The sequence below is a fragment of the Bacillus horti genome (assembly GCF_030813115.1).
Taxonomy (GTDB): Bacteria; Bacillota; Bacilli; order Caldalkalibacillales; family JCM-10596; genus Bacillus_CH; species Bacillus_CH horti.
This window is the reverse complement of sequence record NZ_JAUSTY010000010.1, coordinates 114,885-172,555: the sequence shown is the minus strand read 5'-3', so window position 1 is coordinate 172,555 and position 57,671 is coordinate 114,885. Positions and strand designations below refer to the sequence as shown.

Genomic DNA, 57,671 nt, shown 5'->3' with positions numbered 1-57,671 from the left:
TGCTCGGTCACCGATTGATCAGCTAGCTTCTGCTCGGTCACCGATTGATCAACCAGCTTCTGCTCGGTCACTGCTAGGTTGCCAAGCTTCTGTTCAGTCACTGATTGGTCAGCCAGCTTCTGTTCAGTCACTGATAGATCTTTTAACTTTTGTTCGGTCACTGTTAAATCAACAATATGCTCCTCAGCTACTGAATTGGTAGCTAGCTTTTGACTAGTCACAACACCGTCAGTTAAGTGATTCGTAGTAATCGTATGGCGGTTTAAATGCTGCGCTTGAATAGAATAATCCCCTATTTTATCTGACGTAATCATTTGCTGTGCTAAATGATGGATTTGAACGGATTGAGGGGCTATTTTATCTGCCGTCACACTTTGATTCATGAGATGCTGTGTACTAATCGCGTTTGAAGCTATTTTTTGTTGTGACACACTAGAGTCAGCTAGCTTTTCTGTAGTTATCGAATCATCGGCTAGATGTTCTCCTTTGACCGCTCCTAAAGTAAGCTTATCACTCGTAATACATTCATCTGAAAGATGATTTGCCGTTATAGTCTGATGAGAAACATGCCTAGTTTCAATCGCATGATAGCCTATTTTCTCTGAGGAGATCGCCTCAGGGGTTATATGCTCACTACGAATGGCTTCAACTGCTATTTTATTGGATGTCACACTTTCGTTTTTTAGCTTACCATTTGTGACGCTTTGTTCCGCTAAATAATTTGTATCGATGAGCTGTAAGCTTAACTTATCACGAGTAATTGAACCCGCCGAAATGTGCTCTTCCCGAATGGCTGAAGGCTCTAGTTTATCACTAGAAATCGATTGCTTTTGAATATGATCTGTATGAATGGCTTCCTTAGACAAATGCTTGCTTTGTATCGCCCCATCAGCGATGCTCGAGGATGTGACTGCTCCCTGTGCTAGATGATTTTCAAGAATAGCAGAGTCCGTAATTTTTTCACTTGTTACACTTTCATTAATCAAGCTTTGAGTGGTTACGGAAGAAGGTCCTAATTTGTCTGAGGTGATAGATTGGGGAGCTAATTTATCTGCTATTATCGCTGCGTTTTTAATATGATCTGTATGGACAGCTAAAGGGCTAAGCTTTTCTGAGCTTACACTGTGATCCATTAGCTTATCCGTTGAAATAGATTTAGAAGCGAGCTTAGGTGTTGTAATGATATGCTCAGCTAGATGCTGGGATTGAATAGCAAAAGTATCAATATGATGGTCCTGAATTGCTTTATGTTCTATATGAATAGATTGGACGGACTGCTTCGCTAATTTTTGAGAAGTAACGGCGTCATTCGCTATTTTAGAGGAGATAATACTGTGATTCTCTAAATCATTCGTTTGAATTGTTCCATTTTTAATTTTATCTGATGTAATCGATTGTTCCTGAATATGCTCAGATGCAATAGCTTGTTCCTGAAGATGTCTACCTCGTATAGCTCCATCGGCAATTTTCATGGGATCAATAATCTTATCTGCTAATTTTTCAGAGGTAATGGATTGATTTTTTATTTTTTCTGCTGAGATACTATGATTTTGTAGCTTTTTTGCAGAAATTGAAAAGTCAGCGATATGCTCCTCAACAATCGCTTCTGGTGAAATTTTTGAAGTAATGACACTATGGTTGGCTAGCTTTGAATGATCAACCGCATAATCTTTTATTAATTCGGAGGTAATGCTCCCTTTTTTAATTTTTGATGTATCTACAGCATTAGTAGACAGCTTATCATTTGTCACTGCACCGTCTATTAAATCAGAACTGTAAATCATGGATACGTTCTGCTCAGCTATTCTTTCAGTCAACGAAGCTAAGCTTTTCTGTTCTACACTTTGTTTGCCCATGTTTTCTAGGTTAGTAAGGCTGTCTTGTTTCTTTATAGGAGGTACAGCTTGGAGACTTGTAGTGCCTGCTGCAGTAATCGCTTCGTTTTGACTCTTATCATCGGCTGTTAAATGACTTTCCTGAACCACTTCAAAGTGATTATCCACATCCCATGTGAATCCATAATCTAAACTGCTTCTACCAACACGTGATCTTTTCTTCCGTTTCATCAACCTTTTATTCCGTTCTACCATAAGTATCCCCTTCCTCTGTATTTCTTCAATTACCTGTTATCCTCACCCATTAAATACTTGTAGTCTCTTCCCGTCTGTGTAACATATTCAGCCTTTTTCTTAATGGTTACGTGTCTATATAAATTGGGTAAGCGCACAAGGCATTCACCAAAATGTATAAAACTTGTAAATGTGGATAGATTAGTAGACATGTAGTGAACAAAGTTTACTATAAATGACGTAAATAGGAGGAAGAAACAAATGAGTAAGTTTTTTTATCTATTAAAAAGCAAACGATCGTTGTTTCAACTTTTCTGTACGCTTGGTTTTATCTATCTACTAAGCTTTTCTTTCGTACAACCAATTCAAGCAGAAATGAACGATCATATACATGAAGTTGAAAATGGGGATACACTTTGGGGAATTGCCCAATTTTATAAAGTTGATGTAAATGAACTCAAACAAATGAATCAATTAACAACAGATATCATTTACGTTGGACAGAATCTACTTATCCCAACCACTTTAACAGATTCTGAGAGTTATATCGTGCAAGAAGGAGATAGTCTATGGAAAATTGCCGATCGCTTTCATCTAGATATTCAAGATTTACAGGAGCTTAATAAGCTAGATTCATCAGTGCTACAAATTGGTCAGGTATTACTTCTGCCAAATGAGAATAACAGGTTAGAAGAGGAAAAGTTACCTGATCCAAAGGAGGATCAGGAAGACAAAGATACTTCTACAACTCTAAATTCAACAGCGTTTCTGAGAGGTTTAAGAGAAAGACTTGGCAATCTCAGTTACAACCCTACTTTCTCGTATACTAGCTATCATTGGCTACAACAAAATCGACTGCAGTCACAAAGCACAGAATCGCGTTCATTTGAAGAGAATCGTTTAAGTCAAGATTCTGTCTTTACAAGAGGGTTAGGCTATATGGGTGCTACTTATCCATGGTACAAGTCTGAGCTTGACGAGCAGGCGATATCTAAACACGACCACGACAAAAAATCTACTATAACTGTTTCTAGCATGACACCACTAGTAGAAGATATAGGAGCATCGGATCAATCTATTGACCAGTACTCCGGTTCTGAAAGTGAAAATGAAGCAACTCAACAGGTTTTACAGGCATCAGAGGAAGACATTGAACTTCTAGCAAGAATTATTGAAGCTGAAGCTGAGGGAGAGCCTTATCTAGGTAAGGTGGCCGTTGGAAGTGTGGTACTTAATCGTGTTGAAGATGATTGGTTCCCTGATTCAATCGAAGAGGTGATCTATCAAAGAGTAAATAAAGTCTATCAATTTTCACCTGTTGGAAATGGGAGAATAAATCGAGTTACTCCATCTGAGGAATCCTTTGATGCAGCTAAGGAGGCTCTATCAGGAGAAGACCCTACGGATGGATCACTCTACTTCTATAACGCTAAAATTAGCTCAGATAAATGGATTCGCACTCGGACAGTTGTGACTGAAATCGGTCAACATAAGTTTGCTCATTAAGTTAATGCAAATAAATTTTAGAGAATCCGTATCGTTATGAAGTTAGACAAGTAGATAATATTTTTTTGTAAAATAGCAGGCTGCCTCTCCTCTTATCAAAAAGGAGAGGTAACTTAACATTTAATCCTCTATGCTCATTAGCTGATATAGGTTATTTTTCCATTTCTCATCATCTAAGATAATTTGAAAGGAAATTCTTCTGTTTTGCCTTAATGATGCAGCATCATTTCCCTCAACTATTGGCTTAAATTCAGAATAACCGGTAGCAGCAAAATACTTGGCAAAGTCCTCCTGCCCCAAAACAGGGTTTACATCTAGAATATACTTTACAACGGCCACCGCACGTTGAGTAGATAATGTCCAGTTATCATAGGGGACTCGATCTGTATGCCCTTCAACCAGTATAATATATAGATACTCACTAATATCGTCCTGCTGTAAAATATCCTCAAAGGCATACGCTAAGGAGCTAAGCACCTCTCTCCCACGCTCACTAATCTCAGCCTGACCCGTGTCAAATAAAATATCTCCCTCTATGGCAATTGTATTATTTGGTCCCCGTACTACTTGGTCTTTCCCTAGCTTATCCTCCAGTTCTTGTTGAATTAAATCAGAAATATGCTGTTTAACTGAAGCTACTTTAGCCATTTCACGCTTAATTTCTCTCTGCTCATACGCGTCAAAGATGCTTTGGACAAACGCAATTAACGCTACAAATAACATAACTAGAACGATGGTGCTCATCATATCCGTAAAGGAAGGCCAGAAGGATGTCTGCTCATTTTCACTTTCAAAGTAACTCTTTCTTCCCTTCACTATTAGCTCCTCCTTCATAGCAAGTTTCTCTTTTGAAGCTGGTCATTCAACTTTGTTCCAAATAACTTCTTTTCCCTATAAAATGGAATATCCCTAATGTCCCTACTCTATTTAATATCTTCTCTCTCGAACAACAGGTCTTGCAGACTCATCATTCTCATATCTCTTTTGACTCATCTGACTTCTTCCCCATTCATAGATCGTGTATAAAATTTGATTCGCATCCTGAGAGAAGCGATAGATATTCTGAAATTCTCTTTCTAGCAAATGATGAATCGACTCAAGGCCACGGATCATATCCCTTAATTCTCTTTCAGACGTCTGACTGTTCTGCTGACGACTTGCCGTTTTCTCTATAATCTGTCCCATCTGATTGAGCATATCTCTTTTAAAGCGCTCGGTTCCTTCCTCCCATTGTCTTTCTAAATGCTGGACAGCCTGCCCGAAGGATTCAGCGGCTCTTGAGAACTGGTCATTTTTCTCTTGGTAACGATAATGCCACTGATCCTGACGCTGTTGTTCATTCCTCTTTTGCTCCTCCCATATCTCATAAAATTTCCTTTGATTTTCTTCACCCTGCTGCCTATATAATTGATTCATTTCTTCATTTCTACGTACAGATTGCTGCACGATCTGATCAGAGCGTTCCATCATTTTTTGCAAGCCTTGATTGCTGTCTATCGTACGTTGTGTAAGCTGCTTTAGCTCCTGCTGGAGTAAAGTGATTTGCTTGTTCAACTGCTCCAATCGTCCAGCAACTTGATCCTCATGCTTTTGGAACTGTGTAATTGTTGCTTGCAGGATAGCGCCAAAATCTGTGAGCTGTGATGTCCCCTCGTAGAATCGACTAGTGAATTCCTGCGATTGAGTAACTACCTGACTCAAGCCCTCAATACTTCCTTCCATCCGCTTAGTCATTTGAATGATTTCACCACCGAATGCGGCCACACTTTGATCAAAGCTTTCCTTTACCTTATCTACTAACCGATCCAGTACACGCTCCAAGGAGTCTGTTGGCTTCTGCTGCTGGACAGCCTTCTGTACCTGATGATCTAAAAAACCCTCACAGCGTGTTAAAAACAGTTGTTTAAGCTGAGCTGCATTTGGTCCAATACCAAGCTTAGATAGAAAACCTGATTGAAGGAAAGTAAGAATAAAGGACATCCCTATTCCAGCAATACTTGTTAGAAAAGCAAAGCTCATCCCTTGAAACGGTTCAGCAATGGCCGCTACAATTGAGGACACAGAAAGCATTTCATCTCCAGCATCCGTTCCAAATTGCACTAACGCCCCCTGCATGGCAAAAAGAGCCATTGTTAAGCCAGCAAATGTTCCTAATAACCCTAAAATAATTACCCACGAAGGAATTTGAAGAATAACTCGTTCAATAACTGAAATAGGAAGGCGAAACAAGCCAAACAGATTAAGCTGCTCTTTGTAAACCCTTTGTTCAATCAACGCCTGAGTATTAATCCACTCAAGCCCATCCTTTCTATACTGTGAATATTCCTCTATCATTTCTTCTAAAAGATGATTCGGCCTAGCTTGAGCGAGTAGCTCTGCTCTGTGCTCATATTGTTTGAGCTGCTCAAGCCAATGTCGAAAAAAAGAGGCTAGCTGCAAATTGCCAACTAAAGCAATTCCCCCCAGCAGAACAATGCCTCCCACTAGCATATAAAAGCTATTTCCTAGATCCATGCCGCCACACTCCTTCCTGTCCAAGCTCTATAGCCTTCTGATAGTAAAATATATGCTTGGCAAGCCTAAACATGTACAAAATTAAGCTGTTTGATTTTTCCAATCATAGTGATATATTGGTCATAAGAATTTGTCGGAAGAAGGTATCACATGAATAAAAGAACTTTGCTACCGTTACAAGACACTAAAGCAATCTGTTATCGAACTGTATGGCAACTAGCTCTAAATAGATTTAACTAAAAAACAGGTATATGCCACTTCTTGGCATATACCTGTTAAATTGTTGTATACGTACTTTAATTAATCATTCTAATCATACCCTACGAGCCCGTCTGCTCCTCCTCTACGTCAAAAACATCCCTCCATTGACGATCAGCTTTATCCAATGATGCTTCAGCATAATCTAATGCTTCACGATATTGGCAACGACGGAACGCTGCTTCAGCTTCCTGTAAAAGCTCATCAACATGCGTATCGTAGCGTCTAAATCGGTTCCCGTACTGAATATATTGCTCTGCTTTATGTGCCTGTGTAATCACCGATTTCGTAGCCTGTGATACAGACTCAACCTCTGTTTTAGCATCCTTGAGCACGTGTAAAACTCTCGGTAGCTCAATTTGTTGTTGCTGCAAAATGACCTGTAGCTCATCTACAGCTTCCTCTGCCATACCTAAGCCAATGCTGATATGCTCAGGAACACCTGGCAGATTACTTTTTCTAAGCTTTAATCTTAGCTTAACCAACGTCTGCTTAAGCTGAACAGCCGTCTCTCTTGCCTTTAACTCTTCCTCACGAAGCTTGTTGATCGTTTCCTCAAAAGCTTGCACCTTCATCTTATACTGATCATATTCCTCAATAAAGTGCATAATTTGTGTTCTCAGCTCAGGATATTTTTCTTCAACTTCCTCCTGAAGCTGCTTAATTTGACCACCTTTTTCAGTAAGCTGAATAAGTCTATCTGACAAGGCTTTAAATTCTTCTTCCCACTCGTTTTCCCACGAGTACGACGCTTTTGTAATCTGCACGTTTTCACCGAGCTTCGTGGACGTTTCATTCATCTCTTCAAGCAGAGAAGGAATAATCTCTAGCTTATCTAAAACAAACGCCTTTGATGTAACCTCTTCCTCCAGTAATAAGAAAAGCTCCTCAATTTCACCTTGAACTTGTCCAATCCATTCCTTCATTTCTTTAATTTGACCATCTTGCATGTACTGAACAACGGTTAATTGTTTTTTCTTGAGCTCTTCGTAACGCTCCTGTACACCAGTATGCTCTAAGACATATCCTTTTTCCTTCATCTCATCAATGGCCTGGAGTAGCTCATTCAATTGACCCGGAATTTCATTTTCTATTAATGTAAGGCAAGCTGGGATTTCCTCCAGAGCTTCTCTAATTTGTGTGAACACATCTTCAATCGCTTGAACATAATCCTGAGCGCTTAAATAATCACCGTTCTGTTGAGCGGCCTCAAAGCTTTCAAACCAAGTCCCTGTTTTCTTGAACTTCTCATGCCACACTGGATAAGAAATACCTAGAGCTAAGGATTCCTTTTGCAGAGCTGACTTAACCTCCTGATACTGTTCATGCAAATAAGAGATCTTTTCTCTACTTTGCTTCTCACTTGATGTTAATTCATCGATTTCCTGTACAATTTGATCTAACTCCGACTCAATTTGATTCAATGTAGCTTTCGTTTCTCGGAGGAGCTGTGCCGCTCTAATAAATCGATAGTGATCAGCATAATCCTCAATATCAATTAAAACCTCTTCAATTTCTGGTAAAGAAACAGTTAGAATTTCCTCCCATTTGGCTCTCCACTTCTCAAAGCTTTCCTCTGTTTCCCCGGCCATCTTTAAGCCTTTGACACGAGAAAGCTGTGCTGAGAAAGGACGATTCTCTAATTTGATTTTCTCTGCTTCTAATTCATCCACTGAGCGCATAACCTTACGGCGATATAAGATACTGAATACAATAAACACAATTAAGCCAATAAATAAAACGATGAGCAGAATTACCCACCACGGCATGGAGGAATCTGCATCACTAGCTTCCTCTGTTAACTGTTCATTCTGTTGGCCCCCTACTGTAAGCTCTGCTTCACGAGATCTTTGTTCAGCCAACTGAACAAGATCTGTTTCGATGCCTTGTATAAGTGACTTCATAGCTGTCGCATAATTCTGCTGATCTGCATAGCTTTGATAGATCGTAGAAACTCTTGACTCGATTCTCTCATCCGTTAAGCCTAATTGGTCAAGCTGTTCTCCGTACGCATAGTACAGCTTATTTCCTTCTTCCACGGCGATAACAAACAATACGGAAGTGTCAGTAAGGCTATAATGAACAAATAAATCATTCGTAAAGCGCTGCGGTTCTTCAAGCTCATCTATTAGCACGACTACATAATCATGCTCAAATTGAGAAAGCTCACCGTTTAACGATACGCGCTCTGGAGAGCTAAGATACTCCTGTGGATCTACTAAATGTGTATGCTCTCTATCTGGAAATTGAGCGTAAGCCATTTGTGCTGGCAAAATAAATAGAATAAGCACGATTAGAATATGTATCCCGATCTTCTTTCTATATAAGGTCATATCATTAGCTTTCCTTTCTGCTTTTAGACGATGATTATGGCTAAGACGATCTTCGAGTATTATATACATTCTGCCTACTGACAGGAAAACCCTTCTCTCGACAGTAAAAAGATAAAAAACTATACAAATAACGTTCATTATAGCTATTATAAAACATGAAACGGTTTTTGACAGCATTAATCGATTTTTCTTCGTCATAAAAGTAGAATTTTATCCGAAAGAGGGGACATCTATGAAATGGGATGGACATACTCATACGCCTTTTTGTCCGCATGGAAGCAGCTATCCTTTAGAGGATTATGTAGAACAAGCCATTCAGTTAGGTTTCGATATCTATAGTGTGACAGAACACGCACCTTTACCTCCAAGCTTTGCCGACCCTGTTCCTGATCAGGACAGCGCGATGGCTTACAACGTTCTAGAGCAATATTTAGCTGAAGCAGAAAGGGTAAAAGAAAAATATAAAGACAAAATTGAAGTAAGAATCGGGCTTGAAGTGGATTATATCCATGGACTAGAGCATGAAACAAAAGCATTTCTAAATAAATATGGACCTAGACTTCAGGACTCTATTCTTTCCTTGCATTTCTTGCCCATAGGTACTGAGTGGAAGATTTTAGACTTTACAGCAGATTTTTTTGAGCAGGAGCTTATCCAGCATTTTTCAACGGTTGATTTAGTCTATCTACATTACTATCAAATTCTACAGCAAGCAGTTAAAGCAGATTTAGGACCACATAAACCAAAGCGTATTGGGCATTTTTCACTTATTGAAAAGTTTAAAAGAAAGTTCCCTTCTACTCAAAAAGAGGTTTGGTGGGAGCAGGCCCTAATTACCCTACAGGATATAAAAGAGCGGGGGTACTCATTAGATTTTAATACGGCTGGTTATCGTAAGGAGGACTGCTTAGAGCGTTATCCTTCAGATCAGCTTTTGCATTATGCCCTTTCTTTGCGAATTCCTTTTGTATTTGGTTCAGATGCACATCGACCACAGGAGGTTGGCTATCGATATACAGATTTTGAAGAGGTATGTGAAAAAAGGAAATAACAAATAAGAGACGTGACATACATGAATAGAAATCCAAACTTCAGCTGTGCACTAGCGAAGGCTAAAAAGGGTCTGGATGTACAGCTTAAGCTGTAAGAAGTATCGTTTCTTAAACTCTTCTCCTGTCGGCTCAATATGGTATACCTCTCTAATTGCTTGTGGCTGTAAGAAAGGCATATATAAAGCGTTCGTTAACTGGAGGACCATCATTTCAACATCAAATGCTGGTCCTTCTTCTATTTCTTGAATCTCTTCTAATATATTGGCGTAGTAATATTTTTCTTTGTTGAGGTAAATGGTCATTACTTCTCTAATTAATGTAGAATCCAATGTTAGCTCACGGTAAATAAACCTTGTCATTTTATACTGTTCAAATAAATAGTCAAAGGCTGTCTGCATTATTTGAATTAGCTTATCCATAGGTGTAAGTAACTCATTCTTCTCCGAAGCACCATCAATGGCCTTAAAAAAATCCTCATAAAATTGAACCATTAATGCTTCAAGCAAACCTTTTTTTCCTCCGAAGTAATAGGAAATTAACGCCTGATTGACTCCGGCTTTCGTCGCAATTTGACGGATGGTTGTTCCACTAAATCCCGTATAATAAAAGTGCTCTAAGGCGGCAGCAATGATTTTCTCCTTTGCTTGTCCCTCCATGGCAGTGCTCATTGGTGATCCTCCTTGTATCCTGTACTGCAGTAATCTATTTTTTTCTATTCAATCCTTTGCTATTAATATAGGATTCGCTTAGCTTTGTTGTTTTTCCTTTATTATCTAATACGGTTGTTCTTGATAAAAGTAATTAGGCTTCTTTAATTCATTGCTCATAACCTGCGTAACGGATTAACTGATGGTTCCATAGACGGAACTGCTGATTGCCCTGTACCTTTGGAGCAAAAATGGTAATGGTAGGAATGATCCTCCCATCGTTTGTAGCGAACTTAATATGCTCCTTTATCGCCTGATAAACCTCTTCCTCAGACGTTTTTTCTCTAGCATCAATCACCCTTAGGGAGGACCAGAACAATCTTCCGATACACTTATTACTATTTCTCCAAGCCATCTTTGCTCCGTGCTCAAGCTCTATGGCTGTATGCTCATAATGACCACTTTCCTTGAGCTCATTCTCTATTTCTATGAGCCTGCTCTCTATTTTCTCTACTTGTTTTATTTCTGTGTAGCATTTAGTAATAAATTCTTTCGCTTGTTGATAGATTTCCATGTCTAGCTTCTCTAAAAAATCTCACTCCTTGGCTTCTCTTTCCTTATTTCTTACTATTTCTCTTTCCTTATTTCTTACTTTTTCTCTTTCTTTATCTTTTTCTCTCTTTCACTGTTTCTTTCTCTCTTCCTTCATTTATGTTTCCCTGTTCTTTTTCACTTTCCTTTTTTCTTTAACTAATCGCTTCTCTAAGTTGACAGTTTTATATTAAGCTTTTTCAATCATTACGGCTACCTTTTAACTAATAAGATAAATCTTCATTTCAATATACAAACTAGAAACACAAAAAAGCAAGCAGAGTTAAAGCTACTGCTTGCAAGAAACCATTCTTCCTTTACTTCTCAGATAATTTCGCCACACTAATCCAAACGTACCGGTTTTTTTGTTCAAAGTCCACGTCAAAGCCTGAAGCCTTATATATTTCTTCCAAATCCTCAATCGTTTCATAAAACTCTGTTTTAAGATCTTCCAGCAGATTAGGTTTCCCTTGCCGCTCCGCTCTCTCCATAATCTCTAGCTTTTTACCTTCATCCTCAAATGAAGTATCAGCAAAAATAATGAGAGTGTGGGCCTGCATATATTTTTTCAAACTTTCTAGAGCCCTTTGTTTTTCCCTTAAGGTTAGATGATGAAAAGCGTAGGAGCTTACAATAGCATCTACCTTTTCCTCCTCTTGCATAGGGATATCCAAAAAATGTCCCTCGCGCAGATCTACTTCGATACCTTTTTGCTGTACAACTTTACGCATTTCTACCGATGGCTCTACTCCAATAACAGTGTGGCCCTTGTGTACTAGCTGCTGAGTAAGATTTCCGGTTCCTACACCAAATTCTAGAACTCGACCTGCCTGCTGTGGGAGATGGCCAACGATTTGGGCTAAAATGTCTGCATAGTTTTCAAATACTTCATTGTATTCCCCGTCCTTATCCTCTACCGTTTGATCGTAGGAGGAAGCCCACTCATTGAAAAGCGGATTAAAATCCTTTTCCTTCTCATTCATCACAATTTCCCCTTTATACGTACAAACTATTGTGATAGTGTCCTGATGCCCAACGTATATTCTTGATGTTACTTTATTACCTTTTTAAAAATACTACCATCTTCAGTTACGCACTTCCACAAATGTGTCCCTTACTTTAAATCTGATGTCCCTAATTGGTTAACAAGCATAAGCTCTGATAATGTCACCATCCGATATCCCGACTGAACTAAAGCAGGAAGGATAGTCTTAAGTGCTTCTACAGTCTGCTTACGATTTCCTCCTGAATCGTGGAATAAAACAATATCTCCAGGTCTCGTACCACCTAAAACATTATCAATAATTTTTTGTACGCCAGGCTTACTCCAATCTCTTGAATCCTGATGCCAGGACCACATTACTACCTGATAGCCTCGCTCTACTACCGCTTCAACGATTCTTTCATTGTATCGTCCACCGGGTGGTCTGAAATATGGGTTAAGATGGTGCCCAGTCAAATTATGATATTCCTGCTCTGTAAGCTTAAGCTCCTGCCATATTTGCTCCTTAGACAATCTAGAGAACCTTTCATGATTAAATGTATGATTGCCATGCTCATGGCCTTCAGCCAACTGTCTTCTAACAATGTCCTGGTGCTGATTCATTCTAGAGCCAATAATAAAAAAAGTTGCTTTGGCATCATATTCTAATAACAAATCTAATATTTGAGGTGTATATACGGCATGCGGTCCATCATCAAAGGTTAGTGCGATTAGCTTTTCTTTTGTAGGAAGCTCCCATATAACTTCTCCTTGCTCTACATACTCTTGTTTCGTTTTAGCAAATACTTGATTTTGATAAGTACCTGAAAAACAGCTGAATAGCAAAAGAACCACGCATAGAAGAATTCGATATTTTTCCATAAACCTTCTCCTCTGTTAAACGTTTCTTCTGCTTTTAGTATCTACTACTTTCCATTTTGCATACAATAAACTCCACTTCTTTACTGAGTAAGTTGCTCATTTTGATAGGTAAAAAAAGTGGGACCCCCAAGTGGAGCCCCATATTCGTTTTATTATTTTGACTATACATTCTTAATACTGACTATAAAACTACCCAATATTCCATCTAGTTTAAGCTTCTTTTCTTCAGGTAGAAGTCACTGTGGTAGCTTTATACAATGTTGCTCATTTAACAATTCATCTGGAACCTCTATTCTCATTCGTAATAAATTTGAACCGAAGGACTTTCCTAGATTGTCTGTACGTAATGAGGATGGCGCTCCCCCACCTAGGGCTTGCTCAAGTACGAATTTTAGCCCATAAATGGACTTTACTTCATATCTAGACACATCTCCTTCTACAATCCCTTTAAAGTGCTCCTTAACCCTCTGAACCGTCACTTGCTCCTTGAACACTTTATACATTTCCTCAGTCTTTGCAAACAATCCTAAGTCGCATGTATTCCCTTTATCTCCTGAACGTGCCTGAGCCACATAGCGCAATTGAATCTCAGCCATTTGTCGATACCCCTTTCACATTTGTAACCACGCCTACTTCAATTTCTTCACGCGGTATAAGAACTGACCAAAGACCTAGCAGCTGTCTGACAGAAAATAGATTTGCTAGTCCACCAACGAAAGGTGGCCCGTTTAACGCTAATGGAGGAAATAGACGACCAAACTGAGCAGCCTCCTCCTTCGTATCTGTTTGCACCGCTACCCGCAAATAGATTTCATTCAGCTTTTCTTCGTCTACCGGCTCAGCTAATGGCCCATGGATCGAGTTGTATCCCACAAATTCGGTATGAATGTCATTTACTTTTATACCGTAAAGCTCAATCTGCTTTCTTACAATTTCATCTGCTTTTCGAGCCTTTTGCAATGCGTCAGGCCAAGAATAACCTAACATTCCTTGACCCATGTATCCGTTAGAATAGCCCATAATAGCTTTTAATGTTGGCGGCTTAGGCTTTCCCTTCACCCCGCTAATTTGAACAACATTCTCCTTTATTTCTTCAAATCGAACATTTGTAAAGTCTGCGATAACATCAGGAGTGATGTAATGACTTGGATCGTGGATCTCATACAAAAACTGTTCCTTTAATGTATCCACAGAAACTCTTCCCCCTGTATGATCTGGCTTGGTTAAATACGCCATGCCATCTTCATAGACTTCTGCAACCGGATATCCCACCTTCTCTAATTCAGGAACATTCCACCAGTCACCACTAAAATTTCCTCCAGTAGCTTGACCAGAGCATTCCATTAGATGTCCTAAAAGAATACCTTGAGCCAGTAAATCCCACTGCTCTTCTCCCCAGCCTAGCTCATGGATTAACGGGGCTAGGAACTGAGCTGTATCCGTTGTGCGTCCAGTAATCACAATATCCGCACCTTGCTGCAAACATTCAACAATGGGCCAAGCTCCTAAATAAGCACTTGCAAATAGAATCTCATCATTTGGTTTATTGAAGGCTTCGCCAGTATCATAGTCAGCTAAGGATATGCCTTTTTGCTTAAAGCTCTCTAATAAAGGATAAATGTTATCTCCCGTTGCAATCCCTACCTTTAAGTCCTCTATACCCATTTCTCGAGCAATTCTTAACACCTCTTCACGAGCAGCTTCTGGATTTATACCACCTGCATTAGTAATCAGCTTGATTCCTTTTTCCTTTACATAAGGAAGAAGATTTTTTGCTGTTACAGTGATGTCTTTCGTGTACCCTTTTGAAGGGTCTTTTTGCTTATCTTTTTGTAAAATAGCCATTGTCAGTTCAGCTAAACAATCAAAGCAAATATACTGCACATCCCCGTATTTAGCTACATTGAGTGCTCCATAGATCGTATCCCCATAAAATCCTTGCCCTGCTCCAATTCGAACCTTTTTCATTCTTCTCCTCCTTAAAATGAAAACGCTTTCTTTTATTTAGACTACCATTCGACTGAACGCTCATTCATAATGAAAGTATACCAAATTCTTCATAGAAGCTTCAATACCCTTCTAAGTTCTACATTAAAATAAGTAACTAAATTCTAGATACTTATTATACTTTTATGTTGATTAAGGATTGAAAATGGGTAATAATACAAGATAAGATCTTCAACAATGATGAAGGAGGAATTTGCACATGTATGACGTAGCCATTATTGGAGCTGGACCAGCAGGTGCTAGCGCAGCCATTTTCACAGCAAAAGCAGGTAAAAAAACACTTGTCGTTGACCATGATAAAGGTATGACCAAAAAAGCTTGGTTTGAGAACTACTACGGTATTACTGAAATTTCTGGACCTGAGCTTGTGGAAACGGGTATAAAACAATTCCAACGCCTTGGTGCTGATTTAGTTGAGGAAGAAGCTACTGAGATTAAAACAAATGGCGATGGTACGTTTACCATTACAACATCAGAAAATAAACAGTTTGATGCAAAGCATGTTATTTTATCAACAGGAGTCGCTCTAGCATTAGCCGAGCAATTAGGTGTTATTACTAAGCCTGGAACAGAACCACGTATTAAGACAGTTCTTCAGGTTGATGAGCAAGGCAGAACAAATATTGATGGGGTCTGGGCAGCAGGTACAGCTGCTGGTGTTAGTGTTCACGCGATCATTACAGCCGGTGACGGTGGTAAGGTAGCCATTAATGTTATTAGTGAGTTGAATGGTGAGCGTTATGTGGATCATGACATTTACCAGCCAAACTCTTAAACTAAACATTAATGTAAGAGCATTTATAGATTTAATACATTTAGAGGTGGTTAAAGCTTTCCTTTCAGCTTTATCTCGCCCTTTTATCATGCTAAGAGAAAATCACGACCTTCAAACAGCTTTTATTACAAATAAACTTGACTTTCACTATAAAAAAGAGATAAAATATCATTTGTGAATAATGCGGAAGATAGCTAGGGTGAACACTCATATGACCCTCACTATTTTGTTCCTTTTGATCGCGGCTGATCTTAGAAAAAGGTGCATCGCGTAACCCTCTGCTATCAGGGCGAGGATGTGTGAAAACAAAATAGACATATGCAGGAGATTACCACTGTTATTTTTCCATTTATTTTTCTAAAAATGGAAGGAGAAATGGTACTATGTCACGTTATACAGGACCAACTTGGAAATTAAGCCGTCGTTTAGGTATCTCCCTAAGCGGTACTGGTAAAGAATTAGCAAAACGCCCTTACGCTCCTGGTCAACACGGCCCAACTCAGCGTAAAAAATTAAGCGAATATGGTGTTCAGCTTCAAGAGAAGCAAAAGCTTCGTCATATGTATGGAGTTAACGAGCGTCAATTCCGTCGCATCTTTGATGATGCTGGTAAAATGAGCGGGATCGTCGGTGAAAACTTCCTAATCCTTTTAGAGTCTCGTTTAGATAACTTAGTTTATCGTTTAGGTTTAGGTCGTACTCGTCGTGCGGCTCGTCAATTAGTTAACCATGGTCACGTTACTGTTAATGGTAAAAAGGTAGACATTCCTTCATACCGCGTTAAGCTTGGTGACGTAATCGGAATTCGTGAAAAGAGCAGAAATCTTGACGTAGTTAAAGATGCCTTAGAAGCTCGCAACTACCTACCAGATTACCTAACTTTTGACGATAATGCTTTAGAAGGTAAATTTACACGCACACCTGAGCGCAGTGAGCTACCTGCTGAAATCACTGAGTCTCTTATCGTTGAGTTTTACTCTCGTTAAGCCCTGTGCTTAGTAGATAACAACATTTCAAACCCTAGAAACGCCTTTATGACAAGGCTTCTAGGGTTTTTATATTTTTTCTGCTTTGTTGAATCCACTTGTTCCGCCTGACTTGGTCGATTAGAACCTCCCTATTGGGAACAACTATAGGTTATAATGTAAGTAATAACCAAAGGTCTACGTAAGTAATAACCAAAGGTCTACGTAAGTAATTACTAAGTTGAGATATTATTCAAATATCAGTACTATAGAGGAAGGGATAATATAGAATTTTATTTATTCACTAAAACCACTACTGAATATATAGAGATAGCTGATGAAGGGAGTGTTTTAAGATTTATACAACATTAGAAGCTTGCATAAAAGATTTAGAACAGAATGGGCAGCTCGTCCGAATACGCGAAGAAGTAGATCCTCTGCTTGAAATGTCCGCCATTCACCTGAGAGTTTATGAGGCAGGGGGTCCAGCTCTTTTATTCGAAAATGTTAAAGGATCACGTTATCAGGCAGTTTCAAACTTGTTCGGGACACTTGAGAGAGGCAAATTTATTTTTAGAAAGACATGGGATTCAACACAGAATGTCATCGCTTTACGTAATGACCCAATGCAGGCTTTAAAGAATCCTTTTCGGCATATTCACCAAGCTACATCGGCAATAAAAGCTCTACCGCTTAAACGAGGGAACGGTTTATCAGGCTTCAACGAAATCAAGATAACTGATCTTCCATTAATTAAACATTGGCCCATGGACGGAGGGGCTTTCGTTACGTTGCCACAGGTATATAGTGAGGATCCTGATAAGAAAGGCATTATGAAAGCAAACCTCGGGATGTACCGAGTACAACTTACAGGTAATGATTTTGAAACCAACAAGGAAATCGGCTTGCATTATCAAATCCATCGGGGTATCGGAATTCATCAGCATAAGGCCAATCGTAATGGGGAACCACTTAAAGTAAGTATCTTTATTGGAGGACCTCCTGCACATACCGTATCAGCAGTTATGCCGTTACCCGAAGGATTGAGTGAAATGTTGTTTGCTGGATTATTAGCGGGCAGAAGGTTTAGGTATGGCTATGATGCAGATGGATATTGCATAAGCCAAGACGCCGACTTTGTCATTACCGGAGAAATTCACCCCTCCGAAACGAAGCCTGAGGGACCGTTTGGTGATCATCTTGGATACTATAGCTTAACCCATCCATTTCCTATGATGCGAGTCCGAAAAGTCTATGCTAAACAAAATGCAATCTGGCCCTTTACAGTCGTTGGACGACCGCCGCAGGAAGATACGACGTTTGGAGCACTTATTCATGAGCTCACAGGTGCGGCTATAAAGCAGGAGATTCCAGGGGTAAAAGAGGTACATGCCGTTGACGCTGCCGGGGTACATCCTTTGCTACTTGCTATTGGTTACGAACGCTATACTCCATATACTAAGGTAAAACAACCAGCTGAGTTGCTCACGATTGCTAACCGGATTCTTGGTACAAATCAACTTAGCCTTGCCAAATATTTATTTATTGCCGCCGAAGAAGGGCAGCCCCTTAGCACCCATAGAGTATCTGAGCTCTTTTCATACATACTGGAGCGTATCGATTTGAAGCGAGATATTCATTTTCAGACGAACACGACCATCGATACATTAGATTATTCTGGTCAGGGACTGAACCAGGGAAGTAAAGTCATATTTGCTGCTTGTGGTGACAAGAAGCGTGACCTCTGTACCGAGGTTCCGGGACAGCTTAAAGAGCTACGGAATTACACCAATCCTCGGCTTGTTCTCCCAGGTATTGTTGCTGTCGAAGGTCCAGCTTTCAATACCTATGCGGATGCAAAAAAGCAGATGCATGAGCTGACAAATGCCATTAGTATGCGTGAAGAGATGTCTAGCTGTCCGCTAATTGTTCTATGTGACAACAGCTCCTTTGTCAGTGAAACGTTAGATAATTTTCTATGGACAACCTTCACCCGGAGTAATCCTTCACATGATATTTATGGGGTGAACGAGGACATTACATTTAAACATTGGGGTTGTGACAATGTTATTATAGATGCTAGAACAAAGCCACACCATGCCCCACCTCTTATTTTAGACCAAGCTGTTGAAAAACGAATTGATCAGTTATTTACTAAAAGCGGAAGTTTAAGTGGCGTGCTGAAATAGTATTTTTTAATAGAAAGCTAGATAACAACATTTCAAACCCTAGAAATTCCTTATAACAAGGCTTCTAGGGTTTTTTGTATTGTGTGTAACCTTTCAATTATGGATAAACTGAACATATGCAACGTAACAAAAAATTCATTCCATTTATTTCAAGGAGGATTTTATGACTGATGTAACTAAAAATACAACACCTTCTAACGATGCCCATCACAATTATTCACGTCAAAACCTTTGGTCTGGCCTTCTATTTGGTATTGGGATAGTTGCTTTTATAGATGAGACTGTATTTCATCAATTATTACGCTGGCATCATTTTTATGACCGTTCCACCACTGCCATTGGCCTCATATCCGATGGGTTATTTCACGCACTTAGTTGGTTTGCTACTATCGGGGGATTATTTATGTTTGCCGACCTTCGCCGGCAACAAGCATGGTTGCCTATGAGGTGGTGGGGAAGTGTATTGGCTGGGGCTGGAGCATTCCAGTTATACGATGGGACCATACAGCATAAGCTTATGAGGCTTCATCAAATCCGCTATGTAGAAAATGTGTTTGTCTATGATATGGTCTGGAATATCATAGCTGCTTTAATGATCGTTGTAGGTATTTTCTTTATTACTCGTGCTAGGCGGAAATCACAACAAGTTGAAAGGAAAGCATAAAAATGAGTCACCTTTCTCATGGGCATACTATCGTCTCGTTTGAAACTATAGTATTATTGTTTATCTTTGCACTGATTATGTATACAGTAGCAACCATGAAATCTAACCAGTATAAGCATCTCCGAAAATGGCCCATACACCGTTATATTTGTTGGTTCTTAGGAGTTCTTTGTGCTGCCATATCCGTTGTGGGCCCTCTAGCAGAGTTAGCTCATATAAATTTTACAGCCCATATGATAGGTCATTTGTTTTTGGGAATGCTGGCTCCTCTTTTAATTGCTTTGTCTGCTCCTTTAACACTTCTCTTAAGAACAGTAAATATACCTACAGCACGCCGACTTGCACGAATTTTAAAAAGCTGGCCAATGCGTGTTCCTACTCATCCCGTTGTCGCTACTATTTTTAATATTGGAGGTCTATGGGTTCTATATACAACCGAGTTGTATATGGCGATGCAGCAAAATCTGCTTTTACATTTTCTCATTCACTTGCATGTTTTCTTAGCAGGGTACTTTTTTACTGTATCAATGATTTATATTGACCAATCTCCACATCGTTTTAGCTTTATTTATCGTTCAGTTGTCTTAGTCTTAGCGCTAGCTGGTCATGGCATCTTATCGAAATACATCTATGCGAACCCTCCCTCTGGCGTATCTGCAGGACAAGCGGAAATAGGAGGAATGCTGATGTACTATGGTGGTGACGCAATTGACGTCGTTCTTATATTCATTCTTTGTTTCCAATGGTATAAGTCTACTAGACCAAGGGTATCCGTGTCTTTGGTAACAAATTAAGCTAAGAAAAGAGCCCCATCTACGGACGGGGCTCGAAAACTATTCAGTGGCTCTCTCTGCTCCACTTGCTAAAAACCTATGATAAGCTATTTCTGCAATTCCAATCGCTAAGGTAAGAATAACCAATTCACCGAAGGACATTGTCCAGTCGAACATATTGGAAACGACCCAAAAGAAAACAAATGCTAATCCGGCATCGGCAATAGTAGCTACAGTATTATTGCTTCTACGTAGTATAAGCTGATCTCCAACAACATACGCTAAGCCACTAAACACAATCGCAGAGATAATGGATTGCCAGAAGGTTGCGTTTGTAAACCATTGTGTAAATAGAACGACCACAATCCCATTTAACAAAAGCTTGTACAAAAATTTCATCGTCTAACTCCTTTTTCGAAATTTATTTTAAGAATCGCGCAGGAATTATCTTGGTGGGTCTGGGGAAGATAATTTAGAATTATATTTCCCAAGAGGAGTGAACTTGATGTATTACTACAAAGAGGAATTAATTAACATTATTAAGCCTGATCGACCTGATCCTGCAGCAGCTAAGGTTCTTCAAGAAACACTTGGTGGACAGTTTGGTGAAATGAGAACCATGATGCAGTATTTTTTTCAAAGTTCGAACTTTAGAGGAAAAGAAAAGCAATTTAGAGATTTACTTCGTGGTGTTTTTTTGGAGGAGATTGCCCATGTTGAGTTAGTTCAAAATACCATCAATCAATTGTTAGATGGGGCAGGTGAGTCTTTACCTGGGAATGCGGGGGTAGACCATGCTCCTCTAGATGAAGCTATTAAGCATGCTAATCCTCATCATTTTATTATGGGGGCTCAAAGCTCTCTTCCTGTTGATGCTGGAGGGAATCCATGGAACGGCTCTTGGGTTTATAATCATGGAAACTTAATTAGTGATATGCTCAACAATGTTATTCTTGAATCTACAGGTGTCTTACAAAAAACAAGAATTTATGAAATGAGCTCTAATCAAACATTGAGAGAAACTCTTGGATTTCTAATTGTTCGAGATAATGCTCATCAAAATGCTTTTGCTAAAGCATTGGAGACATTAGGTGTAGATTGGGCAAAGCTATTCCCTGTTCCTAACTATGATATTAATAAATACCCCGAATGTAGGAAATATGTTGATATGGGGTATCACAATGTACAATTTAATTTTAGATTAGATGAAACACGTATTGCTGAAATTTTTCAGGGAAAAAGCCCGAGTCGGAATGGTGGAGAGCTGTCTATCACAGAACCTCCTAAGGGGTTCCCGGTTCCACAGCTTGGTGAAATGCCGAATGAGCACAGTCCGGGTTTAAGTGACATGAATCATTAACCTGCGAACTTTTTTACTCAACGTTTAAAAACGATCTGGAATCAACATATGCAACAAACAAAATAGACGCCTTTAAGCCTACATATAATGTGGCATGAGTGCGTCTTTATATCTTCTATTATTCATAAAAATCCTCATCAAGAATTCCATAAACAGCACAGTCCTTATATTGATTCTTTGAGTTCCGGATCATATGTCTGATCACCCCCTCCTGCTTCATTCCGGCTTTCATCATAACCCTCCCAGATGCAGGATTATCAGTGTTATGGGCTGCAGATATTTTATGAACCCTCATATGTCTGAAAGCAAAACCAATAACAGCTTTAAGCGCCTCTGTACCATAGCCCTTATTCCACCACTCATAGCCCAATGAATAACCAACTTCACAATTACTTGTTTGCGCTTCAAATTCATATAGATAAATCTCACCAATTAAATTCCCGTCTTCCTTAAGCTCCAGTGCCCACCAACAATATTCAGGACTTGTATATTGATTTATAATTTCTGATATCCGTTTACTCGTTTCTGCAAGCCTTATATGAGCAGGACTTACCCGATTGTCAGATACTCTTTCATCGGATAACCAGTGCTTATAAGCACTTTCAACATCTTCAATAGTAAACTGTCTAAGAACTAATCTTTCGGTATCTATTTTTACTGTACCTGAATAATTGATCAATTAGATAATCCTCCATTTAACTCTTTTTTATACAGCTTAGTACTTTATTAGCTCTCTCAATAGGGGATTTATTGCTTAAATAATACTTTTCAGCTTTCCAATATCTTCTCTCATATTTATTTAGCAATTCTTGAGATTCTCCATCGCGATTTATTATTCTTTCATATCTTATTTTTTGGGGACAGTCTATAAAAACTACATAATCAAAGTAATACCTCCACTCATCTCTTTGCAGAAAAATACCCTCGCATAATATTACACTATGTGTTCGTATATTTTGATTCATTTCATAGATTGCATCGTTTACCTTATCATAAAATGGTACCGTGATTGAAGATGTCTGTTGATGTAGCGGCTTAAATAATGTGTTTTTAATCAGCTCTACATCCCATTGTAAATAATAATATTCGTACCATTCATCAAATCCTGTATCATATCTTTTCTTTGCTTCAACAATAAAATCGTCCATATGAAACACATTTAAAACATCTATTCCTGCTTCTTTCAATTGATCACTTAGAAGGAGAGCTAAAGTGGTTTTCCCGGATCCCCCAAAGCCATCAACACCAACGATAAGTGGACGCTCCACTTGATTCTTCATCCTATATAGCGCCACTATTTCTCTCATAGCTTCTTCAAGCATAGAATTCCCCATCCAAAAAGAAATTGTCAAAAGCAAAACTCATCTATATAAAAAAGTCTTCTATTCATTCAAGAAATAATTTTCTACATTAAGGAACTTATTTCTACAAATGTTTTAAAAATCCTTTATGTTGGAGAATTTCATCCAAAACTTCCTTGACATGATATCTCTGTGTGATAAATTAGATATATATCTAATTAGATGATTATTAAAATAGATAAACATTCATCATGTTCTTTATGAGGTGACAAACTGTGCAGTTAAACCGACTAGTTAGCTTTCACAAAGCTCTTGCAGATCCCATTAGGATCAAAATTTTAAGCCTATTAGCAGCCTCGCCCCTTCATGGCCAAGCATTAGCTAGTAAGCTAGGGGTCACTCCCCCTACCATCACCCACCATATGCACAAATTACGAGATGTAGGGCTAGTAAAAGAAAGACGGGATAAAAACACCATCTATTATCACCTACAGCTCAAAACCTTAGAGCAGAATGCACAAGCCATTCTTAACACAGTAACAAAAAGAAATTCAACCAGAGAGGATGAAAAAGAGATGCGTACTGATCTAGAGAAAGAAAAAATAACCGTTCTATCCAACTTCATTAGTCCCGAGGGTAAGCTCAAAACGATACCAGCCCAGCGTAAAAAGAAGCTCATTATTTTTGAATATCTAGTAAAAAAACTAAAAGTAGGACAAAAATACACAGAAAAAGAGATTAATGAATTCATCAAACAATTTCACGAGGATTGCGCTACCATTCGGCGTGAATTTATTATCAATCATTTCATGTATCGTGAAGATGGTATTTACGAAGTAAACCCTGAGGAGCTATGGGCAAAGATTGATTGAGTACTATATTCAACACAAAAGTTTGACGTAAAAGCTTCGGTTGACAATCTCATTAGGAAAGCCCAATAGTCTATCATTAACCCTCTTTAAGGAGTGTAGCAAAGCGTGTCCTTTCACAAAGAAGAATCCTTATTGAAAGAAAAATACAACATTCATCCAATCTCAAAGCTCTCTCTTCTTCACACAGGTGAAAATCAAATCATGATTGTAAAAGGTAAAAAGAGAGCAGGCCGACAAATCGAATCCAATACGTACATCCTAAAGAAATACAGAGTACAAAGGTTTGATTTACTTCAAATAAAAGCGGAAATAGAATGGTTACTTTCCTTAAAACCTTACCTATTTATCTCCACTCCATTAAAAACCGCGGATAACGAGTATGTTTCAATGGTCGTTGATGCTTCCTCTACCTATTACTATGTATTGTTCGAATATATCACAGGTGAGCATATAGAAAACCCCACAGATGAGGATTATTATAAGCTAGGAAACAAGCTGTCTATCCTACACAAAAAATCCCTACAAATTACAGAAAACAGAGCAAAAGATTGGTTAGGCTTTAATAGACCAACATACTCTAAAACATCCATCATAACAGAAGCTACGGAGAGCTTATTAAAGGCTTCATTTCTGACTATAGAGGACAAAACAAGATGGGAAGACCTAGCTAATAGACTTACAAACCTACCTACTCCATTCACCACAAAAGAGAAAAGTTTTGTACATGGAGATGTTCATTTTGGTAATATTCTTCAGACAATCACCACCGAATGGTGCCTGTTAGATTTTGATGAGTGTGGATTTAGTCATTATTCCTTTGATACTGGTGTTCCTAGGCTCCATTTGATCTCCTCGAATCAATTGCAGGAATGTTGGCGTTCCTTTATAGCTGGATACAATATGCCCTTAGAAGAAGCAGAAATTAGGATGGGGACTGCTTTAAGAATTCTTTACATGGCGGGTAAAATTCCGAAGCGATTAGATATTGAACACCTTCGTACAAATCCTGCAAAAAGAATCCAAAAATATTTTAAATATATAGAAGATGAAATAGATGGTGTAACCTATTTTTAGGATTGTTAGCTAGAGACTTATATAGAAATCAGAAGGGATTATACAATACAAAGGAGCGATGGGCGGAACTAACATAGTAATTAGGAGCAAAAATAAAACGTAGCTACACTCAGATATCCTAGAGTTTTGCTACGTTTTTTATTCAGCTATTTAATCTTTGCAAACTTCCTTTTTCCTACCTGAATAATCATCCCCGAAGCTACGCTAATCTCCTGATTCAAGTCCTCAATCTTCTGCTCATCTATCTTGACTGCCCCTTGCTGAACCATCCTTCTACCTTCACCTTTAGATGGAACAAGACCAAGCTCAGCAATTAAATCAACGATTTTCACCTCAGCCTCACCTGTCCAATCAGCCTCCGGAATATCCGTTGGAAGAGCACGCTGCTGGAATACTGTTTTGAAGTGCGCCTCGGCCTGCTCAGCTGCCTGCCCATCGTGGTACAGCTCCACAAGAGTTCTAGCAAGCTTCATTTTTGCATCCCTTGGATGAACAGCCCCACTCTGTATCCCTTCTTCAAGCTCCTTAATTTCCTCCACAGAAATAGGAGTAGTCAGCTCAAAATACTTTAACATAAGCTCATCAGGTATAGACATTGCTTTTCCATAAATTTGGTTAGGTTCCTCATCAATTCCGATGTAATTCCCAAGACTTTTACTCATCTTGTTTACACCATCTAATCCCTCAAGTAACGGTGTCATGATTGCGACCTGCTGTGGTTTATTGTATTCCTTTTGCAGATGTCGACCCATCAATAGATTAAACTTTTGGTCAGTTCCTCCAAGCTCAATATCACATTCAAGCGCTACTGAATCATAGCCTTGCATTAAAGGGTAGAAAAATTCATGGATGCTGATTGGCTGATTGTTAGTATAACGCTTAGAGAAATCATCTCTTTCAAGCATACGAGCAACGGTCATCGTTGCCGCTAAATTTACAACATCAGAGAAGTTCAAGCTACTTAACCACTTACTATTATAATGAAGCTCTGTTTTGGACATATCCAAAATTTTCCCATATTGCTGAACATATGTCTTGGCATTTTCAAGAACATTTTCCTCTGTAAGCTGCTTTCTGGTTTCCGATTTCCCTGTTGGATCTCCAACCCTTGCTGTAAAATCTCCCATTAATAGCTGCACCGTATGACCGAAGTCTTGAAACTGGCGTAGCTTGTTAATAACCACAGTGTGACCAATGTGGATATCTGGAGCTGTTGGATCTAATCCAAGCTTGATTTTTAGCGGCTTTCCTGTAAGAATAGATTTCTCTATTTTTTTTCTTAAATCCTCTTCAGGAACAATTTCTACCACTCCACGCTTAAGCACCTCTAGCTGCCTATCTACTTCCTTTTGCTGTTCAAGTGTTAGCTCCTGCTTTTCACTCATGCCCTTCATCTCCTTATTTACTTTCTATGTTCCTACTATTCTTAAAGCATTATACTGAAAGCTGAAAGTTTGCTTCTTCCCCCATCCTCCAGAATAAAAAAGAAATAAAAAAAGCCCATCCCAAAAAGGGACGAGCTGTTCTCGCGGTACCACCCTTGTTAGAAGATTTGCTACAATACGTAGCTTACTTCTCACTCAAATAGGATAACGGCCATGACCGATTGTGACTACTGATTTGTTCATGTTCATCACAATAACTCCTGAAGGTAATTCGTATGAATCCCAAGTATCGATTTGCACCATCCATCGACTCTCTGCAAGCTATAAGATCCCACTACTGGCTTCATTCAACGTTATATATTAACTTTCTTCACGTAAGCCCATACTAAGGATAGGCTCACTGTATTGATATAAATTATCATCATTCTAATAAATTGTCAATCATTCACAGTGCTTTTCGCAACAACTTTTTCACATTCTGTTCGTCTTAATGATATATGATCTACCTCATGGATTATGCTATAATGGTGTGGAGCCACAAGGGGGATAAAAATGGTAAAAAATCAATCAACAACAAATAAATCGGTGAAGCCGAAAAAGAAAAAAGGAGTTCGTCCACTAAAAGCCACTTGGATTGTTATGCAGGTCCTGCTCGTTCTTGCGGTCATGGGAGTACTGTTTACAGGCGGAGTTGCCGCAGGCTTTTTAGCTTCACATGTTCAGGACGAACCATTGCGTGATTATGATGAAATCTATAATTACTTAAATAACTTTAACCAAACAGGTGAAGCATACTTTAAGAATGATGAGTTCATCGGCTACTTACGTACGGCTGAAGTATCTCAGCCTGTTACACTAGAAGAGGTATCGCAACATTTAGTCGATGCCATCTTAGCTACAGAGGATCATATTTTCTACGAGCACAATGGTATTAACCCTAGAGCTGTATCTCGTGCCGTTATCGAGCAGTTTACAATGGCTGGAGATGGGTCAGGGGGAAGTACAATTACTCAGCAGGTTGTTAAGAACCAAATTCTAGGACCTGATCGTAGCTTTGAAAGAAAATTTAAGGAAATGCTTTTGGCTATGCGTCTAGAGCGTATGTTTAATAAAAATGAGATCCTAGAAACGTACTTAAACATGGTCTATATGGGCTACAATGCTAACGGCTCTAACATTGAAGGGGTAAAAGCAGCATCAGAAGGAATTTTCGGAGTCGACGTTAAGGATCTGAACATTGCTCAATCCGCTTACCTAGCAGGGATGATCCAAAGTCCAGGGCGTTACACCCCTTTTACTCGAAGTGGTGTAGTTGTACAGGAGCGTCTGGATAACGGTCTAAACCGGATGAATCACGTATTAAATCGTATGCTTGAAACTGAGATGATTAACCAAAGTGAATATAATGAAGCGAAAAGCTTTGATATTAAAGCAAGCTTAGCCAAGCCAACTCCAGGGATTGTGGAGCGTTATCCGTTCCTTACCTTTGAAATTGAACGTAGAGCTATAGATATTCTCTTTGATCTTGAGTTAGAAAAAGAAGGTATAGCAAGAGAGGACTTAACCGACGAACAACGTGACCAATACAGAGAACATGCTAGAAGACAGCTTTCGGTTGGCGGTTATAAAGTGTATACGACAATTGATCGGGAACTTTATGAAGCCTTCCATGAGATCGCCCAGGACCCTGAATTATTCGGTCCAAGAAGTAGAGAAAATACGTATGTAACAACAGATGAAGAATCGAATCAAGATATTGAGCAAGGCTATTTAGAACAAACAGCGGTTACTTTAATTGATAATGAAACTGGTGCTATTATTGCAATGATTGAAGGTCGTGATTTTAATGAATTGCAATATAACTTAAATAGAGAGCCGAGACAACCAGGCTCATCTATTAAGCCATTACTAGACTTTGGCCCTGCCATGGAGCTTGGTCTTTTACAGCCTGCATCTGTTATCGATGATGCACCCATTTTTAAATGGGACGTGTCCACTAGTGACTATTGGGTTCCTAGAAACTGGAACAATAACTTCCAGGGACTTGTAACCGTTAGGCAAGCCATGAACCAGTCCTATAACCTACCAGCAATTAAAGCATTGATGATGGTACAGGAGGAAGCTGGCGAGGAAGTACCTTTTGATTTCTTGAAGGATATGGGCATTACAACCATAACGCAATCAGATATCCATGCAACTCCTGCTGCTATTGGAGGTATGACTTATGGGCTTACTGTAGAGGAGAATACAAGTGCTTTTTCTACCTTTGCCAATAAGGGAGTTCATAAAAAATCTTATCTTATTGAACGTATTGAAACATTGGATGGCACCGTTGTATATGAGCAGGAATATATACCAAAGCAAGTGTTTTCAGAACAGACAGCCTTTCTTATGAATGATTTGCTACGAACTGTAGTGAACAATGGTACCGCCTCAAGAATTCGCGGATACATGGGCTCAGAGCTTGAAATCGCTGGAAAAACCGGAACAACAAATGACGACTTTGACTACTGGTTTGTAGGCTATACTCCTCAGGTTACAATGGGAGTATGGACAGGGTATGAGAAACGAGAAAGACTTCAGGGTCAGTTCTCTCAAAGAAACCATAACTTATGGTCTACATTAATGAAAAAGGTTGAAGAAATAAGGCCGGAATATGTGAATAAAGAAGAAAAGTTTGAAATGCCAGAGGATATTGTCAGAGGAGAGGTTTGTTCTAAATCAGGGATGCTTCCATCTGATCTTTGTAGACAGTCAGGGTATCTAGTATCCGATTACTTTAATCGACAATACCTTCCGACAGAAGTGGACGACAGAGTCATGAACGGTAGGATGGTAACTGTTAATGGAGAGTCTTATATTGCCCATGACAACACACCAGATGACTTTATCACAACTGGATTTTTCATTAGACGAGATCCATTAAATATACCTGAGCAGCTCGAGAGTCAACGACATCGCTACCTACCACTGGATTGGGACAATTCTGCTCCTTCTGAGATTGACCCACGTGTAGAAAATGGAAAAGACCCAGATCGACCAGTTAATGTCCGAGCAAGCTGGAGAAACAATGCGATAGAGGTCACCTGGAATCCTGTTGCCGATGATGATATCGCTGGATATCGGATTTACAGAACAAACGCTAACAAGGATTTTGAACATATTGCTAGTGTAACTGATAATCTACCTAAACAATTCCGTGATGAATCGGCTAACAGTGGAACCGTCTATGCGTATCAAATTGTCGCTGTAGATATAGCTGGGAACACGTCAGAGACTTCTGCTGTCGCCCTTAGCGATCAGATTGATCAGGATTCATTCTTCGAGCCTGATCAGAAAGTACCTTCAGCACCTACTGGAGTTTCAGCAAGTCATGGTATGTTTGGTGTAGACCTTAGCTGGAGTGCAAATACTGACAGTGACGGAGTGAAGCTATATACGATTTACTATTCTACACAGCCTAACAGTGGCTTTCAAATTCTAACAGAAACAATAACAACTCAATACTCACATGCGTTCCTAGACGTCCCTGAAGCTTATTACTATTACATCACAGCCACAAACGATGAAGGGCAATCTAATCCTTCGAATGTAGTTAAAATGAGCTTTCAGAATGATGATGTAGGAGATACTCCGGATAATCCAGATGATTCGGATGACAGTGATGACGAATAATAGTTCTTAACAACAAAAAACCACAATGGCCAGAGAAAAAAGGTCATTGTGGTTTTTTATAGATGTTACTTAGGTTCTTGGCACTTATCTCTTTATTTTTATATTTATACAATTATGGGATGGGCTTACATATATATGACTTTATGCACTTATGGTTTGAAGCATATTTTTTACCATTTGATAAGAACGCTCAGAGGCAAGCTTAGTAAATTCCAAGAAGTTGGATGAGGCCGTTCCATCAGCCTTGTCGGACAATGAACGAATAATAACAAAAGGAACCTGGTTCAAAAAGCAGGTTTGACCAACGGCTGAGCCTTCCATCTCCACACAGAAAGCATTGAACTGCTTGTATAAACCTTGCACACGCTCAGGATTGGCAATAAACTGGTCACCCGATACAACCCTACCATTAACAACCTGAACATCCTGTAAACTTTCTGCCCCTCGTTGAGCTAATTCAACTAAATGCTCATCAGCATCAAAGCTAGAGGCTGACGCATATGGAATCTCACCTTGCTTAAAACCAAGCGGAGAAGCATCAATATCGTATTGAAGACAATCCGAAGAAATAACGATATCTCCAATGTTTAAATCAGGATGAACGCCTCCGGCTACCCCGGTAAAAATAACAGATTGAACCTCGAAATCATCAATTAAAATCTGTGTACATATGGCAGCATTCACTTTACCTACTCCAGACTTGCATAATACTACCTGTGCTCCAAACAGCTCTCCAGCATAATAAGTTAGTCCTGCCCTAGATGTTTCTTTTATGTCGTTCATCTGTTCTCTAAACAGCTCAATCTCTTCCTCCATAGCCCCTATAAGACCAATTCTATTCCTCACTCTTAACTCCCCTCTCCCCTTGCTGTCGTCCTTAACTAAACGTCTACATCATCTGGCTTTGTAGACTGGCGTTGCTCAATACGATGAGGTAAAATGACCTTATGTTCCTCAACCTTTTCCTTATTCATATATTTCGTTAATAGACGCATAGATACAGCCCCAATGTCATACATCGGTTGAACCACACTTGTTAAAGTAGGACGAACCATAGCACACAAACGAGTGCTATCAAAACCGATAACTTCCATGTCGTTTGGAATTTCTAATCCGTTATCTTGGCAAGAATGAATCGCTCCAACCGCCATCTCATCATTCATCGCTAGGATGGCCGTAGGGCGTTCAGCTAGTTTTAGAAGCTGTGCCGTTGCATCTAAGCCAGATTGATAACGATAGTTTCCAATCTGCAAATACTCATCGACAAACTCAATTCCCGCATCCCGTAACGCTTTCTTGTATCCTTCTAAACGAGACTGTCCAATAAGCGGATCCTCTAACGGACCGGAAATGAAACCAATTTTAGTATGACCACGTTCAATCAAGCTTACAGTTGCATCAAATGACGCTTGAAAATAATCGATGTTAACGGAAGGGAGCTCTCCCTCAGAATCTCTTGTAGCGGACAAAATAATTGGCACAGAGGCTGTTGTAAATACATCCTTATGCTCATCTGTAATTTGGCTTCCCATGAATAATAATCCATCTACTTGCTTTTCAAGCAATGTATTAACAAGATGAATTTCTTTATCAATACGCTGATCGGAGTTACATAAGATGATATTGTATTTGTACATATTGGCAATATCCTCAATACCCCTTGCCAATTCAGCATAAAACAAGCTTGAAATATCTGGTATAATTACGCCAACAGTTGTCGTCCTTTTACTCGCTAATCCTCTTGCTACAGCGTTAGGACGATAACCTAGCCTTTTGATCGCTTCCATCACCTTTTTACGAGTGGCTGGTTTTACATTTGGATTTCCATTCACTACCCTGGATACAGTCGCCATAGATACGCCAGCTTCTCTGGCTACATCGTATATTGTTATATTCATTTTCACACCTCTTCTTAAATGGATTTGATTAGTTTATATATTTGGTAAAATATGGCTTTCAAACACTTTCATAATATTATTGTAATCATACTGTAAAATCGCTTGTCCTGCAATGACTAGTGCTAAAAAAGACCATTCATTTTTTATTCTTTCCTAATTATCATTTTAAAAATATAATTGAGCAAAACAATAGCCTCATTTAATGATGGTTAGTCATTAAATGAGGCTATTGGTATCATGGTTGGACCATTAGGGTTACTTTTAAACCAAGCTTTGTATAATGATTTATACTTGAACCGTTTGCTTTTTGAATAATCCGGACTGGTCAAGCTTTTCTAAGAAATCATTAAACTGAGGAATATCTAATTGTTGATTTGCATCGGACAAAGCTGTCGCTGGATCTGGATGTACCTCTACCATTACACCATCTGCTCCAATCGCTAAAGCTGCTTTAGCTGTAGGTAGAATTAGATCCTTGCGACCTGTAGAATGAGTCACGTCCACTAGAACGGGCAGATGTGTTTCCTGCTTTAAGATCGGAACAGCAGAAATATCAAGGGTGTTCCGTGTCGCTTTTTCGTACGTTCTAATTCCACGCTCACATAAAATAACGTTTGTATTTCCTTTTGAGACAATATATTCAGCAGCGAAGATAAACTCTTCAATCGTAGCAGACATTCCTCGCTTCAGGAGAACTGGATGATTCACAGAACCAACCGCTTTTAGCAGTTCAAAGTTCTGCATGTTTCTAGCTCCAATTTGAATTACATCAATGTACTTTGTAGCTAGCTCAACATCGGCGGGACTCACAATTTCACTAATAACGGCTAGATCATTCTCCGCAGCAACCTGCTTTAGAATTTCTAAACCCTTAAGCCCTAGTCCTTGGAAGTCATATGGTGAAGTTCTAGGTTTAAACGCACCACCACGAAGTAGCTTTAAGCCTTTTGCATTATGGTTATTAGCAACTTCCTTCACCTGCTCATAGCTTTCTACAGAGCAAGGACCACCAACTAAAACAGGAGTACCTCCTCCTACCTTCACTCCTTTTACATCAACAACTGTATCATTAGATTGCTTTTTACGGCTTACTAGTAATGCCTTCTTACTATCATCCTCTTGCAGCTCTAAAGATGCCTTAAAGATTTGCTTAAAAATATGCTGCACAGTTCCTGTTTTAAATGGACCTTTGTTATTCGTAGCGATCACATCGAGCATCTTTCTTTCTCTTACTGGGTCAAAACGATTCACCCCAGATTTTTGTTTTACTTGGCCAATGCTTTGAACAATATCCCCTCGTTCATTAATAAGATCTAAAATCTTCAAATTAATATCGTCTAGCTTTTTCCTTAATTCCTCTAACTGTTCATTACTCACTAACTCCACTCTCCTATCCCTTTTATCTAATTCAAGCTCGAAAGCTCTTAAATGTTATTAGCAACTTTACCATGATTAAGCTTACATTTCAAGCAAAATTTTAGTGGGTAAAAGCATAAAAGCATAAAAGTGTTAAAGTATTGATTTTTGTACTTTTAAAAGTCCTCCATTACATGTCTTATTTATATTAGATATTAACTTTTTTCAATAATGTGAAGGGGATTTTCATCAAAGGGCGAATAAGTAGTAAAAGATTAGAAAATGTCGAATGGACTCGAAGGAGTGTCACCTATGGCAACTAAGAATGGACAGCCCATCTTCGCTTTAGATATTGGAACTAGAAGTGTAGTGGGCATTCTTTTACATAAACATGCTGAAGGATATGAAGTCATTGATTATATGGCTCAGGAGCATACTGAGCGATCCATGGTAGATGGGCAAATCCATGATGTTATGGCTGTAGCTCAGGTTATTCGTACGGTCAAGCAAAAGCTAGAGGGCAAGCACGGTCCTTTAAGTAAAGTAGCTGTAGCCGCAGCCGGGCGATCTCTTAAAACAAAAAGAGCAAAAGTTTCCAAGGATATTGAAGGGCGACCTATCCTCACACAAGAGGATATCCTAACCATGGAGCTTGAAGCCGTCCAACTAGCACAAGCAGATTTGGCTGAGGAAATCAAAGCCTTAGATCAAACTCATTTCTATTGTGTAGGGTATTCTGTTATTCGTTATACGTTAGATGATGAAGCGATTGGAAACCTGATCGATCAAAGAGGGAAGGAAGCTGCCGTAGAAATTATTGCGACGTTTCTTCCTAGAGTTGTCGTGGATTCACTTATTTCAGCTCTTAAGCGAGCGGACTTAGAGATGGAGGCCTTAACGTTAGAGCCTATAGCAGCCATTAATGTGCTTATTCCAAACACCATGCGTCGTCTTAATATAGCATTAGTGGATATTGGAGCAGGCACATCTGATATTGCTTTAACGTCAGAGGGAGCTATTACAGCCTATGGTATGGTGCCTTGTGCTGGAGATGAAATAACAGAAGCTCTGTCTCATGAGTATATTTTAGATTTTAATGATGCTGAACAGATTAAACGTAAGCTTTATCAGCAGGAGAGCGTTGAGTTTGATGATGTTTTAGGCTTTCATCAACAGCTTCCATCTATGGAGCTTGTCAAAAAGATTCAGCCTGCTATTCAGGATTTAGCTACTCAAATTAGCCGTGAAATTATGAATCTCAACGGGAAGGCACCTCAAGCGGTGATGCTCATTGGAGGAGGAGCCCTGACCCCTACTTTAAATCATTGGGTAGCTGATCTCCTGGGATTGCCAGAGAATAGAGTTGGAATCCGTGGCCTTCAATTAAATCAAAGCATAACTATGGCTGAAGAATTGAACTTATCAGGACCTGAAGCAGTCACACCAATCGGAATCGCTATCGCAGCCGAGCAGCACCCGGTGAAATACCTATCTGTAACGGTGAATCAAAATACCGTCCGACTTTTTGATTTACGTAAGCTGACGATTGGAGATGCGATCCTTTCCTCAGGTATTAATATCAATCGTTGGTACGGAAAGCCTGGATTAGCTATAAGTATAGAGCTTAATGGCCGACTTACACATATACCTGGTACATTGGGAGAGCCCCCTGCCATTACTTGTAATGGGGCAGCAGCTAGTCTTATACAGCCTTTACAGGAAAATGACCAGATCCTCATTCAAGAAGGAGCAACTGGTCGAAATGCAGTAGCTAAAGTGAAGGATATTGTTTCACATACTGAGCATCTACAGGTATATATTAACAGTATAAACTACTCTATTCCTCCGGAAATTTTCGTAAACCAACAACGTGTATCCCTTGATCATGACGTAAAGGATAGAGATGAGGTGAAGATTATCTATCCTTCTCAGGTACAGGACACATTACGCTTTGCCGGCATGGATACGGAGCAAATGAAGCCCCAAAGGATTCATTATTACCTAAATCAAGAGGAAAAGTGGTTAGAGGATCCAGGGGCAGCTATATTTAAGAATAAGCTACCTACCTCCCTTCTTGAACCAATACAGCATGGTGATGAAATTACAGTAAAGCAAATGTCAAAAAAAATATATACAGTTATGGATGTCATCCCTGAGAATCTCAAGCATTCTGAAGAAATCGTGGTCACATTTAATGGGGAAAAAGTTAAACTATCTAACAGTCGTTACATGATATTACTAAATGATAAGCCTATTGATGATAGCAATGAGAATATCAAAGCAGGGGACCAAATAAGTATTATAGAAAAAGAAGAATCTCCTTTATGCTTTTCAGATATCTTCCGTTATGTGGATGTAGACACCCATAGTCGTGAAAAAGGAAAGAAATTTGTTCTGCGAGTTAATCAGGACTTAGCCGCCTTTGATACACTGATAAGACACGGGGATATGTTAGAATTAAGCTGGGAATAGAAGCAAGCTGTTTATCTACACTACTTCAGTACAGTAAAGAATAGTAGGCTGCAGGGTAATCATTTTTGATTCTTTAAAAGTGAAAGGTGTAATTTGGTATGTCACTTACAATAGTTGTAATCGCTATACTCTTTATATTGCTTGTCACAGTGGCCTTAATTGCTGGTGTGATTAAAAGCATAGAAGGTAATAATCAAAAATACGTACAAAGCAAAGAGGTTCTGGAAAAAGGAACATCTGCTCAAGCAACGATTAATTCAATTGAACAAACCAATGTAAGAGTAGATGAACAACCACAGATTTTACTTGATCTAACCGTTACGAAAAAAGATGGCGAGCTCCATCATATGATTCATAAGACAATCATTCCTATCGCTAAAATTCCTGAATTTCAAAAGGGGAACATTGTTGAAGTGAAATACCTTACGATAGACAATAAGCAGAAATTTGAAGTTGTTGGAGCCTATATTCCTACAAATGAATAAGATAGAAAAGCCTTGGCAGTTTGGTATTATCCCCTTGCCAAGGCTTTTATCTTATGGACCAACAGATTTGTCTATTTAGTCCTTTTCTTTAAATATTGTATTATTTACTTTTTGCTTTATCAATCGTTGCTGCCACTTCTTCCTTTACATCTTCAGCTGAATCTTTAACATCCTCCGCCACATCCTTAGCTTCACCAATAGCTGTGGCTTTAAGGTTTTGTAGATCCTCTTTCACATTAGTAGCCGCTTCCTTTACCTTACCAACAAGATACTCAGATTTTTCACCGACATTTTTAGCGATCTCTTGAGTCTTTTTCGTTGCTGTATGGTATCCATCAGTTAAATCTACACGAAGCTCTTTCCCAGACTTTGGAGCTAACAATAGAGCTGCAGCTGCCCCTACAATTGCACCTGTTAAAGCTCCAATTAAAAAATCCTTACCACTCATATTATTGTTTGCACCCATTTTATTTTCCTCCTCAAAAGTAATATTTTGTTTTCTCTCCCTAATAAAAAGGGTCTTACATTTTTATGTGATCAGATACACTCGCCTCCTGGGTATGTACCTGCTCCTCCTTTTGGGCTTTACGTTCTTGCCAACTTTGCCACAGCTTCACCCCTGCCGTGACGTATTTGAACATTTCCGATAGCTTATCTGTTTTTCCCTGTGGTGGTACTTCCGTCATTTGCTTTACCCGACTAGAAATCGTAGTTGATACCTGCTTAATTGATGCTGTCATTTGCTGGGATGCCACACCAAGGTCTTCAATAGAATGAAATATTCCATCTAGCTTTTGTGTTTTATTTTTGATATCTGCCGTAATTTCATTTGTGCTACGAATGAGCTCAGTAGCTTCTGTACTTAGGTTATCAACCTGTCCCTTCATCTCAAGCATCGTTTGATTGACCTGATCCAACGTATTTCTCACAGATGTTAGGGTTTTAATTAGAAAGATGACTAACGCGGCAAATGCTATAGCTATAATGGCGACACTTATTCCAATAAGATCCACTCACTGATCCTCCTCTCTGCATGTCTCTTCTATGATACACTTTCTACATTGGACCACTGATTCCTTTAAATTTTTTAAACAGATCAAGGATTTCTTCAATGAACACTTTGCTTACTAAAAACAATACCACTTTTCAGTCCCTTTTAAACACTTTTCTTTACTATAAAAACAAAAATTCGAGTAAAGTGAAGAACTGAAAAGCTTTTGGAGAGTATAAGGTCGCTTTTACTCATTCCAGTTCCTCCTCATCTACCGTTCGTGAGGTTTTCCCTCATACGGCTTTCCGCTGCTCTTCTTTCCTTGGCACGCAAAATAAAAAAACACAACATATAACATCGTTGCGTTTTTCAGTAATTATTGTAAATCAATCGGTAAATCCGTGGCCATTCCTAGCTCACCGCGTAATTGATTTAACGCTTGAAGCAGTTCGAACTGATACACTGAATTCTGCTTTGCTAACTCATTCATCAAAGGATAAGCCCTATAAAGCAGATTGTACAGATCTTCAGCTTCAAACAGATTATTCTGAGCAGGCTGAGTCTCAACATGAATGGCCTTATCTTCTACCTTTTCTAAGCTGTAATGATTAAGCTTTTGCTCTATTTCTAAAAAGAGGGAGGATAGCTCCGCCGGCATAGAAAACGAATGTTGTTTAAAGCTATCGATAAGCTGAATTAACCTCATCTTCTTATCCATCAACCTACAGACCTCCTATATAAAATTTAAGGATTTCCATAAGTTTACCCGTCTTCCCTCATTTCATACGTTGTCTCCTACTCAGCCTTTTTATCCATTAAGATAAATGAATCTTCAAAGGCCATTTGTAGCTTCTGAATGTCTCCTGCTCCCATAAAAAGAATCACAGCTCCTGTATATTGATCTAACTGGTTGATCGTTTCTTCAGAGATAAGCTTGGAAGAAGGAATACGATCAATTAGAGCCTGAACCGTTAATGATTGATCCTGCTCTCTTGCAGATCCAAAAATATCGCATAAATAAACGTCATCAGCCGTCACAAGACTCTCCGCAAACTCCTCTAAGAACTTAGCTGTTCTTGTGAATGTGTGGGGCTGGAACACAGCCACGATTTGTTTATCAGGATATTTCGCTCTAGTCGCTTCAAGAGTAGCTTTTATTTCAGTTGGATGATGAGCGTAATCATCAATTAGAATATTTGTGTACCATTCCTTTTCATTAAATCTACGCTTTACACCAGTAAAAAGCTGAAACTGTTCCTTTACTTTATCTAGTGGTGCTTCCTCCAAAATACAAATACCAATAACCGCTAATGCATTTAACACATTATGATTGCCAAACAACGGGATTTTAAAGCGCCCAAGATGTTTTTCCTCTAAGCTTACGTCAAAGGTCACACCATCAACAGAAGAAGTAATATTTGTTGCCCTCAATTGATTCTCCGCACCAAACCCGTAGAAAAGAACAGGTACTGGACTTTCAAGAGCTCTCACCTGTGAATCATCACCACAAGCTACAAGACCTTTTTGAACCTGTTTTGTGAAAACTTGAAAAGCATCCATGACATCATCTAAATTGGTAAAATAATCAGGATGATCAAAGTCTATATTGGTAATAATGGCATAATCCGGACGATAGGATAAAAAGTGTCTTTTGTATTCACAAGCTTCAAACACAAAATAACTGCTATCTGGAACTCCTTTTCCTGTCCCATCCCCAATTAAATACGAAGTAGGTGATACACCCTGAAGGACATGAGATAAAAGCCCGGTTGTGGATGTTTTTCCATGAGCTCCAGTCACAGCAATACTTAAAAAGCCTTGAGCAAAGTCCCCTAAAAAATCATGATAGCGATAAAAAGGAACGCTTTTATTTGAACTCTCTTGAATCTCTACATGCTGCTGACCAAACGCATTTCCTGCTATAACAGACATGTTTTCAAGTTGAATATTTTCCTTCTTGAATGGAAGAATTTTAATTCCTTTTTGTTCTAAAGGCTCCTGCGTGAAATAAAATGTCTCATAATCTGAACCTTGAACATCGTAACCTATATCATGTAGCACCTGTGCTAATGCACTCATGCCAGAACCTTTAATTCCTACAAAATGATACTTCATATTTGTTAAAACCTCCATCCACACAATCTCATTCAGAGCGCAATCTTTTTTAATTTAAGATAGAAGATAAACGCTATATGTTAATCAATTAGTTCGAATATCGTTTGGGTTAACTTCCTCTAATTAGTGTATGCACCGTTTTTTCAAAAGCTGCCTTTATATTAGTCGTTTCTTAACGTTGGTTTGTTACCGCAGTGTATGAAATATAGTTATAGGCTAACCTAAATTGGGAAGCTTCATAACCTAATATCCAGCCATCCTTTTTTTACAAGTTATAGTTTAACATATGCCCATATCTACTAAGATGATATAAAACGCAAGAAAATAATTCCGCCTAGTCATTGATTATAACATAAAACCCTTTCTAAGTGAGAGCAATTAAAACGGCTCCCTACTCAAAAAGGGTTTTTTAAGCTATGTTATTTCATTTTGTACCAAAACTAACTTTTTCTATATACAAATTGCCCATTGATCATTGTTGCTTCAACCTGGCTTTGATGCTGATAAAGAGGATGCCCAGACCAGATCACAAGATCTGCATCTTTCCCTACCTCTAATGAACCAACACGATCTTCGACCTTCATATGCTTGGCCGCGTTAATTGTGAGAGCCTCCCAAGCTAACTGCTCATCTAACCCATGAGCCACAGCAGTAGCCGTAGCCGTAATTAAATAGTCAATAGGGACAACAGGATGGTCTGTTGTAATGGAAAATGGGACACCATGCTCTGCTAAAGTAGTAAGTGTATGCCAGCCTTTATCTCCTAGTTCAATTTTAGACCTACTAGACATCGTTGGTCCAACAGATACTCTAAAGCCTGATTGCTTAATAAATTCAGGAATTTTATGACCTTCTGTACAATGCTCAATCGTCAGATCTAAGTCAAACTCCTTAGCAATTCGGATAGCTGTTACAATATCATCTGCACGATGAGCATGAGCTCTGACTTGAATTTCCTTTTTCAGCACCTTAGCTAATATCTCTAGCTTCAAGTCACGCTCAGGAGCTTTATCAGGATCCTTTTCCGCAAGCTCAAGCTTGCGTAGATAATTCTGCCCTTTCACCAAATTCTCACGTAATACGGCAGCCAAGCCCATTCTTGAAGCTGGCATTTTATTTTTACCGCCATACACTTTCTTAGGATTTTCTCCAAAAGCTATCTTTAATGCAGATGGACTTTTGACAATCATCTCATCTACAATGTTTCCAAATGTTTTGATGACGAGCATTTCCCCACCAATGACGTTACCGCTTCCAGGCATCACCTGAACCGTTGTGACCCCAGCTTGTATGGCATCAACAAACCCGCGCTCCATCGGATTAATCGCATCTAAAGCACGAACCTGAGGAGTGGCTGGATCAGTAAGCTCATTACCATCTGCCCCAGCAGGTCCAACAATTTCTTCATACACTCCTAGATGTGTATGCACATCTATTAAACCTGGTGTAACCATTTTTCCAGCGGAATCTATAACCTCTACCTGATCTTCTACAGTAATTTCCTGACCTATTTCCTTTATCTTTCCGTTCTCCACTAGTATTGAAGCATTTTTCAATATACCATTTGTAATCGTATGTATTTCAGCGTTCTTAATTAGAATCATTACATAGTCTCCCCTCACTAAAAATCTACTTAAGTATACTCATTAATTTTAGCATACCTAAGTAGATATTTCGAGTTCTGAAGGATTCGTCAATCATTTTTCATTTCTGTACCGAAATCATACTGTTGATGATCATTGCTAACCTTTTCAATAATTTCGTTCTGTTCAATATGTTGCTTAGTCTCAGGGGTTCCTAAGCGATAAATTAATTTATATATTTCCTCTAATTGGTTGCTATAGCTTTGTACATCATCTTCTACATCACTCCACTTATTCGGTAGATGAGGGTCAACAAAAAGTCCGACATCCTCTACATCCTTTTTAGCGAATAATTTAGATAGCTCATTAACCTCTTCTTCCGTAGCTTCAATGACAAGCTCATACGCAGCAGCTTCTTGATCCTCAAGGATCTGTCCATTTTCCACAGCGATATAATACTTTTTCTTCTGATCCATGTTGATTACCTCCTCTTTCTGGAAAAAGAATTCGTAATTATTTTTTCATAAAAGCTATTTCTTATACCATTACCTCTTACGATTTCCTGTAAACATGACTTGCCAGTTTGAATCATACAAAAAAGTAACTATCTCATTAGAAAAACTTGGCTTGTCGCCAAGTCATGGCGAAAGCCTTAGCTTTTCTTACAGCCTAAGAAAGTATAAAATTTGATACAATTCATTCTTCAAATTTTATACTTTCTGGATGCAAGGAAAGCTTCCTTTAATGAGGGACTAGACAACCCCTTCGAGATTTGCTCCTATTCAAGCTTTTCTTATACTATCTACCAATAAACTTATAATTATAAATTCTTAGACTGTAAAAAAGACGCTTATCCCCTCATAAGAAAGGTGTAATAAGCGTCCTTCTGGATTAAAGATTTTCTGCTTTTATGCTTCTCAAGGGACAGTCTTAACAAAAAAGCAATCCCAGGATTAAAAATCCAAATTAATTAAAGCTTTCTAATGGAATGAAAAGCTCATCCATTCTTGAGCCGTCCTTGGCACTAGTCTCATAAAGCTCTAAGGTCACTGTACCGTTAACAGGTAGCTCCTCTTCAGAGATATCAATGTTAATGGTAAATGTTCCCCAATTTGGCGCACCATTAGATGTTGTTTCATGTGCATCTTCAATGTAGTAAAAGTGACCTTCAGTAACACTATAGTTTAAGTTAGCTTCGAAAACGCGAGCTTCACCAGTTATCGTATATACACCATTTTCACCGGAAACCTCTATGTTACGGAAGGTATCATTTTCATAAACCTCATTGTCTCCAGACTCTGTGTTTGGATCTTCAGAACCTCCGGTTGAATCTTCAGTTGCTTCCCACTCTAGTTCAGCCGTAGCCGTTAGATCTGACTGGCTTAACCCAAGACTCTCAGCCGTATTCGTAGCTACGATTTCAGCTTCAACCGTTACTGTACCGTCAAGCACAACGGACTGAGAGTTCAAGTCAAGCTCATCCTCCCAAGTGTAGGTTTCCCCAGCTTTAACTTCAACCGTCGTTAGGGCTTGAGCAAACATCTTGTCGATAGAGTGGCGATAGACCTCTTCTCCATCTTCGTCCTTAATCGTTACTTCATATTGCTGAGAGGAAGAGAACTCCAGTTCAACATCCTCTGTTCCTTTATTTTCTAGATGGAGCTTAAAAAGAATGTTGCTTCCACTTTGCTCCACTTCTAAATTCGTCTCTAGTTGAGTTCCATTTTGCTCCACAGGCTCTCCTCCTGTTTCGCTGCCTCCAGTTGTTTCTTGACCACAAGCTGATACAACTAGTAAGGCAACTATAGATAAAATAGACCAAAGCAATGATTTTTTCATTTTCATGTTAGTAACTCCCCTTTCTGACATACATCCTTGCTTTTCTACTACTTTAGACGTAGCGATAGGGTTAGAAGTTGCAAAGCGTCTATTTTTCTAAGCACACTTCACTTCATCGAGATCCGTTCATCATACAGAAGCTAGCTTATTGCCTAATCCACTTCCATATTTCTCCTAACGTAGCATTTTTACCATACATCATAATACCAGTCTTAAATATTTTTCCAGCTACTTTCATCATCACCCATATAGAAGCAGCTAGTACTATTAAGGACAGAATCACCTCAACAGTGGCAACAGGTTCTGTTAAAGAAAGTCTAAGAATCATTATCGCAGGTGCCGTTATAGGGATATAAGAAGATACTACAGCAACTATTCCATTTGGGTCTGTAACAACTGGTGCAATTAGAATAAATGGAATAAAAGGTAACATAAAGATAACGCCTTGGAAATTGCTTGACGTGTTTAAGTCATCCATCGTTGCTCCGAGTGCAACAAATATACAAGAGAAAAGTAAGTAGCCTGCAATCGAATAGCTTAACAGCATCAAAAATTCTACATTGAGAAGGTACGAAACGATCGAGATGTCAAAATACAAACTAGCAGCAGGAATACCAATTGCTAACCAAACACCAATTTGGATAATCCCTAATAGAAAATACCCAATAATTTTCCCCTGCATTAACTGATGCGCTGTTATGGAGGAAAGAATAATTTCTGACACCTTGTCTTTCTTTTCTTGTAGCGCACTTTGGAACTGCATCATGCCTGTCATCATGATAGAAAATAAGATGACCCCAGCTACAACTCCAGGAATTAAATGCTTCAAGAAATCACTTTCTACGTCTGTTGTAAGAGGTATTGCTTCAGAAGTTAGTGGTTGGATTGCATATTGAATCGCATTCTCACCTGCGCCACTTTCTCTCAGCACATGAGCATCAAGTACATCATTGATAACTCGATTTAGCTCCCAAACATATGTAGCGTCCTCGTGACCTACATAAAGGGATAACTGTTTCTCTTCAAACAAACGTTGATCCAGTCTTACATAGCCTAAATTTTCTTGGTCTGTTACTTGTTCTGATAGCTGTTCTTCAGAGCTGGTTGAAGCCTCTAGCCGTACTCCACTCCCCGCTTGAATGAGAGCTTCATTTATTTCTTGAGTAAGCTCCAACTCATCTATAGTATAAATGGTTACCGTATGTGGAGTATTACCCGGTATCCCTTGAATTGAATCCTCAAAATCTGGACCATTGCTAGAAAGCAAATTAGGAATCAAAGCAAAAAGCAAGAAAATCGCAGGTGTTAAAAATATAGAAATGATGAAGGATTTGTTCTTTAGATTTTTTTGTAATTCCCAAGTGGCAACCTTCCAGCTATTTCTCATTAGTAATCCCTCCTCTAGCAATCCCTACAAAAATATCATGCAAGGAAATACGGTCAATGTGCAGCTCCTTAATATCTAAGCTTTCGGGCAGAGTCCGTAAAAATACCTGTGGACTTACTTCTTTCTCTAAAAAAAGAACTTGCTTGCCTGATTCCTTAGTTACTCGTTTTACTCCCTGAAGAGAGGAAAGGTCCATATGTTCGTTCTCTCCTATAATTTCACATTTAAAATCAGCAAACTGCTGCTTCACATCATGAACTCTTCCGTAAACAACCTCACGTCCCTGATGAATCATAAAAATACGGTCACACAGTTCTTCAACCAAATTCATCTGATGGGCAGAAAGCAGGATTGATGTACCGTTCTTTGCGAGTTCATTAATTTCCTGCTTAAAAATATCCTGACTGACCGGATCTAGACCTGAAAAAGGCTCATCCAGGATTAACAGCTTAGGCTCATGAATAAGGGAAGCAATAAATTGAACCTTTTGGGCCATCCCCTTTGAAAGCTCTTCGATTTTGCTGTTTTCCTTCCCCTTTAAATCAAACTTTTCTAGATAAGCAAAAGCACGCTCCTTAGCTTTAGAGAGCGGGTAATCCTTTAACTTGGCAAAGTAAAGTAGAATATCCATGATTCTAACTCCCTTGTACAAGCCTCTTTCCTCTGGTAAGTAGCCTAGCTGAGCTTTTGGTAGTCCCTCATGCTTCCCTCCATCAAGATGGAAACGAATCTCTCCATCATCTGGCGGAATGATGTTCATGATCCCACGAATTGTTGTAGATTTCCCTGCTCCGTTCGGTCCTAAGATCCCCAGTATCTCTCCTTTATGAACATCAAATGAGATGGAGTTGACAACGGGGCTGTTTTTGTACGATTTACTTATATTTACAACTTCTAATAATGGCTGTTGCATCGATAAAGCCTCCTTACTCTACTTTTACAATGTCCTACGAAAATTATCCACAAGCGTTTCATTTATTGACGATAAAATGAAAGTCAACGAAGATCCCCTCGTTGACTTTTTACTTTTGAAACTTACTGCTTTGGCTTCCTTTTTGCTAAAATAAATATTGGCTCAAGCTGTCCATCCTTATATTGAAACGGTAAGGCTGTAATGGGAAGTTGTCCACTGGTATAGAATTGAAAGCCCATTTGACCTAAAACATCGTACCCAGCTTCATTGCGCAGATCAGCAAATATTAATACATCCTGATGAGGAATTGCTATACATAGATCGCCTTTTACCTTCTGCTGGTACTCATTAAGAAGGGTTTGATTCAAAATTCTACTAGCTGCATACCCATCTGTCGTACTGATAAAATAAAAATCATTCCCAGCTACCGTATCCACCTTAGCTTCATTTGAGAGTCTACGTAGATTAAATAGGGCACGCTCCTTTAACTCCTGCTTTGTCCAATCTGAAGCCGTTAGCATGGAATCATCAATTAGTGAATAACTCTGACCTAAATCTAAAGCATAATAAATCCTTGATTCAGCCGAATGCTCATCATGTACTAGCTTCAATCCACTAGGTGCTTCAGTAGGGAAGGATGTGCTTCGCATCACAGGATAGATATGCTCTTGTTGCTCAGAAAGCTTTTTCGTTTTCCTAGCCTCAACAGACTCAAACATCAATTGAATAGAATGAATCGTCTCGTCAACAATTCGTTCTGCCTTGTTTTGCTCTTCCTTGATTCGTTGTAGAAGCTTAGGGACAGAAACCTCCACTGGCTCTTGCTTATCAGGAATTTGAAGCTCATAAATATCCTTTTGAGTATCCCATTTATAGCTCCAGTTACGATCATTAAACTGTTTGCTTAAATGCTCTTTAAGAGCTTTTGCATCCACTTCTATCAACTCCTTCGTTTAGTCTAACACCTTTTGATACCAAAGGATAAGAGAATGTTCTCAGACTGTAAAAAGAATCGGTATGGAGGACCATACCGATTGCTCATTATCTTTTGTATTGAACACCCTTATTCTTTATACTCAGCAATAACGGTTGTTCCTAAGCCACCTCTAGCATTCCAAATGGCTTCTATTCTAAGCTCTTTTGGCTCAGTTAGAGTTACCAGATCATCTAAAATTCTTTGTGTTGCATGCTCTTGATAAATACCTACGTTACGATAAGATGTTAGATAATACTTTAGAGATTTCATTTCAACTAGCTTTTCCTTAGGCACATAAGTCAATTTAATTTCAGCAAAATCAGGTAAACCTGACCATGGGCACACGGAAGTAAACTCGTTAGTAGGAATTGAAACCTCGATATCCTTTCCTGGATACTCATAAGGAATGGTTTCTAAAATATCCACTAATATAACACTTTCATCTTGAATATCAAAACGTATATCTGCGTACTTACTGTGATCGACATTCGCTTTACTCATTTGTACTTCTCTCCTTCAGCCATAGTAAACATGCTCATTTTGCTTTCCATTACTTTACACAGGCAAATTACTTCTATTGCAAACTGTGTTTTTGTTATGATAGCTATATAAGAGCACTACTTATTATATAATAGTATAGACCAACAATAAAGGAGATTTCACTATGAACCACAAATTTATTACAGTGAAAAATCTACACGGCGAATTGGTTTTTTATCATAGAAAAGGAAATTTAGGGACATCCATTACGACAAAAGAGATGTTTTTTCAAAAACCTAACTTTTCTTATCACATATTATTTGACGATATTCACTCCATGATTCCTTATGACATTGGCTCCCAGCAAACTTCTATTCAAATTTCAGATGAGTTAAAGGTTTTTAGCGAGTTTAGTAATCAGCTATATAAGGTACACATCAATGAAATGGTTGTCCTAAACCGTCAGGGAAGGTTTCTAAGGCAAAATGTTGAAATAATCTTACCCCTTTCCCCTGCGTTTTTAGAGAAAGTACAGCAATTTAGTCATTTAACCTCATTACCTGTTTGATGGAACAGTCCGCACTAGTTCATTCGTCCTAGAAGCAAGCAATTGCTTTTAGGACTTTTTTTTCGTTTAATTTCTAAAAATTATGTAGAAAAAGCTCAACAATCGGTAGGAAAAATACGATATTAATAAGAGAAGAACTTATTGCTTTCATCCATGTCTTTCAAACTACACACTAAAGGGGGCTACATAGTGAAAATAAGCCGGAAGATATCAATCGGTGTAATTATCGCTATTCTTGGCTTAGTTGGTATCGTTGGGATTAATACGTATAGTTTAACTCAAATAGCAGACTTAAGTCAGGAACGAGACAAAATCAATGAATCTGCCTTTATCGGGCAAAATATTTTAGTTTCCATGCAGACAGCGAGATTTAACGAATTAAGCTTCATGGAACAAAGAAATATGTATTATGTACAGCATGTTGATGATGCTATAGAACAGCTCACAAATGCTACAAACCAAATTATCCTGCAAACAGATAATTCAGTAATCCTTACAAGAGCAGATCAATTATTATCATCCTCAAGAGACTACAGCTCACAGTTTGCAGATCTTGTGAAACAATCCGAACAGATTGGGCTTAGTAATTCTTTCGGCTTAATAGGTCAAATGAACCAGAATGCCACTGCCATTCAGATTTTAGTTAAGAATGCTGGGGAAAATGATGTTCTTAGTGAGATGCTTCAAGCAAGACTGATCGAAAAAGAGTTTTTAGTCCGAAGAAATTCGGAGCAACTTTTACGCGAGTTCGGACAGCAAATGATACTGGTTGAACGTGCAGTAGCAGAAATAGAATCCATTAGTGAACAGCAGGTCTCAACTCTTCAAAGGAATCTTAACTCGTACAAAGAATCCTTTACTACATTAGCTGAAATGTCAATTGCTTTAAATGAACGTACGGCTAACTTTAGTAATATTACACAAAGAATGGAAGAGCTTGTAGGTTCAATTAATGAAGAGCTGAATGCAGAGCTCGAATCTATTGCTGATGATATGGATACATTAACAATTAGATTGTACATAATTGTTCTATCTGCAAGTGCTGCCATATTACTTATTTTAATCTTTGGTGGAATGTGGATTACTCGTTCTATTACGAAATCAGTGAAGACCTTACAGAACGGAGCACAGATTATTGGGGAAGGAAATCTTGCTTATAGAGTAGATATTCGTTCTAAAGATGAAATGGGTGTATTGGCTGAAACGTTTAATACAATGGCTGAACAGGTTCAATCCTCCTTTAAAGAGGTTCAACAGGTTTCTCGCCAGCTGTCTTTCTCTTCAGAAACGTTAGCAGCAGTTTCTGAGGAAACTACAGCTCAAACACATGAAGTGAATCGAGCAATTGACCAAGTGGCTGCTGGTGCACAAAATCAATCTCTAGAGCTAGAAAGGGGTATCCACCTCCTTGAAACGATGTCCAATAACCTGGTTAAAGTAAACGATCTTGCTACTGGAATATCAAGTCAAGCAGCACTCTCTACTTCCATCGGAAAAGATGGGATTGAAGTAGTTGGTGAGCTAGACCAAACGTCTAAAGAGTTCATTTCCTTAGCAAACAACTTAATCACAAATGTTCAAGATGTTGCCTTAAGCTCGGAAAGAATCCTTAAAATTGTGGAAACGATTGAAGAAATCTCTAACAGCACGGATCTATTAGCCCTTAATGCAGCGATTGAATCTGCACGTGCTGGAGAAGCTGGACGAGGCTTTGCCGTTGTAGCTGGCGAGATCAGAAAGTTAGCTGAAAAAACAAAGGGTGAGGCACGAAATATCCATGTTGTTATTAAAGAAATCAGAGAAAAAATGGGTACATTGACTACAGATGCGAACCACTTAAATAACTATAGTACCATCCAGGGTGAAGCTGTTACAAAAACAAGAACATCCTTTGACGATATCGTTGCTCAGATTACGTTAATTGAAGAGCATGTCTCAACTGTCCAAGAATCACTTGTTACATTAAATCATTCATCTGAAGAAATTAATGCGGCCATGCAGGATATCAGTGCGATTTCTGAAGAGTCTGCTGCCTCTGCGGAAGAGGTTGCAGCTTCAAGTGAGCATCAGCTTCAAGCTATTGAAGAAGTGAATCAGGCTGCTGTACAGCTTCAAGACTTGGCTCAGCACCTCATTGAGGAAGTAAGTAAATTTACTTTAGAGGAGCAAACAAGTTCAATAGAAGATGACTTCGAAATAAACTCAGACATAGAAGATAGTCTTCTCGAAGATGGAACTGACTTAGATGCTGAAACAGATGAAAATCAAACCGATTATGATGAAACTGAGCATCTAATAAGCGATGAATTAAAAGATGAGGTTGCTACTACTTACGATGACTCCGAAGTAGAACAAGAAGCCCTGACAGAGACAGACGTAACCAAAAGTGATACAGAAGAAACAGAAGAACTTCCTGACAACAAAAAATAAGAAAAGCTTTATCGAAGCCCTCTCGAAGAAGTCGTCTAGTCCATCATTAAAGGAAGCTTTTCAAGCCGTCAGAAAGTATAAAATTTGAGGAAAAAATGGTATCAAATTTTATACTTTCCTAGACGTTAAGAAAAGCCTTCTATCGAAGCCCTCTCGAAGAGGTTGTCTAGTCCATCATTAGAGGAAGCTTTTACATGCAGCCAGAATTTATGAAACTTGAAGAAATCATTGTATCAAATTTTATAAATTTTTAGGCTGTAATAAAGAATTATGTCTTAGGTCTGCTGTTTGATAATTGAACAGCAGACCTTCTTTGATTTTTTACAAAGAAACTGTCGGATAATGAATGAAAACGAATGATTTGTATCATATTAAAAATGTATCATCTATTGATCAATCATCTTAGAGAAAGGATGAACATATATGGATCGCGCAGCTTTAATACTGGTTATTATTGGTGCAATTAACTGGGCACTAATTGGCTTTTTCCAATTTGATCTAGTTGCAGCCATCTTCGGAGGGCAAGATGCATGGTTAAGCCGTATTATTTACTCGCTAGTCGGAATCGCTGGGTTATATTGCATCTCTCTTTTGTTTAGAGATCGCCAAAGAGTGGAAGGCTAACGGCTTGAAACGAAAAAGAAGCTACTCACAGAACTGGGTAGCTTCTTTTATTTAAAGTAAAACATAACTTCTAATTTCCCTTATATTTTTTTATAAACCAAGATAGTGTGAATCTGCTTTCAAATTCAAAGCAAAGTCCGATTGATGCTCGGCCGAATTCCTTCTTTCAATTTCTTCAAACAATAGTTGAATGAAATCTGGGGAGCAGTTCAACTCTTTTGCCCGAATATAGGCTTCTAAAAGCTCAACATCACTAAGTCTATCCATCTTGCCTTCCCCCTTCCAATTATTGAATATCCACATCTTAACACGGAATATTTTAAAGAACAAGCGTTCTACTTATCCACATTTATCTGTGGTTAACCTGTGTATATGTTGTGAGTATTCGTCTGCAATATGACATCAATAGCTACAAAATAACAAAAAAATTGTGTATAACTTTATCCACAATTTTGGACAATTATACACAATTAGCTACACCTGTATAAAATTAAAATTATTTTCGACAGTCTTAGTCAGAAAAAGTTCAATGCCTAATATATTGTAATTTCCTGTTGATTTCTGCCACATTAAGAACACTATTCTTTTACATTTACTACTGATTCATCGGCCATTGCTGTAGCTTTCATAAAGCCTTTACTATGCCTATTTCGGTATAAAATGGCTACACACAGTAATAAAGAGCAGATGAAAGCGAGGAGCTCATAGTCCACCCTATAATACGTGAACGAAATCAAAAGAACACCTGCTATTCCGATAAAGCTAAGGTAGCGAATAAAAACCGTAGAGAGCACCCAAAATGTAAATGTAATGACTGCTACAAGTGGATATGTCGCTAGAAATATGCCTATCCCAGTAGCTACTCCCTTCCCTCCGGTAAAACCTAAAAATATAGATTTAATATTACCAGCTAGTAGGAACAACCCTACAAAAAGAGACATCCCTAGCGAAAAAGTAGAAAAGGTAACCAGCATCATTACATAAGCTTTACCTAAGTCACAGAGAAGTACAATAATACCTGCTTTTTTTCCCAGCACTAGATACGTATTACTAGCCCCGATATTTCCTGTACCCGTTTCCTGAATATTCACACCTCGGCTAGCCGCCACTATTTTTCCAACAGGGATAGAGCCTACTAGGTACGCTATTACACAATAAAAGGATAATAATAATAATTCCACAAAATCCCCTCTTTCTATGTCAAATGCTACTTATTCATTGGAGTTCGTGTAGTGATACAAATTTGGTATAATACAAGTATATGCATAGATAAACTATAAATAAAATCGGTAAGATGGTCTTATTGCTTGTATCGGCAACTAGGCATGATCTTCTGAGTCATAATAGCCTAGCCAAATTTACACTTCTACAACGACGATGTTAAACACCAAAAGGAGAAATGTTATGTTTACAGCTGAACAACTTACTACGATTACAAACGGAGAGCTTATTCAAGGTAAACTTGATGTACATATCCATTCTATCCATTTTAATTCACAAAAGCTAGAGAAAAGTTCCTGTTTTATCGCATTAACTAAAGGAAAAAGAGATGGTCACCAATTTTTAGGAGATGCATGCAGAGCTGGTGCCACAATCGCCATCATTTCAGATCCAAATGTTCAAAGAAAAGGCATTGAAGAGCTTACTCTTATTCTGGTAAAAGATACAGAACTAGCCTTACAGCAATTAGCAAAAGCTCACCGACATACCCTTTCTATTCCCATAATCGCCATTACAGGAAGCAATGGCAAAACAACAACAAAAGATATGATCGCTCATATTTTAGCAAGTAGAAAAAAGGTCTATAAAACTAGCGGTAACCTAAATAATCATTTAGGGGCTCCCCTTTCCTTACTTCAAATTGATGATACCTATGAAGCAGCTGTTTTAGAGCTGGGTATGAATCATGCCGGAGAAATCGATCTTCTGGGAAGCTTTGTGCAGCCTACAGTTAGTGTCATCACTAATATCGGTGATGCTCATATTGAGTTTTTTGGTTCAAAGCTGGGGATTGCTAAAGCAAAGGGAGAGCTATTGCCTCATACAGATAAGGATGCTTTCGTCCTTCTAAATAAGGATGATCAGTTTGTCTGTTCTCAGGCTGATCGCTACCCTGGTAAAGTCTATTATTATAGTATTCAACAGAAAACAGACGTTTTCGCTACAAACATTTCATTTACTGATCAAGGGACCATTTTTACCTTACACATTAATGAGGAAAGCATATCTTGCTTTATGCCAATGTTTGGTCAATACAATGTAAGTAATGTTCTTCCTGGAGCATTTATAGCCTACCAATACGGCTATTCCCTTGAGCAAATCGCTGCTTCTTTATTAAGCTTGTCGATCTCCTCCATGCGTTTTCAAATCATCGACGGTCCAGGTCAAAGCTTACTAATTAATGATGCGTATAATGCTAGCCCTACCTCCATGAGAGCGTCCATCCAAACGTTCAAACAAATTTTTGCTCAGCGTAAAAAGATCCTTGTACTTGGGGATATCTATGAGCTAGGCGAGGAGAGTGATCAGCTTCATATCTCAGTTGGAGAATATATTCGTGGTCTAAACCAAAACGACTCTGAATTCCAGCTGATTACAGTGGGGCAATCTAGTCAATTAATTGCTCAAGCTGGTCAAGGGGTACATTATCCGACAAAAACTGAAGCCCTTAAGGCTCTAGAGCCTTATCTCACTCAAGATTATGCCATTTTATTTAAAGCTTCTCGTGGGATGAAGCTTGAAGAAATGATTGCTGAGCTTGTCAAATAGATAAAAAGGGGTCTTCCACGAAACATCGCTTTTTCGATGAACTGGAAGACCCTTTATATTTTACGCTCTACAACGACTCAGCAGTAATTTGATTTTGTTTTTTTTCAGCATATCTTTCTAACCCAAGTTCAATAAGCTTTTCAATGAGCATCGGATAGGAAGTACCCGCTGCTTTAAACAATAAGGGATACATACTGTAAGGAGTAAAGCCCGGCATCGTGTTAATTTCATTGAGGATGACTTGGTCATCCTTGGGATTCCAGAAAAAGTCCACTCTAGAAAGCCCTGAGCATTCGAGTACTGTAAATGCTTTTTTGGCTATCTCAGTAATTTGTTCCGTGACATGATTAGGTATTTGTGCAGGTATCACTAGCTCTGTGCCAATATTTTTATATTTTGAAGCATAATCATAAAACTCATTCACTGATTTGATTTCGCCGACTACCGACGTTTGTAGTTCATCGTTACCAAGAACTCCAATTTCAACCTCACGTCCATCAATCATTTCCTCGACAATTACTTTATTATCGTAACTTGCCGCTGTAAGGAGAGCAACCTCTAGCTCTTCCATATTTTTCGCTTTACTGATTCCAACACTGGATCCCAGATTAACGGGCTTAACAAAGCAGGGATAACCTAGCTGGTCTTCAATTTGCTGTGTAATCTTCTCTAGTTCTCCTTGCTTTAGTTCTTTTCTAGTATACGATAGATAATTACATTGAGGCAGACCAGCAGAAGAAAATATATTTTTCATCATTACCTTATCCATCGCTAATGCAGATCCAACAACACCAGATCCGACATATGGGATATCCAGCATCTCTAGAAGCCCTTGTAGCGTCCCATCCTCTCCAAACGGCCCATGAATGACTGGAAACGCCACATCAAGCTCCTGAGCCAAGTCGAATAAGGAGACAAAACTAGTGGTGTTGTCCTTCTGATCGAGCCTTAGTTCACTCGCTTTTTCTGGCACTGTGGAGTACTTCTTACCCCTCACCCAGGTCCCATCTAGTTTAATGTATAAAGGTAGCACATCATATTTTTCATAGTTAATCGCTTCTGTTACTGAAAATGCTGTTAATAAAGATACCTCATGCTCACTTGACTTACCACCATAAATTAGACCAATCGTTTGCTTCTGACTCACTGATGACCTCTCTCCTTTATAAATGCTGCAACTGTCTACATACACATTCGCCTTCAGCCTTATATATATGTATATGCAACACATTATATCATGGGATACACGTCATGATGCATCCTCCTATTCTACTACCCATTTTTCTTGGTGATAAGCCATATCTCAAAACATATATTCATACTTACTACTGATTAAAAAGTGCTCCTTCATCTCCTGACGCTCTGCTTCGGTGACTGTTCGAGAAATATCATCTAAACGATTGACCTGTTCCTCAACCAGCTTCTTGAACCATTCTCCAGAATACGCAGCAATCCACTCCTGATAGATAGGCTCTTCAGGTGTAGCTGAATGAAGTCTTTCACCAATTTCATAGTACAGCCAGTAGCAAGGCAGAATGGCCGCAATAATATGTCCCAAATGCCCTGTATACGCAGCTCGAATCATGTGTGACGTATAGGCATAAGCTGTTGGGCTTGGCTGGAAGCTTCTACGTTCTTCTTCAGTGATCCCTAAACGCTCAGAAAAGCTCTCATGTAGGCTTAACTCTGCTTCATATGTTCCTTGAACATGAATAGCAATTAGTTTAGATGTGTACAAATCTGATGCTTTGGCAGCCCCTAAAGCCTGAACCTGAGCAAAATGCTTTAGATAATAAGAGTCCTGTAGAACATAAAATCGAAAGCAATCTAATGGCAATGTCCCATCAGCAATTCCCGTAACAAAAGGATGCTCAAAGCTTTTTTTCCAAATCGATTGTGCTTCATTTCTAATTTGCGTAGAAAACTTCATACTCTATTCCCCCATTAATCGTTATAGTATCGCACATCAACTATATCTACATAAGGCCATTGATGACTAATCCAATAAGCAAGCAAGCTTCCAACTAAAAGATAGAGAACAAAGATGAAGTCATTTATGGAAAAGCCTAGCTTGTAAAAATACGTTCGTTTTTGAGTCATGGCAAAGCGTTTTGCTTCCATCGCTACAGCCATTCGTTGTGCTCTTCTAATGCTTTGGGCTAATAGAGGAATGGAGAAGAACTTCAGCTTTTGATAAAAGCCACGAATTCCTCTCTCCTCCCTTACTCCTCGAACCTTTAATGCGTATCTCAATGTCTGAAATTCCTCAAGCATAATAGGAAATAATCGAATGGCAGCCATAAAGCTGTAAGCATATTTAGGTGGAAGCTTAAGCTGCTTCATGAGTGAATAGAAAAGAAATACCGGTCTTGTTGTTAAGGCAAATAACAAACCTACGGAAGCAAAGCTAAGAGCTCGAAATCCTAGATGTAGTCCTCTGTAAAAGCTCTCCTCCGTAATATGCACAAGCCCCCAACGGAACCAGGTCGTATCTCCCTTACCAAAAAAAATCATAGATGTTGCTGTAGAGATAAAGATAATGACAAAAGGGATACTAAATAAAAGAACTCTTCTCCACGGATGCCCAGTAAAAAAGGCAAGCAGAAGTAAAGTAACCACACATAAATTAATCATAAAATCAATATGGTGGACCAATAATACCTGTACGAATAAAAGTAGGGAGACGATAAGCTTAACACTTGGATTTACACGATACAGCCAGGTTTGCTGAAAGGTTAAATCGATTTGCATAATCTTTGCTCCTCTTCATTACCAATCGGTTTCAGTTGTTCTGCTAGAGTCCCCTTCTCTATGATCCACACTTTAGTAGCAAAATGCTTTACAATCTCCATATCATGAGTAACCATTATAATAGTGGTTCCTTCCCGTCTTAATTGCTCTAGCTGCTCTAAGATCGCAAATGTATTTTTAGCATCCTGCCCAAACGTAGGCTCATCTAGAAGCAACAGGTTTTTCTTCATGATCATTGCGGTTGCCACACTTAAACGCCTTTTTTGTCCCATCGAAAGCTGGTAGGGATGCACATTCTCCTTGCCATCTAGCTCAAACCTCGTTATCGTTTCCGCAATAGTTCCTTCTAGCTGCTTTTGAGCGATGCTCATCATTTTTAAGGAATAAGCTAGCTCATCGTAAACGGAATTGGTCACAAACTGAAATTCAGGATTCTGAAATACATAGCCAATCTGACTGGAGAGGTCAGTATGAAATCCTTCAATCTGGCTCCCTTTAAGCAGATAGCTCCCACTTGTTTTAATAAGCTGCATCAAGGCTAAAAGCAAAGTGCTTTTACCCGCTCCATTTTCTCCTGTAATGGCAATCCAATCATTTCTTGTAACCTCTGCTTCAGCTATGTTCAGCTTAGCTTCTGATCCTCTATAGCCCATAAATTGATTCAGTTGGATGAGGGTCTCTGATACAGAATTGTTAGATTTTATATTAAGGGTTGGCGACCAAATTTCCTCGGTTATTACACCCTTAGTAGCCTTATTCTTTTTACGTAAAATAGAGTAATCCTCCCAAACATCCGGATACCATATTCCATAATCAATTAATAGACTTCTATATTCTGTGAACAAAGTTTCGGGTTGCGCATCAGCTACTATATTTCCACCAGGGCTTAATAAAATAACACGATCTACATAATCAATAATTTCATTAATTTTATGCTCGACAATGACCACCGTTTGAACGATATCCAGCTGCTTTATAAGCTGCCAAATTTGAATAGTACCTGAAGGATCTAATAGGGCAGTTGGCTCATCCAAAAATAGAGCATTTGGCTTTAAGGCTAGCACACTTGCTAAAGCTAACCTTTGCTTCATCCCTTGTGATAAGGACTGGATAGGAATGTGCGGGTTTTCAAGCCTCAGCCCGACCATGTGCAAGAGTTCCTCAATTCTAGCGTGCATTTGATCCTGCGGCAGACAAAGATTTTCAAGGACAAAAGCAAGCTCTTCATCCACAAAGGGCATACAGAATTGAGTATCTGGATCCTGGAATAAAAAGCCCCATGATTCTGGAAGTGATACTTCCTCTGCCTTAACTGGTATATCAATAGACTGAGGAATCATTCCTGAAAGAACCTGTAATAAAGTTGACTTTCCACAGCCACTTGGACCTAGAAGCAATACTTTTTCACCCTCTTCAATGGCTAGGGATAAATCCGTAAACAACAGAGAAGAAGCACCGGGAAATTTTAGCCTTAAATCCTTAACACCCATCGCTTTTCTTGTCATCATGACAACCTCTTTTCCTTAAATAAAAGTATGACTACTGTTCACTTACTGAGTTCAAAAGCTTCTCCTTTCTGAATCATGCTACTAGGAATATTTATTTATTCAACGCATCATAATCTTCCTTGGAGCTTGAGCGAACAAGCTCAGTCACTCCTGTGCTCTCCAATGCCTTCACAAGATAATAGGCACAGACACCAACAATAATGATTGACCCTACCGTACGCATACCAATTAAAAGTAATAAGTTCCACAGCTCATAATCAAAAATATACCCTCTTATTGTGTCCATGACAAAGGAGCCAGCCGTGGCACCGATAGCTGCTAAGCTTGTCACAAACAATGAATAGGATTTGTAAGCAAAAATAAGGAAAATAAGCTCTGCTCCTAAACCTTGAAAAACACCATAGACCAGTGTTTCTAGTCCCCATTCTGCTCCCATCACCAGCTCTCCCGATGCCGCAGCTACTTCAGCAAGCAGAGCTACCCCTGGCTTTCGAATAATTAAGAATGCTACAGTAGCCGCCATAAACCACATCCCATACACGGCCTGCTCCAAATGCAGCCCAAAGGGCTTTAACGCATAATACAGCGGCCCCCATAGCTTGTAAATTACAGCAAAAATAATAGCAATAACAACTGTTACTAGGATGTCCGT

The 57,671-nt window shown here is 38.9% G+C and carries 52 protein-coding genes and 1 other annotated feature (2 of these 53 cut by a window edge); of the genes, 17 read left to right on the top strand and 35 right to left on the bottom strand.

The genetic code is table 11. From position 1 onward, the window contains the following. On the bottom strand, window positions 1–2,090 hold part of the coding region annotated (locus J2S11_RS13245; RefSeq protein WP_307395284.1) for a hypothetical protein (this coding region is incomplete at its 3' end). The annotated region extends 294 nt beyond the left edge of the window; 2,090 of 2,384 annotated nt are visible. Between the two features lie 240 nt (window positions 2,091–2,330). On the opposite strand from J2S11_RS13245, the gene J2S11_RS13240 reads away from it, so the two are divergent. Continuing rightward, window positions 2,331–3,575 carry a LysM peptidoglycan-binding domain-containing protein gene (locus J2S11_RS13240; RefSeq protein ID WP_307395282.1) on the top strand — a complete coding sequence of 415 codons (1,245 nt, stop codon included), beginning with the start codon at window positions 2,331–2,333 and terminating at the stop codon, window positions 3,573–3,575. Between the two features lie 120 nt (window positions 3,576–3,695). On the opposite strand, the gene J2S11_RS13235 is transcribed toward J2S11_RS13240, so the two are convergent. From J2S11_RS13235 to J2S11_RS13225, 3 genes are all read right to left on the bottom strand, one after another. After that, window positions 3,696–4,391 carry an OmpA/MotB family protein gene (locus J2S11_RS13235; RefSeq protein ID WP_307395280.1) on the bottom strand — a complete coding sequence of 232 codons (696 nt, stop codon included), beginning with the start codon at window positions 4,389–4,391 and terminating at the stop codon, window positions 3,696–3,698. Window positions 4,392–4,502: 111 nt separating this feature from the next. Beyond that, the gene (locus J2S11_RS13230; RefSeq protein ID WP_307395278.1) at window positions 4,503–6,089 is read right to left on the bottom strand and encodes a hypothetical protein; all 1,587 of its coding nucleotides are present in this window, start codon (window positions 6,087–6,089) and stop codon (window positions 4,503–4,505) included. A gap of 320 nt (window positions 6,090–6,409) precedes the next feature. Further along, a complete protein-coding gene (locus tag J2S11_RS13225; protein WP_307395276.1) occupies window positions 6,410–8,680 on the bottom strand; it encodes a septation ring formation regulator EzrA in 2,271 nt (756 codons plus the stop codon). Window positions 8,681–8,912: 232 nt separating this feature from the next. Between J2S11_RS13225 and hisJ the strand changes: the two genes are divergently transcribed. Continuing rightward, complete coding sequence (gene hisJ / locus J2S11_RS13220; protein WP_307395275.1) at window positions 8,913–9,731, top strand: histidinol-phosphatase HisJ; 819 nt, start codon at window positions 8,913–8,915, stop codon at window positions 9,729–9,731. 51 nt (window positions 9,732–9,782) lie between these two features. Here the strand turns inward: hisJ and refZ are convergent, their stop codons facing one another. The 6 genes from refZ to J2S11_RS13190 form a co-directional block, all read right to left on the bottom strand. Then, a complete protein-coding gene (gene refZ / locus J2S11_RS13215) occupies window positions 9,783–10,400 on the bottom strand; it encodes a forespore capture DNA-binding protein RefZ (protein WP_307395274.1) in 618 nt (205 codons plus the stop codon). A 148-nt stretch (window positions 10,401–10,548) separates the two neighbouring features. Continuing rightward, the gene (locus tag J2S11_RS13210) at window positions 10,549–10,953 is read right to left on the bottom strand and encodes a nitric oxide synthase oxygenase (RefSeq protein WP_307395272.1); all 405 of its coding nucleotides are present in this window, start codon (window positions 10,951–10,953) and stop codon (window positions 10,549–10,551) included. Between the two features lie 334 nt (window positions 10,954–11,287). Continuing rightward, the gene (locus tag J2S11_RS13205) at window positions 11,288–11,953 is read right to left on the bottom strand and encodes a class I SAM-dependent DNA methyltransferase (RefSeq protein WP_307395270.1); all 666 of its coding nucleotides are present in this window, start codon (window positions 11,951–11,953) and stop codon (window positions 11,288–11,290) included. A gap of 131 nt (window positions 11,954–12,084) precedes the next feature. Continuing rightward, window positions 12,085–12,834, bottom strand: a complete 750-nt coding sequence (locus J2S11_RS13200) for a polysaccharide deacetylase family protein (RefSeq protein WP_307395269.1) — start codon at window positions 12,832–12,834, stop codon at window positions 12,085–12,087. 236 nt (window positions 12,835–13,070) lie between these two features. Beyond that, window positions 13,071–13,430, bottom strand: coding sequence for an AtuA-related protein (locus J2S11_RS13195; protein WP_307395268.1), 360 nt, complete (start codon window positions 13,428–13,430; stop codon window positions 13,071–13,073). After that, window positions 13,423–14,802 carry an acyclic terpene utilization AtuA family protein gene (locus J2S11_RS13190; protein ID WP_307395266.1) on the bottom strand — a complete coding sequence of 460 codons (1,380 nt, stop codon included), beginning with the start codon at window positions 14,800–14,802 and terminating at the stop codon, window positions 13,423–13,425. Before J2S11_RS13190 ends, J2S11_RS13195 begins: the two co-directional genes overlap by 8 nt. Before the next feature lie 238 nt (window positions 14,803–15,040). On the opposite strand from J2S11_RS13190, the gene J2S11_RS13185 reads away from it, so the two are divergent. The 5 genes from J2S11_RS13185 (at window position 15,041) to J2S11_RS13165 (ending at window position 20,228) form a co-directional block, all read left to right on the top strand. Then, the gene (locus J2S11_RS13185; RefSeq protein WP_307395265.1) at window positions 15,041–15,616 is read left to right on the top strand and encodes an FAD-dependent oxidoreductase; all 576 of its coding nucleotides are present in this window, start codon (window positions 15,041–15,043) and stop codon (window positions 15,614–15,616) included. Window positions 15,617–15,999: 383 nt separating this feature from the next. After that, window positions 16,000–16,602: a 30S ribosomal protein S4 gene (rpsD, locus tag J2S11_RS13180; RefSeq protein WP_307395263.1), complete on the top strand. Its 603-nt coding sequence runs from the start codon at window positions 16,000–16,002 to the stop codon at window positions 16,600–16,602. Between the two features lie 335 nt (window positions 16,603–16,937). Next, the gene (locus tag J2S11_RS13175; RefSeq protein ID WP_307395294.1) at window positions 16,938–18,770 is read left to right on the top strand and encodes a UbiD family decarboxylase; all 1,833 of its coding nucleotides are present in this window, start codon (window positions 16,938–16,940) and stop codon (window positions 18,768–18,770) included. Between the two features lie 163 nt (window positions 18,771–18,933). Beyond that, window positions 18,934–19,434, top strand: a complete 501-nt coding sequence (locus J2S11_RS13170; RefSeq protein ID WP_307395261.1) for a DUF2243 domain-containing protein — start codon at window positions 18,934–18,936, stop codon at window positions 19,432–19,434. A 2-nt stretch (window positions 19,435–19,436) separates the two neighbouring features. Beyond that, window positions 19,437–20,228: a cytochrome c oxidase assembly protein gene (locus J2S11_RS13165; RefSeq protein ID WP_307395260.1), complete on the top strand. Its 792-nt coding sequence runs from the start codon at window positions 19,437–19,439 to the stop codon at window positions 20,226–20,228. Window positions 20,229–20,267: 39 nt separating this feature from the next. On the opposite strand, the gene J2S11_RS13160 is transcribed toward J2S11_RS13165, so the two are convergent. Next, a complete protein-coding gene (locus tag J2S11_RS13160) occupies window positions 20,268–20,606 on the bottom strand; it encodes a DUF2512 family protein (protein ID WP_307395259.1) in 339 nt (112 codons plus the stop codon). A gap of 106 nt (window positions 20,607–20,712) precedes the next feature. On the opposite strand from J2S11_RS13160, the gene J2S11_RS13155 reads away from it, so the two are divergent. Continuing rightward, a complete protein-coding gene (locus tag J2S11_RS13155; RefSeq protein ID WP_307395258.1) occupies window positions 20,713–21,567 on the top strand; it encodes a manganese catalase family protein in 855 nt (284 codons plus the stop codon). A 118-nt stretch (window positions 21,568–21,685) separates the two neighbouring features. On the opposite strand, the gene J2S11_RS13150 is transcribed toward J2S11_RS13155, so the two are convergent. Both J2S11_RS13150 and J2S11_RS13145 read right to left on the bottom strand, forming a co-directional pair. Beyond that, complete coding sequence (locus J2S11_RS13150; protein WP_307395256.1) at window positions 21,686–22,246, bottom strand: GNAT family N-acetyltransferase; 561 nt, start codon at window positions 22,244–22,246, stop codon at window positions 21,686–21,688. 16 nt (window positions 22,247–22,262) lie between these two features. After that, window positions 22,263–22,889 carry a kinase gene (locus J2S11_RS13145; protein ID WP_307395254.1) on the bottom strand — a complete coding sequence of 209 codons (627 nt, stop codon included), beginning with the start codon at window positions 22,887–22,889 and terminating at the stop codon, window positions 22,263–22,265. A 254-nt stretch (window positions 22,890–23,143) separates the two neighbouring features. Here J2S11_RS13145 and J2S11_RS13140 point away from each other — a divergent pair, with 254 nt between their 5' ends. Together J2S11_RS13140 and J2S11_RS13135 are read left to right on the top strand one after the other, a co-directional pair. Continuing rightward, entirely contained in the window at window positions 23,144–23,740 is a 597-nt protein-coding gene (locus J2S11_RS13140; RefSeq protein ID WP_307395252.1) for a DUF2087 domain-containing protein, read from the top strand. A 105-nt stretch (window positions 23,741–23,845) separates the two neighbouring features. Beyond that, window positions 23,846–24,814: a phosphotransferase enzyme family protein gene (locus tag J2S11_RS13135; RefSeq protein ID WP_307395251.1), complete on the top strand. Its 969-nt coding sequence runs from the start codon at window positions 23,846–23,848 to the stop codon at window positions 24,812–24,814. A gap of 146 nt (window positions 24,815–24,960) precedes the next feature. Here J2S11_RS13135 and tyrS read toward each other — a convergent pair whose 3' ends face one another. Beyond that, window positions 24,961–26,199, bottom strand: a complete 1,239-nt coding sequence (gene tyrS / locus J2S11_RS13130; protein WP_307395249.1) for a tyrosine--tRNA ligase — start codon at window positions 26,197–26,199, stop codon at window positions 24,961–24,963. Window positions 26,200–26,322: 123 nt separating this feature from the next. After that, window positions 26,323–26,559 (bottom strand) — a binding site (T-box leader). A gap of 192 nt (window positions 26,560–26,751) precedes the next feature. Between tyrS and J2S11_RS13125 the strand changes: the two genes are divergently transcribed. Further along, the gene (locus J2S11_RS13125) at window positions 26,752–29,874 is read left to right on the top strand and encodes a transglycosylase domain-containing protein (RefSeq protein WP_307395248.1); all 3,123 of its coding nucleotides are present in this window, start codon (window positions 26,752–26,754) and stop codon (window positions 29,872–29,874) included. Window positions 29,875–30,015: 141 nt separating this feature from the next. On the opposite strand, the gene J2S11_RS13120 is transcribed toward J2S11_RS13125, so the two are convergent. The 3 genes from J2S11_RS13120 to J2S11_RS13110 form a co-directional block, all read right to left on the bottom strand. Then, entirely contained in the window at window positions 30,016–30,720 is a 705-nt protein-coding gene (locus J2S11_RS13120; RefSeq protein ID WP_307395246.1) for a 5'-methylthioadenosine/adenosylhomocysteine nucleosidase, read from the bottom strand. A gap of 35 nt (window positions 30,721–30,755) precedes the next feature. Then, complete coding sequence (gene ccpA, locus J2S11_RS13115; protein ID WP_307395244.1) at window positions 30,756–31,772, bottom strand: catabolite control protein A; 1,017 nt, start codon at window positions 31,770–31,772, stop codon at window positions 30,756–30,758. Window positions 31,773–32,057: 285 nt separating this feature from the next. Further along, a complete protein-coding gene (locus J2S11_RS13110; RefSeq protein ID WP_307395242.1) occupies window positions 32,058–33,149 on the bottom strand; it encodes a bifunctional 3-deoxy-7-phosphoheptulonate synthase/chorismate mutase in 1,092 nt (363 codons plus the stop codon). Window positions 33,150–33,440: 291 nt separating this feature from the next. Here J2S11_RS13110 and J2S11_RS13105 point away from each other — a divergent pair, with 291 nt between their 5' ends. Next, window positions 33,441–35,600 (top strand): cell division protein FtsA, encoded by a 2,160-nt coding sequence (locus tag J2S11_RS13105; protein WP_307395240.1) that lies wholly within the window; start codon window positions 33,441–33,443, stop codon window positions 35,598–35,600. A 98-nt stretch (window positions 35,601–35,698) separates the two neighbouring features. Further along, the gene (locus J2S11_RS13100) at window positions 35,699–36,085 is read left to right on the top strand and encodes a hypothetical protein (protein ID WP_307395239.1); all 387 of its coding nucleotides are present in this window, start codon (window positions 35,699–35,701) and stop codon (window positions 36,083–36,085) included. Between the two features lie 100 nt (window positions 36,086–36,185). On the opposite strand, the gene J2S11_RS13095 is transcribed toward J2S11_RS13100, so the two are convergent. The 11 genes from J2S11_RS13095 to queF form a co-directional block, all read right to left on the bottom strand. Then, the gene (locus J2S11_RS13095) at window positions 36,186–36,551 is read right to left on the bottom strand and encodes a YtxH domain-containing protein (protein WP_307395237.1); all 366 of its coding nucleotides are present in this window, start codon (window positions 36,549–36,551) and stop codon (window positions 36,186–36,188) included. 55 nt (window positions 36,552–36,606) lie between these two features. Next, window positions 36,607–37,098, bottom strand: coding sequence for a DUF948 domain-containing protein (locus tag J2S11_RS13090; RefSeq protein ID WP_307395235.1), 492 nt, complete (start codon window positions 37,096–37,098; stop codon window positions 36,607–36,609). A gap of 354 nt (window positions 37,099–37,452) precedes the next feature. Continuing rightward, window positions 37,453–37,794 (bottom strand): hypothetical protein, encoded by a 342-nt coding sequence (locus J2S11_RS13085; RefSeq protein ID WP_307395233.1) that lies wholly within the window; start codon window positions 37,792–37,794, stop codon window positions 37,453–37,455. 77 nt (window positions 37,795–37,871) lie between these two features. Continuing rightward, a complete protein-coding gene (murC, locus tag J2S11_RS13080) occupies window positions 37,872–39,191 on the bottom strand; it encodes a UDP-N-acetylmuramate--L-alanine ligase (RefSeq protein WP_307395231.1) in 1,320 nt (439 codons plus the stop codon). Between the two features lie 440 nt (window positions 39,192–39,631). Then, entirely contained in the window at window positions 39,632–40,795 is a 1,164-nt protein-coding gene (locus tag J2S11_RS13075; RefSeq protein WP_307395229.1) for an amidohydrolase, read from the bottom strand. Between the two features lie 89 nt (window positions 40,796–40,884). Continuing rightward, a complete protein-coding gene (locus J2S11_RS13070; protein ID WP_307395227.1) occupies window positions 40,885–41,250 on the bottom strand; it encodes a hydrolase in 366 nt (121 codons plus the stop codon). A 490-nt stretch (window positions 41,251–41,740) separates the two neighbouring features. Then, window positions 41,741–42,619, bottom strand: a complete 879-nt coding sequence (locus J2S11_RS13065) for a BsuPI-related putative proteinase inhibitor (RefSeq protein ID WP_307395226.1) — start codon at window positions 42,617–42,619, stop codon at window positions 41,741–41,743. A gap of 139 nt (window positions 42,620–42,758) precedes the next feature. Then, window positions 42,759–44,000 (bottom strand): ABC transporter permease, encoded by a 1,242-nt coding sequence (locus J2S11_RS13060; RefSeq protein WP_307395223.1) that lies wholly within the window; start codon window positions 43,998–44,000, stop codon window positions 42,759–42,761. Beyond that, window positions 43,990–44,913: an ABC transporter ATP-binding protein gene (locus tag J2S11_RS13055; protein ID WP_307395221.1), complete on the bottom strand. Its 924-nt coding sequence runs from the start codon at window positions 44,911–44,913 to the stop codon at window positions 43,990–43,992. The genes J2S11_RS13060 and J2S11_RS13055 overlap by 11 nt, the downstream gene beginning before the upstream one ends. A gap of 122 nt (window positions 44,914–45,035) precedes the next feature. After that, window positions 45,036–45,848, bottom strand: coding sequence for a DUF1444 family protein (locus J2S11_RS13050; RefSeq protein WP_307395219.1), 813 nt, complete (start codon window positions 45,846–45,848; stop codon window positions 45,036–45,038). Window positions 45,849–45,976: 128 nt separating this feature from the next. Beyond that, window positions 45,977–46,390: a preQ(1) synthase gene (queF, locus tag J2S11_RS13045; protein ID WP_307395217.1), complete on the bottom strand. Its 414-nt coding sequence runs from the start codon at window positions 46,388–46,390 to the stop codon at window positions 45,977–45,979. A gap of 163 nt (window positions 46,391–46,553) precedes the next feature. Here queF and J2S11_RS13040 point away from each other — a divergent pair, with 163 nt between their 5' ends. The 3 genes from J2S11_RS13040 (at window position 46,554) to J2S11_RS13030 (ending at window position 49,991) form a co-directional block, all read left to right on the top strand. Continuing rightward, on the top strand, window positions 46,554–46,937 hold the full coding sequence (locus J2S11_RS13040) for a hypothetical protein (RefSeq protein WP_307395216.1): 384 nt from the start codon (window positions 46,554–46,556) through the stop codon (window positions 46,935–46,937). Window positions 46,938–47,126: 189 nt separating this feature from the next. Next, entirely contained in the window at window positions 47,127–49,367 is a 2,241-nt protein-coding gene (locus J2S11_RS22405) for a methyl-accepting chemotaxis protein (RefSeq protein ID WP_307395214.1), read from the top strand. 423 nt (window positions 49,368–49,790) lie between these two features. Next, window positions 49,791–49,991, top strand: a complete 201-nt coding sequence (locus J2S11_RS13030) for a DUF378 domain-containing protein (RefSeq protein ID WP_307395212.1) — start codon at window positions 49,791–49,793, stop codon at window positions 49,989–49,991. 90 nt (window positions 49,992–50,081) lie between these two features. Here the strand turns inward: J2S11_RS13030 and sda are convergent, their stop codons facing one another. Together sda and J2S11_RS13020 are read right to left on the bottom strand one after the other, a co-directional pair. Next, window positions 50,082–50,258: a sporulation histidine kinase inhibitor Sda gene (sda, locus tag J2S11_RS13025; protein WP_307395210.1), complete on the bottom strand. Its 177-nt coding sequence runs from the start codon at window positions 50,256–50,258 to the stop codon at window positions 50,082–50,084. A gap of 311 nt (window positions 50,259–50,569) precedes the next feature. Further along, a complete protein-coding gene (locus J2S11_RS13020; RefSeq protein WP_307395208.1) occupies window positions 50,570–51,172 on the bottom strand; it encodes a glycerol-3-phosphate acyltransferase in 603 nt (200 codons plus the stop codon). Window positions 51,173–51,395: 223 nt separating this feature from the next. Between J2S11_RS13020 and J2S11_RS13015 the strand changes: the two genes are divergently transcribed. Then, on the top strand, window positions 51,396–52,760 hold the full coding sequence (locus tag J2S11_RS13015; RefSeq protein WP_307395207.1) for a UDP-N-acetylmuramoyl-tripeptide--D-alanyl-D-alanine ligase: 1,365 nt from the start codon (window positions 51,396–51,398) through the stop codon (window positions 52,758–52,760). A gap of 67 nt (window positions 52,761–52,827) precedes the next feature. Here J2S11_RS13015 and J2S11_RS13010 read toward each other — a convergent pair whose 3' ends face one another. The 5 genes from J2S11_RS13010 to J2S11_RS12990 all read right to left on the bottom strand — a co-directional run. Continuing rightward, complete coding sequence (locus J2S11_RS13010) at window positions 52,828–53,907, bottom strand: D-alanine--D-alanine ligase (protein WP_307395205.1); 1,080 nt, start codon at window positions 53,905–53,907, stop codon at window positions 52,828–52,830. Window positions 53,908–54,063: 156 nt separating this feature from the next. Then, a complete protein-coding gene (gene tenA / locus J2S11_RS13005) occupies window positions 54,064–54,690 on the bottom strand; it encodes a thiaminase II (RefSeq protein ID WP_307395203.1) in 627 nt (208 codons plus the stop codon). A gap of 14 nt (window positions 54,691–54,704) precedes the next feature. Continuing rightward, entirely contained in the window at window positions 54,705–55,511 is an 807-nt protein-coding gene (locus J2S11_RS13000; RefSeq protein ID WP_307395201.1) for an energy-coupling factor transporter transmembrane component T family protein, read from the bottom strand. Then, window positions 55,496–57,019: an ABC transporter ATP-binding protein gene (locus J2S11_RS12995; RefSeq protein ID WP_307395199.1), complete on the bottom strand. Its 1,524-nt coding sequence runs from the start codon at window positions 57,017–57,019 to the stop codon at window positions 55,496–55,498. The genes J2S11_RS13000 and J2S11_RS12995 overlap by 16 nt, the downstream gene beginning before the upstream one ends. 91 nt (window positions 57,020–57,110) lie before the next feature. Beyond that, on the bottom strand, window positions 57,111–57,671 hold the 3' portion of the coding sequence (locus tag J2S11_RS12990; protein ID WP_307395198.1) for an ECF transporter S component. It continues 24 nt past the right edge of the window; the window shows 561 of its 585 coding nt (coding positions 25–585); the start codon falls outside the window, past its right edge; the stop codon is at window positions 57,111–57,113.

Coding starts and splice junctions, on each gene's coding strand:
- J2S11_RS13105 (WP_307395240.1), top strand. CDS start 33,441: ATGGCAACTAAGAATGGACAGCCCATCTTCGCTTTAGATATTGGAACT.
- J2S11_RS13065 (WP_307395226.1), bottom strand. CDS start 42,619: ATGAAAATGAAAAAATCATTGCTTTGGTCTATTTTATCTATAGTTGCC.
- J2S11_RS13195 (WP_307395268.1), bottom strand. CDS start 13,430: ATGGCTGAGATTCAATTGCGCTATGTGGCTCAGGCACGTTCAGGAGAT.
- J2S11_RS13240 (WP_307395282.1), top strand. CDS start 2,331: ATGAGTAAGTTTTTTTATCTATTAAAAAGCAAACGATCGTTGTTTCAA.
- hisJ (WP_307395275.1), top strand. CDS start 8,913: ATGAAATGGGATGGACATACTCATACGCCTTTTTGTCCGCATGGAAGC.
- J2S11_RS13060 (WP_307395223.1), bottom strand. CDS start 44,000: ATGAGAAATAGCTGGAAGGTTGCCACTTGGGAATTACAAAAAAATCTA.
- J2S11_RS13225 (WP_307395276.1), bottom strand. CDS start 8,680: ATGACCTTATATAGAAAGAAGATCGGGATACATATTCTAATCGTGCTT.
- J2S11_RS13160 (WP_307395259.1), bottom strand. CDS start 20,606: ATGAAATTTTTGTACAAGCTTTTGTTAAATGGGATTGTGGTCGTTCTA.
- murC (WP_307395231.1), bottom strand. CDS start 39,191: ATGAAGTATCATTTTGTAGGAATTAAAGGTTCTGGCATGAGTGCATTA.
- queF (WP_307395217.1), bottom strand. CDS start 46,390: ATGAGTAAAGCGAATGTCGATCACAGTAAGTACGCAGATATACGTTTT.
- ccpA (WP_307395244.1), bottom strand. CDS start 31,772: ATGAATATAACAATATACGATGTAGCCAGAGAAGCTGGCGTATCTATG.
- J2S11_RS13095 (WP_307395237.1), bottom strand. CDS start 36,551: ATGGGTGCAAACAATAATATGAGTGGTAAGGATTTTTTAATTGGAGCT.
- J2S11_RS13155 (WP_307395258.1), top strand. CDS start 20,713: ATGTATTACTACAAAGAGGAATTAATTAACATTATTAAGCCTGATCGA.
- J2S11_RS13075 (WP_307395229.1), bottom strand. CDS start 40,795: ATGATTCTAATTAAGAACGCTGAAATACATACGATTACAAATGGTATA.
- J2S11_RS13070 (WP_307395227.1), bottom strand. CDS start 41,250: ATGGATCAGAAGAAAAAGTATTATATCGCTGTGGAAAATGGACAGATC.
- J2S11_RS13085 (WP_307395233.1), bottom strand. CDS start 37,794: ATGGATAAGAAGATGAGGTTAATTCAGCTTATCGATAGCTTTAAACAA.
- J2S11_RS13210 (WP_307395272.1), bottom strand. CDS start 10,953: ATGGAAATCTATCAACAAGCGAAAGAATTTATTACTAAATGCTACACA.
- J2S11_RS12995 (WP_307395199.1), bottom strand. CDS start 57,019: ATGATGACAAGAAAAGCGATGGGTGTTAAGGATTTAAGGCTAAAATTT.
- J2S11_RS13145 (WP_307395254.1), bottom strand. CDS start 22,889: ATGCTTGAAGAAGCTATGAGAGAAATAGTGGCGCTATATAGGATGAAG.
- J2S11_RS13055 (WP_307395221.1), bottom strand. CDS start 44,913: ATGCAACAGCCATTATTAGAAGTTGTAAATATAAGTAAATCGTACAAA.
- J2S11_RS13030 (WP_307395212.1), top strand. CDS start 49,791: ATGGATCGCGCAGCTTTAATACTGGTTATTATTGGTGCAATTAACTGG.
- J2S11_RS13165 (WP_307395260.1), top strand. CDS start 19,437: ATGAGTCACCTTTCTCATGGGCATACTATCGTCTCGTTTGAAACTATA.
- J2S11_RS13100 (WP_307395239.1), top strand. CDS start 35,699: ATGTCACTTACAATAGTTGTAATCGCTATACTCTTTATATTGCTTGTC.
- refZ (WP_307395274.1), bottom strand. CDS start 10,400: ATGAGCACTGCCATGGAGGGACAAGCAAAGGAGAAAATCATTGCTGCC.
- tenA (WP_307395203.1), bottom strand. CDS start 54,690: ATGAAGTTTTCTACGCAAATTAGAAATGAAGCACAATCGATTTGGAAA.
- J2S11_RS13200 (WP_307395269.1), bottom strand. CDS start 12,834: ATGGAAAAATATCGAATTCTTCTATGCGTGGTTCTTTTGCTATTCAGC.
- sda (WP_307395210.1), bottom strand. CDS start 50,258: ATGGATAGACTTAGTGATGTTGAGCTTTTAGAAGCCTATATTCGGGCA.
- J2S11_RS13230 (WP_307395278.1), bottom strand. CDS start 6,089: ATGGATCTAGGAAATAGCTTTTATATGCTAGTGGGAGGCATTGTTCTG.
- rpsD (WP_307395263.1), top strand. CDS start 16,000: ATGTCACGTTATACAGGACCAACTTGGAAATTAAGCCGTCGTTTAGGT.
- J2S11_RS13205 (WP_307395270.1), bottom strand. CDS start 11,953: ATGAATGAGAAGGAAAAGGATTTTAATCCGCTTTTCAATGAGTGGGCT.
- J2S11_RS13015 (WP_307395207.1), top strand. CDS start 51,396: ATGTTTACAGCTGAACAACTTACTACGATTACAAACGGAGAGCTTATT.
- J2S11_RS13040 (WP_307395216.1), top strand. CDS start 46,554: ATGAACCACAAATTTATTACAGTGAAAAATCTACACGGCGAATTGGTT.
- J2S11_RS13000 (WP_307395201.1), bottom strand. CDS start 55,511: ATGCAAATCGATTTAACCTTTCAGCAAACCTGGCTGTATCGTGTAAAT.
- tyrS (WP_307395249.1), bottom strand. CDS start 26,199: ATGAGTGAAAAGCAGGAGCTAACACTTGAACAGCAAAAGGAAGTAGAT.
- J2S11_RS13190 (WP_307395266.1), bottom strand. CDS start 14,802: ATGAAAAAGGTTCGAATTGGAGCAGGGCAAGGATTTTATGGGGATACG.
- J2S11_RS13185 (WP_307395265.1), top strand. CDS start 15,041: ATGTATGACGTAGCCATTATTGGAGCTGGACCAGCAGGTGCTAGCGCA.
- J2S11_RS13170 (WP_307395261.1), top strand. CDS start 18,934: ATGACTGATGTAACTAAAAATACAACACCTTCTAACGATGCCCATCAC.
- J2S11_RS13125 (WP_307395248.1), top strand. CDS start 26,752: ATGGTAAAAAATCAATCAACAACAAATAAATCGGTGAAGCCGAAAAAG.